This is a genomic window from Tibeticola sp. (assembly GCF_022759015.1).
GTDB classification, from domain to species: domain Bacteria; phylum Pseudomonadota; class Gammaproteobacteria; order Burkholderiales; family Burkholderiaceae_C; genus Tibeticola; species Tibeticola sediminis.
Window position 1 is genome coordinate 1 of the sequence record NZ_JAEMQB010000015.1, and the last position, 44,744, is coordinate 44,744.

41 protein-coding genes and 1 tRNA gene are annotated in these 44,744 nt (G+C 66.0%); 20 read left to right on the forward strand and 22 right to left on the reverse strand.

The window, feature by feature from the left end:
* The 6 genes from JHC36_RS01065 to pip all read right to left on the reverse strand — a co-directional run.
* The coding region (locus tag JHC36_RS01065) for an aminotransferase class I/II-fold pyridoxal phosphate-dependent enzyme (protein ID WP_287914770.1) at window positions 1-542 on the reverse strand (542 nt) is incomplete at its 3' end.
* Window positions 543-584: 42 nt separating this feature from the next.
* On the reverse strand, window positions 585-2,093 hold the full coding sequence (gene purF, locus JHC36_RS01070; protein ID WP_124220072.1) for an amidophosphoribosyltransferase: 1,509 nt from the start codon (window positions 2,091-2,093) through the stop codon (window positions 585-587).
* A gap of 66 nt (window positions 2,094-2,159) precedes the next feature.
* Window positions 2,160-2,657 (reverse strand): CvpA family protein, encoded by a 498-nt coding sequence (locus JHC36_RS01075; protein WP_287914774.1) that lies wholly within the window; start codon window positions 2,655-2,657, stop codon window positions 2,160-2,162.
* Between the two features lie 15 nt (window positions 2,658-2,672).
* Entirely contained in the window at window positions 2,673-3,536 is an 864-nt protein-coding gene (locus JHC36_RS01080; RefSeq protein WP_287914776.1) for an SPOR domain-containing protein, read from the reverse strand.
* 11 nt (window positions 3,537-3,547) lie between these two features.
* The gene (gene folC / locus JHC36_RS01085) at window positions 3,548-4,843 is read right to left on the reverse strand and encodes a bifunctional tetrahydrofolate synthase/dihydrofolate synthase (protein WP_287914779.1); all 1,296 of its coding nucleotides are present in this window, start codon (window positions 4,841-4,843) and stop codon (window positions 3,548-3,550) included.
* Window positions 4,840-5,793 (reverse strand): prolyl aminopeptidase, encoded by a 954-nt coding sequence (pip, locus tag JHC36_RS01090; protein ID WP_287914782.1) that lies wholly within the window; start codon window positions 5,791-5,793, stop codon window positions 4,840-4,842. Before pip ends, folC begins: the two co-directional genes overlap by 4 nt.
* A 22-nt stretch (window positions 5,794-5,815) precedes the next feature.
* On the opposite strand from pip, the gene JHC36_RS01095 reads away from it, so the two are divergent.
* The 4 genes from JHC36_RS01095 to argG all read left to right on the forward strand — a co-directional run bounded on the left by JHC36_RS01095 (window position 5,816) and on the right by argG (window position 8,817).
* Window positions 5,816-6,172 (forward strand): ArsC family reductase, encoded by a 357-nt coding sequence (locus JHC36_RS01095; RefSeq protein ID WP_124220062.1) that lies wholly within the window; start codon window positions 5,816-5,818, stop codon window positions 6,170-6,172.
* Between the two features lie 79 nt (window positions 6,173-6,251).
* A complete protein-coding gene (locus JHC36_RS01100; protein ID WP_287914786.1) occupies window positions 6,252-7,043 on the forward strand; it encodes a glycine zipper 2TM domain-containing protein in 792 nt (263 codons plus the stop codon).
* Between the two features lie 75 nt (window positions 7,044-7,118).
* The gene (ppnP, locus tag JHC36_RS01105) at window positions 7,119-7,436 is read left to right on the forward strand and encodes a pyrimidine/purine nucleoside phosphorylase (protein ID WP_287914862.1); all 318 of its coding nucleotides are present in this window, start codon (window positions 7,119-7,121) and stop codon (window positions 7,434-7,436) included.
* 25 nt (window positions 7,437-7,461) lie between these two features.
* Complete coding sequence (gene argG / locus JHC36_RS01110) at window positions 7,462-8,817, forward strand: argininosuccinate synthase (protein WP_287914789.1); 1,356 nt, start codon at window positions 7,462-7,464, stop codon at window positions 8,815-8,817.
* A gap of 121 nt (window positions 8,818-8,938) precedes the next feature.
* On the opposite strand, the gene murB is transcribed toward argG, so the two are convergent.
* Complete coding sequence (murB, locus tag JHC36_RS01115) at window positions 8,939-9,979, reverse strand: UDP-N-acetylmuramate dehydrogenase (protein WP_287914791.1); 1,041 nt, start codon at window positions 9,977-9,979, stop codon at window positions 8,939-8,941.
* Window positions 9,980-10,020: 41 nt separating this feature from the next.
* On the opposite strand from murB, the gene JHC36_RS01120 reads away from it, so the two are divergent.
* On the forward strand, window positions 10,021-10,506 hold the full coding sequence (locus JHC36_RS01120; protein WP_287914794.1) for a YajQ family cyclic di-GMP-binding protein: 486 nt from the start codon (window positions 10,021-10,023) through the stop codon (window positions 10,504-10,506).
* 56 nt (window positions 10,507-10,562) lie between these two features.
* Here the strand turns inward: JHC36_RS01120 and JHC36_RS01125 are convergent, their stop codons facing one another.
* The 5 genes from JHC36_RS01125 to JHC36_RS01145 form a co-directional block, all read right to left on the reverse strand.
* The gene (locus tag JHC36_RS01125) at window positions 10,563-12,491 is read right to left on the reverse strand and encodes a GGDEF domain-containing response regulator (protein ID WP_287914796.1); all 1,929 of its coding nucleotides are present in this window, start codon (window positions 12,489-12,491) and stop codon (window positions 10,563-10,565) included.
* Between the two features lie 50 nt (window positions 12,492-12,541).
* The gene (gene plsY, locus JHC36_RS01130; RefSeq protein ID WP_287914798.1) at window positions 12,542-13,171 is read right to left on the reverse strand and encodes a glycerol-3-phosphate 1-O-acyltransferase PlsY; all 630 of its coding nucleotides are present in this window, start codon (window positions 13,169-13,171) and stop codon (window positions 12,542-12,544) included.
* A 63-nt stretch (window positions 13,172-13,234) separates the two neighbouring features.
* Window positions 13,235-13,729, reverse strand: a complete 495-nt coding sequence (locus JHC36_RS01135; protein ID WP_287914800.1) for an aminoacyl-tRNA deacylase — start codon at window positions 13,727-13,729, stop codon at window positions 13,235-13,237.
* A gap of 16 nt (window positions 13,730-13,745) precedes the next feature.
* Window positions 13,746-14,801, reverse strand: coding sequence for an aldo/keto reductase (locus JHC36_RS01140; RefSeq protein ID WP_287914803.1), 1,056 nt, complete (start codon window positions 14,799-14,801; stop codon window positions 13,746-13,748).
* A 61-nt stretch (window positions 14,802-14,862) separates the two neighbouring features.
* The gene (locus tag JHC36_RS01145) at window positions 14,863-16,665 is read right to left on the reverse strand and encodes an acetate--CoA ligase (protein ID WP_287914806.1); all 1,803 of its coding nucleotides are present in this window, start codon (window positions 16,663-16,665) and stop codon (window positions 14,863-14,865) included.
* 26 nt (window positions 16,666-16,691) lie between these two features.
* Between JHC36_RS01145 and JHC36_RS01150 the strand changes: the two genes are divergently transcribed.
* The 5 genes from JHC36_RS01150 (at window position 16,692) to JHC36_RS01170 (ending at window position 22,664) form a co-directional block, all read left to right on the forward strand.
* Complete coding sequence (locus JHC36_RS01150; RefSeq protein WP_287914809.1) at window positions 16,692-17,615, forward strand: alpha/beta fold hydrolase; 924 nt, start codon at window positions 16,692-16,694, stop codon at window positions 17,613-17,615.
* Between the two features lie 87 nt (window positions 17,616-17,702).
* A protein-coding gene (prfB, locus tag JHC36_RS01155) for a peptide chain release factor 2 (protein ID WP_124220038.1) occupies window positions 17,703-18,807 on the forward strand; the annotation gives its coding sequence in 2 pieces (ribosomal slippage) (window positions 17,703-17,783 and window positions 17,785-18,807; 1,104 coding nt in all).
* A gap of 21 nt (window positions 18,808-18,828) precedes the next feature.
* Window positions 18,829-21,543, forward strand: a complete 2,715-nt coding sequence (gene pepN / locus JHC36_RS01160) for an aminopeptidase N (RefSeq protein WP_287914814.1) — start codon at window positions 18,829-18,831, stop codon at window positions 21,541-21,543.
* A gap of 20 nt (window positions 21,544-21,563) precedes the next feature.
* The gene (locus tag JHC36_RS01165) at window positions 21,564-22,577 is read left to right on the forward strand and encodes a class 1 fructose-bisphosphatase (RefSeq protein ID WP_287914817.1); all 1,014 of its coding nucleotides are present in this window, start codon (window positions 21,564-21,566) and stop codon (window positions 22,575-22,577) included.
* A gap of 11 nt (window positions 22,578-22,588) precedes the next feature.
* Window positions 22,589-22,664, forward strand: a tRNA-Thr gene (locus tag JHC36_RS01170).
* A 77-nt stretch (window positions 22,665-22,741) separates the two neighbouring features.
* On the opposite strand, the gene JHC36_RS01175 is transcribed toward JHC36_RS01170, so the two are convergent.
* Together JHC36_RS01175 and JHC36_RS01180 are read right to left on the reverse strand one after the other, a co-directional pair.
* A complete protein-coding gene (locus tag JHC36_RS01175) occupies window positions 22,742-23,173 on the reverse strand; it encodes an FKBP-type peptidyl-prolyl cis-trans isomerase (protein ID WP_287914819.1) in 432 nt (143 codons plus the stop codon).
* Window positions 23,174-23,304: 131 nt separating this feature from the next.
* On the reverse strand, window positions 23,305-24,006 hold the full coding sequence (locus JHC36_RS01180; protein ID WP_287914822.1) for a Bax inhibitor-1/YccA family protein: 702 nt from the start codon (window positions 24,004-24,006) through the stop codon (window positions 23,305-23,307).
* Between the two features lie 229 nt (window positions 24,007-24,235).
* Here JHC36_RS01180 and JHC36_RS01185 point away from each other — a divergent pair, with 229 nt between their 5' ends.
* Complete coding sequence (locus tag JHC36_RS01185) at window positions 24,236-24,643, forward strand: GlcG/HbpS family heme-binding protein (protein WP_287914824.1); 408 nt, start codon at window positions 24,236-24,238, stop codon at window positions 24,641-24,643.
* Between the two features lie 129 nt (window positions 24,644-24,772).
* Here JHC36_RS01185 and ppsR read toward each other — a convergent pair whose 3' ends face one another.
* Window positions 24,773-25,594 carry a posphoenolpyruvate synthetase regulatory kinase/phosphorylase PpsR gene (gene ppsR / locus JHC36_RS01190; protein ID WP_287914826.1) on the reverse strand — a complete coding sequence of 274 codons (822 nt, stop codon included), beginning with the start codon at window positions 25,592-25,594 and terminating at the stop codon, window positions 24,773-24,775.
* Between the two features lie 211 nt (window positions 25,595-25,805).
* Here ppsR and ppsA point away from each other — a divergent pair, with 211 nt between their 5' ends.
* The 5 genes from ppsA to JHC36_RS01215 all read left to right on the forward strand — a co-directional run bounded on the left by ppsA (window position 25,806) and on the right by JHC36_RS01215 (window position 33,009).
* Window positions 25,806-28,196 carry a phosphoenolpyruvate synthase gene (gene ppsA, locus JHC36_RS01195; RefSeq protein WP_124220012.1) on the forward strand — a complete coding sequence of 797 codons (2,391 nt, stop codon included), beginning with the start codon at window positions 25,806-25,808 and terminating at the stop codon, window positions 28,194-28,196.
* A 125-nt stretch (window positions 28,197-28,321) separates the two neighbouring features.
* Window positions 28,322-28,588: a DUF4212 domain-containing protein gene (locus JHC36_RS01200; protein WP_287914829.1), complete on the forward strand. Its 267-nt coding sequence runs from the start codon at window positions 28,322-28,324 to the stop codon at window positions 28,586-28,588.
* A gap of 91 nt (window positions 28,589-28,679) precedes the next feature.
* A complete protein-coding gene (locus tag JHC36_RS01205) occupies window positions 28,680-30,767 on the forward strand; it encodes a sodium:solute symporter family protein (protein ID WP_287914832.1) in 2,088 nt (695 codons plus the stop codon).
* A 33-nt stretch (window positions 30,768-30,800) separates the two neighbouring features.
* A complete protein-coding gene (gene dcd / locus JHC36_RS01210; RefSeq protein WP_124220005.1) occupies window positions 30,801-31,370 on the forward strand; it encodes a dCTP deaminase in 570 nt (189 codons plus the stop codon).
* Window positions 31,371-31,545: 175 nt separating this feature from the next.
* Window positions 31,546-33,009 (forward strand): DEAD/DEAH box helicase, encoded by a 1,464-nt coding sequence (locus JHC36_RS01215; protein WP_287914834.1) that lies wholly within the window; start codon window positions 31,546-31,548, stop codon window positions 33,007-33,009.
* Here JHC36_RS01215 and JHC36_RS01220 read toward each other — a convergent pair.
* Window positions 32,993-33,883, reverse strand: coding sequence for a symmetrical bis(5'-nucleosyl)-tetraphosphatase (locus JHC36_RS01220; protein ID WP_287914836.1), 891 nt, complete (start codon window positions 33,881-33,883; stop codon window positions 32,993-32,995). The two genes, JHC36_RS01215 and JHC36_RS01220, sit on opposite strands and share 17 nt — an antisense overlap.
* A 24-nt stretch (window positions 33,884-33,907) precedes the next feature.
* Between JHC36_RS01220 and JHC36_RS01225 the strand changes: the two genes are divergently transcribed.
* Together JHC36_RS01225 and JHC36_RS01230 are read left to right on the forward strand one after the other, a co-directional pair.
* Window positions 33,908-35,203 carry a hemolysin family protein gene (locus JHC36_RS01225; RefSeq protein ID WP_287914839.1) on the forward strand — a complete coding sequence of 432 codons (1,296 nt, stop codon included), beginning with the start codon at window positions 33,908-33,910 and terminating at the stop codon, window positions 35,201-35,203.
* Between the two features lie 122 nt (window positions 35,204-35,325).
* Complete coding sequence (locus tag JHC36_RS01230) at window positions 35,326-35,622, forward strand: H-NS histone family protein (RefSeq protein WP_287914841.1); 297 nt, start codon at window positions 35,326-35,328, stop codon at window positions 35,620-35,622.
* 23 nt (window positions 35,623-35,645) lie between these two features.
* Here JHC36_RS01230 and JHC36_RS01235 read toward each other — a convergent pair whose 3' ends face one another.
* Entirely contained in the window at window positions 35,646-36,548 is a 903-nt protein-coding gene (locus JHC36_RS01235) for a DMT family transporter (RefSeq protein WP_287914844.1), read from the reverse strand.
* Window positions 36,545-37,048 carry a methylated-DNA--[protein]-cysteine S-methyltransferase gene (locus JHC36_RS01240; protein ID WP_287914847.1) on the reverse strand — a complete coding sequence of 168 codons (504 nt, stop codon included), beginning with the start codon at window positions 37,046-37,048 and terminating at the stop codon, window positions 36,545-36,547. Before JHC36_RS01240 ends, JHC36_RS01235 begins: the two co-directional genes overlap by 4 nt.
* Before the next feature lie 126 nt (window positions 37,049-37,174).
* On the opposite strand from JHC36_RS01240, the gene JHC36_RS01245 reads away from it, so the two are divergent.
* Window positions 37,175-38,572 carry a phosphomannomutase/phosphoglucomutase gene (locus tag JHC36_RS01245; RefSeq protein ID WP_124219991.1) on the forward strand — a complete coding sequence of 466 codons (1,398 nt, stop codon included), beginning with the start codon at window positions 37,175-37,177 and terminating at the stop codon, window positions 38,570-38,572.
* A gap of 34 nt (window positions 38,573-38,606) precedes the next feature.
* Window positions 38,607-39,977: a 3-deoxy-D-manno-octulosonic acid transferase gene (locus tag JHC36_RS01250; protein ID WP_287914851.1), complete on the forward strand. Its 1,371-nt coding sequence runs from the start codon at window positions 38,607-38,609 to the stop codon at window positions 39,975-39,977.
* Window positions 39,978-40,025: 48 nt separating this feature from the next.
* Here JHC36_RS01250 and JHC36_RS01255 read toward each other — a convergent pair whose 3' ends face one another.
* The 4 genes from JHC36_RS01255 to JHC36_RS01270 form a co-directional block, all read right to left on the reverse strand.
* Complete coding sequence (locus JHC36_RS01255; protein WP_287914854.1) at window positions 40,026-41,369, reverse strand: TolC family outer membrane protein; 1,344 nt, start codon at window positions 41,367-41,369, stop codon at window positions 40,026-40,028.
* A 67-nt stretch (window positions 41,370-41,436) separates the two neighbouring features.
* Window positions 41,437-41,778 (reverse strand): rhodanese-like domain-containing protein, encoded by a 342-nt coding sequence (locus JHC36_RS01260; protein ID WP_287914856.1) that lies wholly within the window; start codon window positions 41,776-41,778, stop codon window positions 41,437-41,439.
* Window positions 41,779-41,801: 23 nt separating this feature from the next.
* On the reverse strand, window positions 41,802-42,467 hold the full coding sequence (locus tag JHC36_RS01265) for a protein-L-isoaspartate O-methyltransferase family protein (RefSeq protein WP_124219982.1): 666 nt from the start codon (window positions 42,465-42,467) through the stop codon (window positions 41,802-41,804).
* 37 nt (window positions 42,468-42,504) lie between these two features.
* The coding region (locus tag JHC36_RS01270) for an efflux RND transporter permease subunit (protein ID WP_287914861.1) at window positions 42,505-44,744 on the reverse strand (2,240 nt) is incomplete at its 5' end.

The window sequence follows — 44,744 nt, forward strand, 5'->3', positions numbered from 1 at the left end:
ACCGCGAGCAGCGCACCGGCTTCGTGCGCCAAGTCGGCCAGCGCACGGATGTCGCAGACCTCGGTCAAGGGGTTGGTCGGGGTCTCGGCAAACAGCAAACGGGTGCGGCCGGGGCGGATTGCAGCCCGCCACTGCGCAAGATCCGTTTGCGAGACCAAAGTCGTCTCGACACCAAAGCGCGCCAGATCGCTGCCCAGAAGCTTGATCGTCGCGCCAAAGACGGAGCGCGAGCACACCACATGGTCGCCCGCCTTCAGTTGCGAGAGGCACAGCAGCAGAATCGCCGCCATTCCGCTGGCGGTGGCGACACAACGCTCGGCGCCTTCGAGTGCCGCCAGGCGCTGTTCCATGCTCGCGACCGTCGGGTTTGAAAAACGCGAGTAGATATAGCCATCCTCTTCGCCCGCAAAACGCCGCGCTGCGGTTGCGCTGTCGGGCTGGACGAAGCTCGAGGTCAGAAACAGCGCCTCGCTGTTCTCGCCATAGGCGCTGCGCTCGACGGCAGCGCGCACGGCGAGCGTGTCGCGGTGAAATTCCGGCATTTGGGGCTCGTGTGGCTTCATCGGGGGCGGCAGGGCACGACTTCAGTGAGCCGAGGCATTGGGCAGATTGAGTCGGGACGTATCTTCGGCGTCTTCGGTGCCGGCGCTGCGGCGCTCCTGCGCCATGCGTTCGAGATCTTCGACGGTGATGTCGCCGGTGCAGTAGATGCCATCGAAACAAGAGGCATCGAAGCCCTGGATGTTCGGGTTGATCGAGCCGACCGCGCGCTTCATCGCGTCGACATCCTGGTAGATCAAGGCATCGCAGCCGATGATGGCACGCACCTCTTCGACCGTGCGGCCATGCGCGACCAGTTCGTCGAGCGTGGGCATGTCGATCCCGTAGACGTTGGGGTAGCGCACCGGTGGCGCAGCGCTCGCCAGGAACACCTTGCGCGCTCCGGCATCCCGAGCCATTTGAACGATTTCCTTGGAAGTGGTGCCCCGAACGATCGAATCGTCGACCAGGAGCACGTTGCGGTTGCGGAACTCGCTGGCGATGACGTTGAGCTTTTGGCGCACGCTCTTCTTGCGCACGGCCTGCCCCGGCATAATGAAGGTGCGGCCCACGTACCGGTTTTTCACGAATCCTTCGCGGTACGGAAGGCCCAGCAGTTGCGCCAGCTGCATGGCACTCGGTCGGCTCGACTCGGGGATCGGAATCACCACGTCGATTTCGCTCGGCGGCACGGTCGAGATCACGCGCTTGGCCAGCGTTTCCCCGAGGTTGAGGCGCGCCTGATAGACCGAGATGCCGTCGAGCACCGAGTCGGGGCGTGCCAGATAAACGAACTCGAAAATACAGGGCGAGAGCACGGTGTGCTCAGCGCAGGGCTGGGCCTGGACTTGGCCGTCCAGACTCACGAAGATGGCCTCGCCGGGTGCGACGTCGCGCTCGAACCGGTGCCCCGTGCCTTCCAGGGCGACCGATTCACTGGCAAACATCACCGTTCCGTCCTCACCCCGGCCCATGCACAGCGGTCGTATCCCGTACGGATCGCGGAAGGCCACCATGCCGTGGCCCGCGATCAGCGCAATCACGGCATAGGAGCCGCGAACCCGGCGATGGACGCCGCGCACCGCTTTGAACACGTCTTCGGCCGTCAGCGGCAGGCCGTCGGTGGCCTGCGCGAGCTCATGGGCAAAGATGTTCAGCAGAACTTCGGAGTCACTCTCGGTGTTGATGTGACGGTGGTCGGTGCTGAACAGTTCCGACTTGAGGGCCGCCGCGTTGGTGAGGTTGCCGTTGTGCACCAGCACCACGCCAAACGGCGCATTGACGTAGAAAGGCTGCGCTTCTTCCTCACTGTAGGCATTGCCGGCGGTCGGGTAGCGCACCTGTCCGAGGCCGCTGCTGCCGGGCAGCGAACGCATGTTGCGCGTGCGAAAGACGTCGCGCACCATGCCGCGCGCCTTGTGCATGAAAAACTTGTGCCCCAATTGCGTGACGATGCCCGCGGCATCCTGCCCGCGGTGTTGCAGCAGCAGCAGCGCGTCGTAGATCAGCTGATTGACCGGGGTGGTGCTGATGACGCCAACGATTCCACACATGTTCGCTCGATTCCAATGGTTGAAACTCAGGTTTTGGGGGCATCGGGGCTCAAGCCCCGGGCCAGGTCAGCTGGCCTCGGCGCGCGCCGTCCAGGCCTCGACCCAGGGCACGAACGACCGCACGGTCGAGTCGATCCAGGGCGTGGTGGCGGACAGGCGCCAGAATTCGGTGCTGTGCAGGGGCGTCCAGTGCGCGACAAAGCCGATCGCCAGCAACAGCGCAAGGCCACGCAAAATGCCAAAGCCCGCCCCCAAAGCGCGGTCCACCGGCCGTAGCCCCACGGCCCCGAGCAAACGCCGGATTAGCGCGGCGAAGAGGCCCGCGCCGAACACGCCCCCGATGAAGATCAAGACGAAAGCCACCGCGTGACGCAAGCCCCCGGTGCTGCCCGACAGCGGCAGATGCACGGCCAGATCGGCCGCCCAGGTCTGCGCCGCGACGAAGGCGACGACCCAGCCCGCGAGCGTCACGACCTCGTAGAGAAATCCGCGCCACGCACCGAGCAGCACCGAGCCGAGCAGGATGGCAACGACGATCCAGTCCAGCAGCGTCAGTGCGGCCATGGCAGGTGTGCGCTTTCACAGCGTGAGGATCGCTGCGGACAGACCGAGCGAGCGGATGCGTTCGGCCGCATGATCGGCAGCCGCACGGTCGGCGTAGGGGCCGACCCGCACGCGGATACGCTTGCCTTCGGCGGTTTCGACCACCTGGGTGTAGGTGACGAGTCCCGCCTTCTCGACTTTGAGGCGGACCTCGCGCGCCTTGGCCGCGTCCGAGAATGCGCCGACCTGAACGACGTAGCGAGCCGACGCGGCGGCCGCAGCCGGCGCCGCACTGCTCTTGCCTTCGAGCAGCGCCCGTGCGCGGGCGGCTTCGTCCGCCGCCGAAGACTTGGCGGGCTCAGGCTTCGGCGGCGCACTCGGGCGCGAGGTCGGCTGAGACGCCGGCTTGGCGGTGGCAGCCGCAGGCTTCGAGGCCGCCGGGGCCGGCGCTGGAGCGGCTGGCCGGGGACTCGCGGCCGCGGGCGCCGAGGCGGGAGCTGAGGCGGGCACTGGCGCGCTTGCCGCAGGCTTGGGGCGGGGTGTTTCGACCAACGTTTCTTTGGCGTCGAGTGCGGCTTGAGCGCTCAAGGGGGCGGCTTCGCTGTCGCGCCGGGGTCCGCCGGAGCTCGAAGCCATGGCCGCCGCAGTCGCCGCCGAAGCCGGTTGGACGCGCAGCGGCGGCACCTGGTTGCGGTCGGGAATGATGATCGGGAGATCGACCTTGACGGGTCGTGGCTGCGTGTCGAAGACCAGCGGAAAGCCGATCACCGCGACGAGGACGAGCACGATGGCGCCGATGAGCCTTTGCCGGGCGCGCCGGCGCAGGGCCTCGACGCTGTCAGCGGCGGGCGCTTCGGCGCGGCCGCGCGAACCGGGGAAGGAGAATTTGGGCAATGGCATGCGTGCGAGGCTCAAGCGGTGAGGTGCTTGGCCTGCAGCCGCGGCAGGCCACCTTGCAAGGCGCCTCCCACCGTGAAGAAGGAGCCGAAGACCACGATTCTATCAGCCGGGTCTGCGGCGGCGAGCGCGGCTTGCAGGGCGGCCACGGGGTCGGCGTGTCGGCTGGCGCTCGCGCCGTTGGGGGCTCGTTCCGAGTGTTCCAACCAGCGCTTCTCGAGCTCGGCGGCGGCTGCAGCGCGCGGCGTCGGCAGGTCGCAAAAATACCAGTGGTCGATCAAGGGGTTGACGCGGCCGAGCATGCCGCCGATGTCTTTGTCGGACATGGCACCGAAAACCGCGTGGGTTCGGGGGTAGTAGCCCATTGCGTCGAGGTTCTCGGCCAAGGCTGCGACCGCGTGGGGATTGTGCGCGACATCGAGCACCAGCGTGGGCGAGCCCGGGAGGATCTGGAACCTGCCCGGCCAATCCACCGTTGCAAGGCCGTTGCGGATCGCCTGGGCGCTGACCGGAAGACGCGCTCGCAGCGCTTCGAGCGCGGCCAAAACGCCGGCAGCGTTGAGCAACTGATTGGCACCGCGCAGCGCCGGGTAGGCCAGACCGGCATACCGGCGGTTGCGGCCTTGCCATGCCCATTGCTGCCGGTCGCCCGACGCCCGGAAGTCGCGACCGGCGAGCCAGAGATCGGCGCCGATTTCGCGCGCATGATCGATCACGCTTTGCGGGGGGCGCGGATCGCTGACGATGGCGGGGCGACCGGTTCGCATGATGCCCGCTTTCTCGCGCCCGATGGCCTCCCGGTCAGGGCCGAGAAAGTCCATATGGTCGAGGTCGATGCTGGTGATGACGCTGCAGTCGGGGTCGACGATGTTGACCGCGTCGAGACGACCACCGAGCCCGACTTCGAGGATGACGAGGTCCAGGCCGGCGCGCGCCAGGCGGTCGAGGATGGCAAGCGTCGTGAATTCGAAATACGTCAGCGGCGTGCCCTCGCGCGCCTGCTCGACCCGCTCGAAATGCGCAACCAGGCTCTCCGCAGGTACCGGCGCGCCCTGGATGCGGCAGCGTTCCTCGAAATGAACGAGATGCGGGGAGGTGTAGGTGCCGGTGCGGTAGCCGGCCTCGCGTGCGATGGCTTCGAGCATGGCGCAGGTCGAGCCCTTGCCGTTGGTTCCGGCGACCGTGACCACCGTGGCGTCGAAGGCGAGCCCGAGGCGGGCGGCGACGGCCGCCACACGATCGAGGCCGAGGTCGATGGTCTTGGGGTGGAGTCGCTCGCAATGCGCGAGCCAGGAATCGAGATCGGTCATGCTTGGGCGTAACGGTCGGTGGCGGCGCGCAGCGCGCGCAGGATGCCCGGTTCGAGCCAGGCGTGTCCGGCATCGGGGATGATGTGCAGCTCGGCCTCGGGCCAGGCGCGGTGCAGGTCCCAGGCGCTGCGCATGGGCGTGCACATGTCATAGCGGCCCTGAATGATCACGCCTGGAATGTCGCGCAGTCGCGGGGCGTCGCGCAGCAACTGGCCTTCGGCGAGCCAGCCGTGGTGCACGAAGTAGTGGTTTTCGATGCGCGCAAAGGCGAGCGCGAAGTCGTCTTCGCCGTGGTGGGCTTCCGCTTGCGGGTCGGGCAGCAGGCGGATGGTGCGCCCCTCCCAGAGGCTCCAGGCGCGCGCGCAGGCCAGTTGCTCGGCACGGTCGGCTCCGGTCAGGCGGCGCCGGTAGGCCGCTATGAGGTCGCCGCGCTCCTCGGGCGGTATGGGCGCGAGGAACTCCTCCCACAGGTCCGGGAACACCCAGCTTGCGCCTTCCTGGTAATACCAATGCAGTTCGGATCGGCGCAGCGTGAAGATGCCGCGCAGGATCAACGCCGAGACACGCCCGGTGTGCCGCTGCGCATAGGCGAGTGCGAGCGTGCTGCCCCAGGAGCCGCCGAACACCAACCAGCGATCGACGCCCAGCATCGCGCGCAGGCGCTCGATGTCATCCACCAAATGCCAGGTGGTGTTGTGCTCGAGGCTCGCATGGGGGCGCGAGCGGCCGCAACCGCGCTGGTCGAACAGCAGCACGTTGTAGCGCTGCGGGTCGAACAGCCGACGGTGCTCGGGCGAGCAGCCCGCGCCGGGGCCGCCGTGGAGGAACACGGCGGGCCGGCCGGCGGGGTTGCCGCACAGCTCCCAGTAAATCTCGTGGCCGTCGTCGGTGCGCATCCACCCGGATCGGAAGGGCTCGATCGGCGGGTAGAGCAGGGGGGTGTCCGTCATGTTTGCGTGCCAGAATATTCCGATGATCACACTCTACGGCATTCCCAACTGCGGCACGGTCAAAAAAGCCCGGGCCTGGCTAGACGCCCGCGGCGTGGCCTATCAGTTCCATGATTTCAAGAAGCTCGGCGTGCCGGCGGCGGAACTCGCGCGCTGGGCCCAGGCCGTCGGGTGGGAGCGACTGCTCAACCGCCAGGGCACGACTTGGCGCCGGCTCGACGCCGCCGAGCAAGCCCGTGCGGCCGATGCGGCGGGGGCGCTCGCGCTGATGCAGGCCCAGCCCAGTGTCATCAAGCGCCCGGTGGTCGATTGGGGCGACGGACGCATCACCGTGGGCTTCGATGAAACGATGTTTACCGAGGCTTTACAGAAAATCTGAGCGTTGGGTCAACGCTGGCCGTGCCTCGGGCGTCAAATGGCGCGGCGGGTCCATGGTGGACGCCGAAGGAGAACGCACGATGGCGATGAATCGGAACAAGAAGCTGATGTGGAGCGGCCTGCTCGTGGCGGCAAGCCTGCCTGCGGGCCCGGCGATGGCCGGCGAGATCGCGCGCGTGGTCTCGAGCACCCCCATCTTGCAGCAGGTCGCCGTGCCCCAGCAGGTCTGCAGCCAGCACCCCGTGACCGTGGCGCCGGCGCGCACGGGGGGCGGCGCGGTCATGGGTGCGATTGCCGGCGCCGCCATCGGCAATGCCCTCGGCGGCGGCATGGGCCGGGCCGCGGCCACGCTGCTCGGTGGCCTGGGGGGTGCGGTCGTGGGTGACCAAATCGAGGGCCGCGGTGCCGCGCAGGTGCAAAACGTCACCGAATGCAGCACCCAGACGATCTACGAGAGCCGCCCGGTGGCCTGGAACGTGGTCTACGAATACGGCGGCCGCCAGTACCAGACGCAGATGCCTTACGACCCGGGCCCGACGCTGCGGCTTCAAGTGACGCCGGTGGGGGCCGCGCCCGTTGCGCCATACGGGCCTGCGGGCTTTGAACCGGGCAACAGCCAGACGTACGGGCAAGGTTACGCAGTGCCGCAGGCCGTGCCCGCGCAGCCTGCACCGGTTTATGCGCCGACCTATCCCCCGGCCTATGCTGCCCCCGCGCCGGTCTACAGCGCCCCGGTCTATGCGGCGCCGCCCGTGGCGTATGTCGCGCCTTCTTCGTATGTGGTGCCGGTGGGTATTTCGTTGGGGCTGGGCTATGTCATCGGCCGCAGCGTGCACGGCGACCACCATCATCCCTACCGCGGCTGGCGCTGAGAACAAAGATTCGGTACGCCTTGGGGCACAGGGACCGGGCGGTAAAATCGCCCCTTTTTGACCCAGGCGCAAGAGATGATCACCGAGTCGATTCCCGGCGTGACGCTACGCACGAAGGCCAATGTTTACTTCGATGGCAAATGCGTCAGCCACAGCTTCACTTTGCCGGATGGCACGGCCAAGTCGGTGGGGGTAATCCTGCCCGCCACGCTGACCTTCAACACCGGCGCACCCGAAATCATGGAGTGCGTGGCCGGCAGCTGCGAATACAAACTCGCCGGCAGCGACGCCTGGATGACTTCCGGGCCCGGGGAGCGCTTTCACGTTCCGGGCAATTCCTCGTTCGAGATTCGCGTCCGCGACGTGTATCACTACATCTGCCATTTCGGCTGAGCCCTGAGCTTTCGCATCCAGACCCATGGCCACCATACTCCAGAACCTGCCCGTTGGGCAAAAAGTCGGCATCGCTTTCTCGGGCGGCCTCGACACCAGCGCCGCGCTGCTGTGGATGAAGCAAAAGGGCGCGATCCCTTATGCCTACACCGCCAACCTCGGCCAGCCCGACGAGAGCGACTACGAAGAGATCCCGCGTAAAGCCCTGGCCTATGGCGCGGAGAAGGCCCGCCTCATCGACTGCCGCTTGCCGCTGGCGCACGAAGGCATTGCCGCCATCCAGTGCGGGGCTTTCCACATCAGCACGGCGGGCGTCACCTATTTCAACACCACGCCGCTCGGTCGCGCCGTCACGGGCACGATGCTGGTCGCCGCGATGAAGGAAGACGATGTCCACATCTGGGGCGACGGCTCCACCTTCAAGGGCAACGACATCGAGCGCTTTTACCGCTACGGCCTGCTGACCAACCCGAGCCTGAAGATCTACAAGCCTTGGCTCGATCAGCGCTTCATCGACGAGCTCGGTGGCCGCAAGGAGATGAGCGAGTTCCTCATCCAGAACGGCTTCGACTACAAGATGTCGGTCGAAAAAGCGTACAGCACCGACAGCAACATGCTGGGTGCGACGCACGAGGCCAAGGATCTCGAGAGCCTGTCTTCGAGCATCCGCATCGTCAACCCCATCATGGGCGTGGCGTTCTGGAAGCCCGAGGTGGAGGTCAAGCCCGAAGAGGTCACGGTGCGCTTCGAGGAAGGGCAGCCGGTCGCCCTCAACGGCCAGAGCTTCAACGATCCGGTCGCGCTCATCCTCAAGGCCAACGAAATCGGCGGCCGCCACGGCCTGGGCATGAGCGACCAGATCGAGAACCGCATCATCGAAGCCAAGAGCCGCGGCATCTACGAAGCCCCCGGCATGGCGCTGCTGCACATCGCTTATGAGCGCCTGGTCACCGGCATCCACAACGAAGACACGATCGAGCAGTACCGCGAGAACGGTCGCAAGCTGGGCCGCCTGCTCTATCAGGGCCGCTGGTTCGACCCGCAGGCGATCATGCTTCGGGAATCGTCGCAACGCTGGGTGGCACGTGCCATCACCGGCGAAGTGACGCTCGAACTGCGCCGTGGCAACGACTACTCCATCCTCAACACCGAGAGCCCCAACCTCACCTACGCGCCCGAGCGTCTGTCGATGGAGAAGGTGGAAGACGCACCTTTCACGCCGGCGGACCGCATCGGCCAACTCACCATGCGCAACCTCGACATCGTCGACACGCGGGCCAAGCTCGGGATTTATGCGAAGGCGGGTCTGCTGTCCTTGGGCGAGGGCGCGCAGATGCTGCGACTCGAAGGAGACAAGGGCGGCGCGGGTTCAGGCGACTGAACGGCTACCCGAGCGGGTCCGCAGGCTCTTTCCCAGCAAAGCCGGCCCCGTGGCCGGCTTTTTCGCTTTTTCGGGCGTATCCCAGCGTGATTCGGCGCTTCTTTGCTATTAAAAAAAGAGCTCAAACGACCACCGGCTCGGGTTCGAGCCGGATGCCGAAGCGTTCGTACACGCTGGTCTGGATGGCGCGGGCCAGCGTCATCACCTCGCCGCCCGTGCACGGGTGTTCGGCATCGCCTCGGTTGACGAGCACCAGCGCCTGCTTTTCGTACACGCCGGCATGCCCCACCGTCTTGCCGCGCCAGCCGCAGGCGTCGATGAGCCAGCCCGCGGCGAGTTTGATGCGGCCGTCGGGGAGCGGGTAGTGCACGACGGCGGGGTCGCGCGCGATGATGTCGGCGCACTGTTCGGGCGTGACCGTCGGGTTTTTGAAAAAGCTGCCGGCGTTGCCGATCATGGCGGGGTCGGGAAGCTTGGCGCGGCGGATGGCGCACACCCAGTCGTGGATCTGTTGCGCGTCGGGCGCGGCGATGCCGGTTTCTTCCATCTTGCGCTGCAGATCGAGGTAGCCGAGTTCCGGGCGCCAGGGGCGCGGCAGCGCGAAGCGCACGCGCAGGATCAGCGCGCGGCCGGCCAGGCCGAGGTTGCTTGCGTGCTTGAAGACCGAGTCGCGGTAACCGAAGCCGCACTGCGCGGCGTCGAGCGTGAACTCGCGCCCGGTCATCAGGTCGATTGCGTCGAGGGAATGAAAGCGATCTTGCAGTTCGACGCCGTAGGCGCCGATGTTCTGTACCGGCGAAGCGCCGACCGTGCCGGGAATCAGCGCGAGGTTTTCGAGCCCGGGCGTGCCCTGGGCCAGCGTCCAGCGCACGAACTCGGGCCAGGGTTCACCCGCGCCGGCTTCCACCAGCCAGTGCCGCGGCGTGGCCTCGAGCACGCGCCGGCCTTTGATCTCGACCTTGAGCACCACCGCCTTCACATCGCCCGTGAGCACGATGTTGCTGCCGCCGCCCAGGATGAACTTGGGCGCGGGGCCGAGCGCGGGGTCGGCCAGCACGGCGCGCACATCGTCGGCGCTGCGGATGCGAACGAGGGTGTGCGCGCGCGCCGCGATGCCAAAGGTGTTGAGGGGCTGCAGGTTGACGGAGCGCTCAGGGGTCATGGGAGAATTGTCGCATTCGCATTCCACGCTCTGAGATCGCTATGCCCTCGTTCGATACCGTTTGCGACCCTGACATGGTCGAAGTTCGTCATGCCGTCGACAACACGGCCAAAGAGATCGCCACCCGTTTCGATTTCAAGGGGACGGCCGCGGCGATCGAGCTCAAAGACAAGGAAATCACCCTGTACGGCGACGCCGAGTTTCAGCTCGCCCAGGTGGAGGACATTCTGCGCAACAAGATGACCAAGCGCGGCGTCGATGTGCGCTTCCTCGACAAAGGCCCGGTGCAGAAAATCGGTGGCGACAAGGTCAAGCAAGTCATCAAGGTGCGCAGCGGCATCGCCACCGAGGACGCCAAGAAAATGCAGCGCCTCATCAAAGACAGCAAGCTCAAGGTGCAGGCGGCGATTCAGGAAGACAAGCTGCGCGTCTCGGGCGCCAAGCGCGACGACTTGCAAGCGGTCATGGCCTTGCTGCGCAAAGAAATGGCCGACTTGCCGCTGAGCTTCAATAACTTCCGCGACTGAAGCTCAGGGGCAACGCTGAACCCGCCCCTTGCGCGCCGCAGCGTGGCCTCGCGTCCTCAAGGGGCGTTGTGGACCGACGGGACGCCGAGCACCTTGCCGGCGGCAGAAACGAAGATTCGGTCTCGGCCGTCGTCCTTGGCGGCGTAGAGCGCTTGGTCGGCGGCGCGAATCAAGGCGTCTGCGTCGGCCATCTGCGGCTCGCGCACGGCGATGCCGATGCTGACATTGATCGGGACGGTGTTCCCGTCGAACTGGGGCGGATGGCTGCGCACGGTTTGCTGCACCCGGCGCGCGGCCAGGATGGCGGCGCGCAGGTCGGCGTCGTGGCAGACCAGCAAAAACTCTTCGCCGCCGAGGCGGCAAACCGTGTCGTGGCGACGCGCCGCCGACAAGAGGGTCTTGGCGACCGACTGCAACACCACGTCTCCGCCCGCATGGCCATAACGGTCATTGATGGATTTGAAGTGGTCGATGTCGATCATCAGCGCCGCCAAAGACTGCCCGGTCCGGGTCGAGGCGCTCCAGGCCTGTTCCAGCGCCTGCAAGCCAGCGCGCCGGTTGGGCAGCCCGGTGAGCAGGTCGGTCATCGCGGCATGCTCGAGCCGTCGGTTCGACAGCGCCAGTTCGGCCATGAACTGCCGCAGCTGCGCCCGATCGTCTCGCCAGGCGGTGCGCAGTTGTTGGTGGTGACGGGCTGCGCGGATGCGGGCGTGAAGTAAGCGGTCGTGCAGCGGTTGGGGGAGATAGTCGTCGGCACCGGCTTCCAGGGCTTCCTCGACCCGGTCCGGGTCGTCCGACTCGACCATCATGATGACGTAGATGCTCCGGCCCCATTCGGTGGCACGCAGGGCGCGGCAGACCTCGACCCCGTCCATCTCGGGCAACAAGCGCTCGAGCATGAGCACATCCGGCGTTTCCTGCAGCGCCCGGGTGAGCGCCTCGCCGCCGGTTCCCGCCTGGGTCACGTGGCATCCGAGATCATGGCTCAGGGTTGCGACGATGGCTGCCCGCGCGCGGGCATCGCCCATCGCGACCAGCACATGGAGCGGCGCTTGCGCATCGGGCGTGGCGGGCGTGGCCGGTTGAGGCGGGGTTTCGGTCAGGCGTTCGAAGTCGGGTAGCGTTTCGGTCGGGATGCGCAGCAGCTCGCCCCAGCTGTGCCATTGCGCGACTGCACCGTCGAAGAGGGCGCCAAAAGCCTGTGCGTCCAGCCCGATCTGGCCGCCCATGCGCATCAGCTCGCCGACTTTGGCGTGTCGCTCGGCTTCGGGCGCGCAGCCCAAATCGGCCATGCGCCGCGCGAGCACCAAGAGCTGCAGCAACTGGTAGGGCCGTGAACCCTCGCGGAAGCCCGAGGCTTCGGGTCGTTCATGAAAGACGACCGGTTCGGCCAAAGCCTTGGGAATGCCGCAGTCTTCGAGGATGACGGCGGTGAATTCGAGATGGTCCGTGTGCAGCGCCTGGCGCTCGGCTTCGAGCAAGGCCTCTGTCGAAAGCTTTTGTTGCAGCACACCCGCGTATTCCTGCGGGTAGATGGTGGCGAGCGCGAGTTCACCGATGCGCGCGAGCAGCCCACAGGCGAAGAGGTCGTCGGGCGTCGTAACGCGGACGACCTTGCACAGTTCCTGGGCCGAGACGCCCAGGAGGAGGCTGTGCGACCAGAAGGCGCCGTAGTCGAAGGCAGGGCAGGGCCCGCTGGAGTGCTGGTCGACCAGTGAAAAACTCATGGCGAGCAGCCGCACCGTGTTCATGCCGAGCCGCATGACCGCGTCTTTGACCGAAGCGACCGGCCGTCCGCCCTGGCCGGCGGCGTTTGCCTTGCGCAGCAGCCGGCTCGAGAGGGCGGGGTCCGTCTGCACGATACGCGCGACTTCTTCGAGCGTGGCGTCGTCCCGGCGGCAGACTTCCATGATCGCCAGTGCGACGCCCTTGGGGCTGGGCAGTTGCCCGGCGATGCGCAGTTGCTCAGCCTGGGTGGTCGTCATGGGTAACGGCGGGTTGTTGGGCCGCCATGGAAACGGTTGCTGCTATCGTATCAGCGTCCTTTGCTGCCGATGCGGCTTTCCGTGCCCTGGACCAGCCGGCGGATGTTCTCGCGGTGGCGCCAAAGCAACAGCAGCGTCATGGCCGAGATGGCCAGGCTCGTGGCGGGTTCTGCCGTCCAGACGCGCCCGTCGCCCAAGAGATAGAACAGCGGCGCGAACACGGCGGCCACGATGGAGGCCAGCGACGAATAGCGAAAAAAGCCGGCGATGAGGATCCAGGTCAGCAGCGTCGCCGCGCCCAACCACGGTTGCAGGGCCAGCAGCACGCCGGCGGCGGTGGCCACACCCTTGCCACCCTTGAAGCCAAAGAACACCGGGTACAGATGGCCCAGGAACGCCGCCAGCCCCACCAGCGCCACCGTGCCTGTACCCAGCCCGTAGGGCGCGCCCAGCGAGGCCACGGCCACCACCGGCAGCCAGCCCTTGGCCGCATCGAGCAGCAGCGTGAGCACGGCGGCCTTCTTCGAGCCCGAGCGCAGCACGTTGGTCGCACCGGGGTTGCCGCTGCCAAAGGTGCGGGGGTCTGCCAGGCCCATGGCCCGACTGACGATGACCGCGAAACTCAACGAACCGATGAGGTAAGCGGCCAGGATGGCGACGAAGGAATAAACCGAGCTCAAGAACGACTCCTCAGGCGTGGAACAACGGGTGCAGCGGCCGATTATTCAACGACCCGCCTTCCCCTAACCGTCGGCGAGCGCGCACTCGACCGGCTGGGCACCGAGCTGCTCTGTGCAGACCCGGGGGGCTATGCCGACCAGAAAGCCGCGTCGTCCGCCGTTGATGAGGATTTTGGGTAGTGTGAGGATGCTCGCCTCGATGTAGACCGGCATGGCGCGGCGCGTGCCAAAGGGCGAGGTGCCGCCGACGAGGTAGCCGCTGTGGCGCTGGGCCACCTCGGGGGCGCAGGGCTCGACCGATTTCGCGCCGATTTGCCGCGCCAGCGCTTTGGTCGACACCTGCCGGTCGCCGTGCATGAGGATCAGGAGCGGCCGCGCGTCCTGGTCCTGCATCACCAGCGTCTTGACCACCGCGTGCGGGTCCCAGCCGAGCGCGGCGGCGCTGTGCAGCGCGCCGCCCTTGTCCACGTAGTCGTACGGATGCTCGGTGTAGGCGACGCCCTGCGCCTTGAGCCAGGCGGTGGCCGGGGTTTCGCTCACATGGGGCTTCTTGGCCATCGGATTGGACTTGGCCTCATTGAGCCGGGTCGCGCAGCGCCCAGCGGATGCGGTCGATCTCGGCGCGCAGTTCGGGGCTGAGCTGGGTGCCCCAGGCATCGAGGTCTTCGTCGAGCTGGGCCAGCGAGGTGACGCCGATGATGGTGCTGGCCACGCGCCAGTTGTCGTAGCAAAAGGCCAGCGCGAGCTGCGTGGGCGTGAGGCCGTGCGCGCGGGCCAGCGCGTTGTAGCGCCGCGCCGCTTCCAGCGCCTCGGGGCGACCCCAGCGCTGCTTTTTCATGCTGTCGAACTTCGCCATGCGCCCGACCGAAGCGTCGGTGTCGATGCCGCGGTCGTCGTACTTGCCGGTCAGCAGCCCAAAGCCCAGCGGCGAGTACGCCAAGAGCGAGACTTCGAGCCGGTGGCAGGTTTCGTCCAGCCCGTTCTCATAGCTGCGGTTGATGAGGCAATACGGGTTTTGCACGCTCACCACGCGCGGCAGGCCATGTTCTTCGGCCAAGCGCACGAACTCGTGCACGCCGTAGGGGGTTTCGTTCGACAGGCCGACGGCGCGGACCTTGCCCGCGCGCACCAGCGTGGCGAGGGCTTCGAGCTGCTCGCGGATCGGGGTGACGGATTTTTCCTTGCTCGGGTCGTAGGCGAGGATGCCAAACGCCGGCACATGGCGCTCGGGCCAGTGGATCTGGTAGAGGTCGATCACGTCGGTTTGCAGCCGCCGCAAGCTCGCCTCGCACGAGGCGATGATGTCGGCGCCGGTCATGCCGCTGCCTACGCGGATCCAGGGCATGCCGCGCGACGGGCCCGCCACTTTGCTGGCCAACACCACCCGCTGCCGCATACCGGGGCGCTGGGCGAACCAGCGGCCGATGATGGATTCGGTCGCGCCATAGGTTTCGGCGCGGGCCGGCACGGCGTACATCTCGGCCGTGTCGATGAAGTTGATGCCGCGCTCGACGGCGCGGTCGAGGATGGCGTGGGCATCGGTTTCGGTGACTTGCTCACCGAAGGTCATGGTACCCAGGCAGATGGGGGTGACGTGAAGGTCGCTTTGGCCGAGGCGGACGGTTTGCATGAGGTGGTGCGTGGGGTTGTAGAGGAACGAGTGAAGTTTATGGGGGAGGAGGCGTGCGCGCTCAGCGCGGTGCCCGGGCCGCGCTCTCGGCGGCTGCCCGGGCGCGGGCTTCTTCTTGCAGACGCAGCACGCGGCGCTGCACCTTGCCGGTGGTGGTCATGGGCAGCTGGTCGATGAATTCGATTTCCTTGGGGTACTCGTAGGGTGCGAGCCGGCCGCGTACATGGGCTTGCAGTTCCCGGCACAGTTGGGCATCGAATGCGGCGCTTCCCGGCGTGAATTGGTCACGTCGTGCTCTGAATTCAGGAGTCAACACGACATAGGCCTTGACCAGCGCGCCGCGCTCGGGGTCGGGCTTGGGCACCACGGCGGCGTTGGCGACGGCCGGGTGGCGCAGCAGGCAGTTTTCGATTTCGCCGGGGCCGATGCGGTAGCCCGCGGACTTGAACATGTCGTCGGCGCGGCCCTGGTACCACAAGTAGCCGTCCGCGTCGCGCAGCGCCAGGTCGCCGGTGCGGCACCAACTGTCGGCGGGGTCGCCGGTGAATTTGGCGCGGGTGGCCGCTTCGTTCTTCCAATAGCCGAGGAAGAACACCGGGTCGGGGTCGCCATGGCGGTCGCGGCGGTGCACCGCCACCTCGCCGATCACCCCCGGCGGGCATTCGACGCCCGCTTCGTCGATCACCGCCACCCGGTGGCCGGGGTAGGGCCGGCCCATGCTGCCGGGCTTGGCGGGCCACAGCGCCTGGCAGTTGCCGACGATGTAGTTGATTTCCGTCTGGCCGAACATTTCGTTGGGCGCCACACCCAGCGCGTCGCGGCACCAGGCGTAGACGGCCTCGCCCACGGCCTCGCCCGCGCTCATGAGGGCTTGCAGGCGCAGGCGGAAGCGCGCGCGGGGCTCGGGCACGGCCTTCATCATCGCCTTGAGCGCGGTGGGGAACAAAAAGCTGTGGGTGACGCCGTGGGTTTGCAGGAGGTCGAAGGCCAGTTCCGGGCTGAAGCGCTCGCGACAGGCGACGATGGGCCGGCCAAAGTAGAGCGTGGGCAGGAGCGCGTCCATCAGGCCGCCGGTCCAGGCCCAGTCGGCGGGGCTCCAGAACACCGCATCGCTCGCGGCGTTGCGCACGCCGTCGAAGCCAAACCAGTTCTGGCTGCAGACGAAGCCGGTCAAGTTGCCAATGAGGGCGCGGTGCGGAATCAGCGCGCCCTTGGGGTCGCCGGTGGTGCCGCTGGTGTAGATCAGCACGGCGGGGTCGTCGGCCGCAGTGTCGGCCAGCGGGAAGGGCGCTGCGGGTCGGGCGAGCCAGTCTTCGAGCCGCGCGTCCACGCCCGGTGTGCCCGGCTCCGCCCCGACTGTCACGACGCGGCGCAGGCTCGGGGTTTGCTCGCGCGCGGCCTGCAGCGCGCCCAGGGCCGCCGCGTCGCACAGGGCGAGTACCGCGTCGCTGTGCTGCAGCCGGAACTGCAGCGCCTCCGGGCCAAAGAGCATCGACAGCGGCACCGCCACCGCACCGAGCTGCAGCACCGCCAGATAGGCCACGGCCGTCTCGAAGCGCTGCGGCATCACGATCGCCACCCGGTCGCCGCGGCGCACGCCCGCGCGCACCAGCGCATGCGAGACGCAGTCGGCCGCCGCCTGCAGCGCCGAATATGCGTGTTTTTGGCCGTGTCCCAGCGTGGAATGGTCGATGATTGCTATTGAATTGGAAGTGTCCGCACGCTCGGCCCAGCGCCGGCAGCAGACCTGTGCGATGTTGAAGCGCTCGGGCACGAGCCAGCGCAAGTGCTGATGGACGGTTTCGTAGGCGTCGGCGGGGTGTGCCAGCGGTCGTCGGCTGTCCCGGGCTTGACGGGTCGGCATGGGTCGTCTCCTCAATAATCGGCGCAATGTACCGAATCCAGCGAGCCAGTCACAGCGCGTTTGTCCCGATCCGCGGGCTTCGATACCACGTCCGTTCCTGGTCGGATGGCGAGGCCGACCCGGCCTTGCCGCCTCTGGTGCTGGTGCACGGCTGGATGGACGTGGCGGCCTCGTGGCAGTTCATGGTCGACGCCTTCTCGAGCGGTTTCATGCGTGGGCGACGCATCCTCGCGCCCGACTGGCGGGGCTTTGGCCACACCGCGCCGCCACCGGGCACCGACCACTTCGTTTTTGCGGACTACCTGGGCGATCTGGATGCCTTGCTCGACACGCTTGTCGGCGCGCAACCCGTGGACCTGATCGGCCACAGCATGGGCGGCAACGTCGCGATGATTTACGCGGGGGTGCGGCCGGCAAGGATCCGCCGCCTGGTCAACCTCGAGGGTTTCGGCTTGCCCGCGACGCGCCCCGAGCAGGCGGGCGCGCGCTATGCGCAGTGGCTCGACGAACTGCGCGCCTTGCATGCGGGCGACCTGCGCCTCAAGGACTACGACAGCCTGGATGCCGTCGCGCGCCGCCTCATGAAGACCAACCCGCGCCTGTCGCCCGACAAGGCCTCCTGGCTCGCGCAGCATTGGGCCGAGCCGGACGCGGCGGGCCGCTGGCGCATCCTGGGCGACGCCGCGCACAAAATCACCCATCCCATGCTCTACCGTGTCGAGGAGGTGCTGGCGATTTATCGCGCCATCACCGCGCCGGTGCTGGCCGTCGAGGCCGACGGGGATTCGCTCAGCCAGTGGTGGAAGGGGCGCTACAGCTTGGCCGAGTACCACGAGCGCCTGCGGGCCGTGCCTGACTGCCGGGTCGCGGTGGTGGCCGACGCGGGCCACATGCTGCACCACGACCAGCCCGAAGAACTCGCACGGCTGATCGAATCCTTCCTTGCGTGAGAAAATCGCGGGTTTGCGGGTGCGCTCGCACCCCGCAGCGGCGTGGCTGCGCCGCCCGTGAACATCGAACACCGAGGAATTCCCAGCATGGATGCAGAACACATCAACCAGATCGGCACGCAACTGGCCGACTTGAGCGCCCGCGTGCAGGCGCTACGGGGGTATCTTTGACTACCCTGTCAAAGCCGAACGCCTGAGAACCGTCAACGCCTACCTCGAAGACCCCACCGTCTGGGACGACCCCAAGCGCGCGCAGGAACTGGCGAAGGAAAAGAAGTCCCTCGAGGGCGTGGTGGTCACGCTCGACCATCTCGAACGTGAGCTTGCCGACAATACCGAGCTCTACGAAATGAGCAAGGAAGAGGGTGACGAGGCGAGCCTCGCCACCATCGAAGCCGAGGTCGAAAAGCTCGCCGCCCAGGTCAAGGACCTGGAGTTCCGCCGCATGTTCAACAACCCGGCCGACCCGCTCAACGCCTTCCTCGACATCCAGGCCGGCGCGGGCGGCACCGAGGCTTGCGACTGGGCCAGCATGCTGCTGCGCCAGTATTTGCGCTACGCCGAGCGCAAGGGCTTCAAGGCCACGGTCGAAGACATCACCGAGGGCGACACCGCCGGCATCAAGAGCGCCACCATCAAGGTCGAGGGCGACTATGCCTTCGGCCTCTTGCGCACCGAGACCGGCGTGCACCGCCTGGTGCGCAAGAGCCCCTTCGATTCCTCCGGCGGCCGGCACACCAGCTTTGCGAGCGTGTTCGTCTACCCCGAAATCGACGACACCATCGAAATCGACATCAACCCCGCCGATGTGCGGGTGGATACTTACCGCGCCAGTGGCGCCGGCGGCCAGCACATCAACAAGACCGACTCGGCGGTGCGCCTCACGCACATCCCCACCGGCATCGTGGTGCAATGCCAGGACGGGCGCAGCCAGCACAGCAACCGCGAAACCGCCTGGAAACGGCTGCGTTCGCGCCTGTACGACTTCGAGATGCGCAAGCGCATGGAGGCGCAGCAAAAGCTCGAAGACACCAAGACCGACGTGGGCTGGGGCCACCAGATCCGCTCCTACGTGCTCGACCAGAGCCGCATCAAAGACCTGCGCACCAACTACGAGACCTCGGCCACGCAGAAAGTGCTCGACGGCGACCTCGACCCCTTCATCGAAGCCTCGCTCAAACAGGGCGTCTGAACCCCACTCCAAAGGAACCCCATGTTGCGTGAAGGACAAGCCCTCATCCGGCGCGAAGACTACGCCCCGCCGGCCTACCTCATCGACACCGTCGACCTGTGCTTCGACCTCGACCCGGCCAAGACCCGCGTGCTCAACCGCATGCGCGTGCGCCGCAACCCCGACGTGCCGGCGCAGCCGTTGCGGCTCGACGGCGAGGAACTCAACCTCGCGCGGGTGCTGGTCAACGGCGCGGGCACCTCGTTCAAGCTCGAGGGCAATCAGCTCGTGCTCGAAAGCCTGCCCGAAGGCCCCGAGCCTTTCGAGCTGGAAATCTTCACCACCTGCGCGCCAGCCAAGAACACCCAGCTCTCCGGCCTGTACGTGAGCGAGGGCACCTTCTTTACGCAGTGCGAGGCCGAAGGCTTTCGTCGCATCACCTACTTCCTCGACCGGCCGGATGTGATGGCGAGCTACACCGTCACGCTGCGCGCCGATCGGGCGCAGTATCCGGTGCTGTTGTCCAACGGCAATCTCGTCGAGCAGGGTGAGCTCGAAGGCGGGCGCCACTTCGCGCGCTGGGTCGACCCACATCGCAAGCCCTGCTATTTGTTCGCGCTGGTGGCGGGCAAGCTCGTCGCACGCGAGCAGCGCATCGTCTCGCGGCTGGGCAAAGAACACTTGCTGCAAATCTATGTCCGCGCCGGCGACCTCGACAAGACCGAGCACGCCATGAACTCGCTCATGGCCGCCATCGCCTGGGACGAGGTGCGCTTTGGCCTCTCGCTCGACCTCGAACGCTTCATGATCGTCGCCACCAGCGACTTCAACATGGGCGCGATGGAGAACAAGGGCCTCAACATCTTCAACACCAAGTACGTGCTGGCCAACCCGGCCACCGCGACCGACACCGATTACGCCCACATCGAAAGCGTGGTCGCGCACGAATACTTCCACAACTGGACCGGCAACCGCGTCACCTGCCGCGACTGGTTCCAGCTCTCGCTCAAAGAGGGCTTGACGGTCTACCGCGACCAGGAGTTCAGCCAGGACATGGCTGGCAGCCCCTCGGCGCGTGCGGTGCGCCGCATCGAAGACGTGCGCGTGCTGCGCACGCTGCAGTTTGCCGAGGACAGCGGCCCGATGGCGCACCCCGTGCGGCCGGACCAATACCTCGAGATCAACAACTTCTACACCGTCACGGTCTACGAAAAAGGCGCTGAGCTCGTGCGCATGATGCACACGCTCGTGGGCACCGAGGGTTTCGCGGCCGGCATGAAGCTCTACTTCGAGCGGCACGACGGCCAGGCCGTCACGGTGGATGACTTCGCTGCGGCGATTGCTGACGCCAATCCAGACTCCGAGCTTGCCCGCCGCTTGCCGCAGTTCATGCGCTGGTACAGCCAGGCCGGCACCCCGCATGTGAGCGCCGAGACGCATTTCGACCCGGCCGCGCGCCGCTGGACGCTCAAGCTGAGCCAAAGCTGCCCGCCCACGCCGGGGCAGCCGCACAAGGAACCCTTCGTCATCCCCGTGCGGCTCGCCTTGTTCGACCGCGACGGGCAGCCCTTGCCACTGCGTGTGTCCGCCGACGCGGGCGCCGCCGCCGAGACGACGGGCGAGGCCGCGCCACTCGAGCGGCTGCTGGTGCTCACCGAGCGCGAACAAACCTTCCACTTCGACGGACTCGACGCGCCGCCGGTGCCTTCGCTGCTGCGGGGATTCAGCGCACCCATCGTGCTCGACTTCGACTACACGGATGAGGAGCTGTTGATTTTGTTGGCGCACGACAGCGACCCGTTCAACCGCTGGGAAGCGGCGCAGCGGCTCGTCACGCGCCGCGCGCTCGACTTCATCCGCAGCGATGCCGAAGCCAAGGACGCCAAGGTGCTCGACCCGGCGACGCTCGAGGCGCTGCGCAGCGTGCTGCGTCATCCGGCGCTGGACGCCGCTTTCAAGGAACTCGTGCTCACCCTGCCGGCCGAAACCTGGCTCGCCGAACAGCTCGACGTGGTCGACCCGCAGCGCGTTCACGCCGTGCGCGAGGCCATGCGTGAGCAGCTCGCGCTCGATCTGCACCACGACTGGGTTTGGGCCTGGGAACAGCACCGCGACAACGGTGCCTATCGGCCCGATGCCCGCTCCGCCGGGCGCCGCGCCCTCGCGGGCATGGCGCTCACCATGCTCTGCGTGGCTGCGCGTGAGACGGGTGATGTCGTCTGGCCGGGCAAGACCTACCAGCGCGTCAAGGACGCGACCAACATGACGGACCGCTTCCATGCGCTATCCGCTTTGGTGACCGCCGGGCATGCGCTGGCCGAACCCGCCTTGCAGCATTTCTACGCCATGTTCCGCCACGAACCGCTCGTCATCGACAAATGGTTCGCGCTACAGGCGGGTGCACCGGACCGGGGTGGCGACGTGCTGCCGTTGGTGCGCCAGCTCATGCAGCATCCGGACTTCAACCTGCGCAACCCCAACCGCGCGCGCAGCCTCATCTTCAGCTACTGCAACGCCAATCCCGGCGCTTTCCATCGCGCCGATGCTGCGGGCTATGTGTTCTGGAGTGAACGCGTGCTCGAACTCGACGCGATCAACCCGCAGGTCGCCGCACGTCTCGCACGCGCGCTGGAGCGCTGGAAGAAGCTGGCCGAACCCTGGCGCAGCGCGGCGCGCGAGGCCATCGCGCGGGTGGCCGCCAAGCCCGATCTGAGCAACGACGTGCGCGAGGTCGTCACCCGCGCCTTGGCCGACTGACCCATCCCGAGGAGCACCGCATGGCCCCCAAACCCATCAGTCTCACCCGCTACCTGGTCGAACAGCAGCGCGTCGATGGCCATATTCCGGCCCAGTTGCGCCTGTTGATCGAAGTCGTCGCGCGCGCCTGTAAGCGCATCAGCATCGCCGTCAACAAGGGGGCGGTGGGTGGCGTGCTCGGCTCGGCCGGCTCGGAGAATGTGCAGGGTGAGGTGCAGAAAAAGCTAGACCTCATCGCCAACGAGGTGCTGATCGAGGCCAATGAATGGGGCGGCCACCTTGCAGCCATGGCTTCCGAAGAGATGGACACGATCTATGTCGTGCCCAACCGCTACCCCAAGGGCGAGTACCTGCTGCTGTTCGATCCACTCGACGGCTCGAGCAACATCGACGTCAACGTCAGCATCGGCACCATCTTCAGCGTGCTCAAGATGCCCGAGGACGACCGCGGCGTCGACGAGGGCGACTTTCTGCAGCCCGGCCGACAGCAGGTGGCGGCGGGCTACTGCGTCTACGGCCCGCAGACCACGCTGGTGCTGACCGTGGGAGATGGTGTGGCGATGTTCACCCTCGACCGCGAGCAGGGCTCCTTCGTGCTCACCGAGGAAAACGTCCGAATACCTGCGGACACCCGTGAGTTCGCGATCAACATGAGCAACCTACGGCACTGGGACGCGCCCGTGAAGCGCTACATCGATGAGTGCCTCCAGGGTGCGGACGGCCCGCGCGGCAAGGACTTCAACATGCGCTGGGTGGCCTCGATGGTGGCCGACGTGCATCGCATCATGACCCGCGGCGGCATCTTCATGTACCCCTGGGACAAGCGCGAACCGAACAAGCCCGGCAAGCTGCGCCTGATGTACGAGGCCAATCCCATGGCCTGGTTGGTCGAGCAGGCCGGCGGCGCTGCGACCAACGGACATCAGCGCATTCTGGACATCCAGCCCAAGAGCCTGCATGAGCGTGTGGCGGTGTTTATGGGCTCGAAAAACGAGGTCGAGCGGGTCACGAGCTATCACCAGAACCCGCTATAATGCAGGGCTTCGCCGGCATAGCTCAGTTGGTAGAGCAGCGCATTCGTAATGCGAAGGTCGGGGGTTCGACTCCTCTTGCCGGCACCATCTGATTTCAACGAAAAACGCCCCCGATTCTTACGAGTCGGGGGCGTTTTTTTGTAGGGGCGGGCCGGACGCCGGGGTCAGCTTTCGATGCCGAGGAGTTCCACGTCGAAAGTCAGGACCGCATTGGGCGGAATCACGCCGCCGGCGCCGCGCGTCCCGTAGGCGGTTTCGCTCGGGCAGGTGAGGGTGGCCTTGCCGCCCACTTTCATGGTTTGCAGGCCCTGCGTCCAGCAGGGAATGACACGGTTGAGCGGAAAGCTCGCCGGCTTGCCGCGGCTGTAGGAACTGTCGAACTCCTTGCCGTCGGCGAGGGTGCCGCGGTAGTGCACCCGCACCACGTCGGTAGCCTTGGGGCGGGCGCCGTCACCCACTTTGGCGTGCACGATCTTCACGCCCGAGGGCAGGGTTTCGGTTGGGGCGGCGGGGGCGGAGGCCAGGGCCAGGCCCGCAGCGATGCACAGGCCGAGAAACAGGGCGCTGGCGCGCGGCAGGGATGGGTTGAGAGCCATGTTGTGGACGAATGATGTGAAAAACCCCGGTAGCCCAGCGCGAAACGGTCGATGATTGCTATCAAAAAGTGACCATCTCGGCGGGGCGCCGGGGCAGGGCAGGGGCGCCGGGCGCCCGTGGGTTTACGTGGTCAGTCGCGCTCGCCGCCCATGATGCCGAGCAGTGCGAGCAGGCTCTGGAACACGTTGAAGAGGTCCAGGTAGAGCGCGAGCGTGGCGCTGATGTAATTCGTTTCGCCGCCGTCGATGATCTGCTTGAGGTCGTAGAGCATGAAGGCGCTGAAGATTCCGATCGCCAGCACGGAGAGCGCCATCATGCCGGCGGTGGAGCCGACGAACACGTTGATGATGCCGCCCACCAGGATCGCGAGTGCACCCACCATCAGCCACTTGCCCATGCCCGACAGGTCGCGCTTGATGACGGTCGCGAGGCTCGCCATGGCGAAGAACACGCCGGCGGTGCCGCCGAAGGCCGTCATGATGAGTTCGCTGCCGTTCTTGAAACCCAGCACCATGGCGATGAGCCGCGAGAGCATCAGCCCCATGAAGAAGGTGAAGGCGAGCAACACCGGCACGCCGGCGGCCGAGTTCTTGGTGCGCTCGATGGCGAACATGAAGCCAAAGGCGCCACCAAGGAACACCAGCAGGCCGATGCCGCCCGTGAGGTTGGCGGTGATGCCCGTGGCCACGCCGATCCAGGCGCCCAGCACGGTGGGCAGCAGGCTGAGAGCCAGCAGCCAATAGGTGTTGCGCAGCACGCGGTTGCGTTGCGCGAGCGCGCCAGCACCGCCGTAGGCCGTGCCGGCATCGAGGGTCTGCAGACGGTCGTTCATGCGTATCTCCTTGGAAGTGAATGGCCGGTTTGTCCGGCTGCATGGATTCTAGGGGTCGCCCATGACAGGGCGTGCACCTGGGGCGCGTGATTCCGATGAAATCAAAGGATACCGGCCAGCCCCCGGAGGCCACCGATTCAGTTGCAGGCGTTTTTACCGCCGTGCGGGTGGCCCGGCGGCCGGCTTGCGCTAAGCTGCTGCGCTCACCACTCTGTTCGGACCTCACCGCATGAAATCCACCGTTGTTCTCGAATCCGCCGATGTGAAGGCCGTGGCCGCGGCCGCGGAGGCCGAAGCGCTGGCCCACGGCTGGGCGGTCACGATTGCCATCGTCGACGCGGGCGGGCATTTGCTGCACCTGAACCGCCTCGACGGCGCGCCGCCGATCTCCGCGCACATCGCGCCGGCCAAGGCCCACACGGCGGCGCTCGGTCGTCGCGAAAGCAAGGTCTACGAGGACGTGATCAACGGCGGGCGCACCTCATTTCTCAGTGCGCCGAGCGTCGAGGGATTGCTCGAAGGCGGCGTCCCCATCCTGAAAGACGGCCAGTGCCTGGGCGCGGTCGGCGTCAGCGGCGTGAAGTCCTCGGAAGACGCGCAGATCGCCCGCGCCGGGATCGCGGCACTGGGTTTGTGACCCGAGCGCCTCGCTGCGGTTCGCGGCAATTCGGGCGTGCGAGGCATCCGAACTTGAACCCACTGACTGCAAATCGATCGCCTCGAATGGGCTCGAGGCAGCACTGCGGCGGCCGGCCTGACCCTGCTGTCAGCCCGCAGCTTCGTTGAGCTTGAGCTCTTGCAAGATGGTGGTCGCGATCTCTTCGATCGATTTGTGTGTCGTCGACAGCCACTTGATACCGGCGCGACGCATCATTGCTTCGGCGGCAGCGACCTCGCGGCGGCAGTTTTCGAGGCTGGCGTACTTGGACCCCGGTCGGCGCTCCTGCCGGATTTCGGCCAGGCGCTCGGGTTGGATGCTCAGGCCGAACAACTTCTTCTTGTACGCCAGCAGCGCCGGGGGCAGTTGCTGGCGCTCGAAGTCCTCGGGTATGAGCGGGTAGTTGGCCGCTTTGATGCCGTATTGCATGGCCAGATACAGGCTGGTTGGGGTTTTGCCGCTGCGGCTCACGCCGACGAGGATCACGTCAGCGGCTGCCAGGTCCTGGTCGGACTGGCCGTCGTCATGCGCCAGGGCGAAGTTGATCGCATCGATGCGACGTTGATAGTCGGCACTCTTGCTCGCGTCGCTGAACCGGCCCACGCGGTGGTGCGACTTCACGCCGAGTTCTTCTTCCAGCGGGTGCACGAAGGTCCCGAACATGTCGAGCAACATGCCTTTGCAGTGCTGCTGAATGACGTGCAGCACGTCCATATTGACCAGCGTCGTGAAGACGATCGGCCGGCGTCCCTCATGCTCGGCGGTGTGGTTGATTTGCCGCACCGCCTGATGGGCCTTGTCCACCGTGTCGACGAAGGGGAGGCGGACCGCGCGGAACTGGACGTCGAACTGCGCGAGGATGGCTTTGCCAAAGGTCTCGGCGGTGATGCCGGTTCCGTCGGAAACATAAAAAACGGTGCGTTCAGCCATTTTGGAAGCGTCAAAGTGGATGTCAGCGTCAACTGTAGCGAAGATGCTGGTCCAGCCAGCGCCTAAAATGGCGCATCGGTTTGCCGCTCGCTGCGGCCTTCCCTCAAGAATTCATGCGCTGCTCGGACCCATACGAAGAACTCCAAAGTCCGCAGGCCGTCGCCACGGTCAGCGGCAGCGCGGCTCGGTTTTTTTACTTCTGGAGTCTCCCATGTCTGCACTGTTCGAGCCGACCGCCCTGGTCGTACCGTTTGAGAAACTGAGAATGACCGATGTCGAGGCGGTTGGCGGTAAAAACGCCAGCCTCGGCGAGATGATTTCGCAATTGCCTTCGGGCGTGCGTGTTCCCACCGGCTTCGCGACGACCGCCTACGCCTTCCGGCAGTTTCTGGCGCACGGCGGATTGGCTGAGCGCATCAATGCCCGGCTCGCGGCCCTCGATACCGAGGACGTCCGCGCCCTCGCGTCCGCCGGAGCGGAAATCCGGGCTATGGTCGAGGCGCAACCCTTCCCGCCCGAACTCGAGGCGGCCATCCGTGAGGCGTTTGCGCGACTCGAGGCCGACAACCCCGGCGGTTCGTACGCCGTGCGATCTTCCGCAACCGCAGAGGACCTGCCTGATGCCTCGTTCGCAGGTCAGCAAGAAACCTTCCTCAACGTCGAGGGCATCGAGGAGGTCTTGCACAAGACCAAGGAGGTCTTTGCCAGCCTCTACAACGACCGCGCCATCAGCTACCGCGTGCACAAAGGCTTTTCGCATGAGCATGTCGCGCTCTCGGCCGGCGTGCAGCGCATGGTTCGTTCCGACATCGGCGCCTCGGGCGTGATGTTTACCATCGACACCGAGTCGGGTTTCGACGACGTGGTTTTCATCACCGCCAGCTACGGTCTGGGCGAGACGGTCGTGCAAGGCGCCGTCAACCCCGACGAGTTCTATGTGCACAAGCCCATGCTGCGTGCGGGCAAGCGCGCCGTGATCCGGCGGAACCTCGGCAGCAAGCTGATCCAGATGGTGTTCACCACCCCGCAGGAAAAGGCCGAGACGGGCAAACTCGTCAAAACGGTCGACGTGCCCACGGAGCTGCGCAACCGCTACTGCCTCAGCGATGCGGAGGTCGAGCAACTCGCGCGTTACGCCCTCGTCATCGAGCAGCACTATGGCCGCCCGATGGACATCGAATGGGGCAAAGACGGCAAGGACGGACAGCTCTACATCCTGCAAGCGCGGCCCGAGACGGTCAAGAGCCAGGCTCAGGGCAAGACCGAGCTGCGCTACAAGCTGAAGAACCGCGGGACCATCCTCGCCGAAGGGCGTGCGATTGGCCAGAAAATCGGCACAGGTCCGGTGCGGGTGGTGCACAACATTTCGGAGATGGACAAGGTCCAGCCCGGCGACGTGCTGGTCACCGACATGACCGATCCGAACTGGGAGCCGGTCATGAAACGGGCTGCCGCCATCGTGACCAACCGGGGCGGGCGCACCTGCCATGCAGCCATCATCGCCCGTGAACTGGGCATTCCTGCCGTCGTCGGCTGCGGTGACGCGACCGAACGGCTCAAGGACGGCATGCTCGTGACGGTGAGCTGTGCCGAGGGCGATACCGGCTACATCTACGACGGCTTGCTCGAGGCCGAAGTGACCGAGGTCAGCCGCGGCGCCATGCCGGAGATCTCCACCAAGATCATGATGAACGTCGGCAACCCCCAGTTGGCCTTCGACTTTGCGCAACTACCCAACAGCGGCGTGGGCCTCGCGCGCCTCGAGTTCATCATCAACAACAACATCGGCGTGCATCCCAAGGCCATCCTCGACTACCCGCAGGTCGATCCGGACCTCAAAAAGGCGGTCGAGTCGGCGGCCCGCGGCCACGCCAGCCCCCGCGCTTTTTATGTCGACAAGGTGGCCGAGGGGGTTGCGACCATCGCCGCAGCGTTCTGGCCCAAGCCGGTCATCGTGCGGTTGTCGGACTTCAAGAGCAACGAGTACCGCAAGCTCATGGGCGGCAGCCGCTACGAGCCCGAAGAGGAAAACCCGATGCTCGGTTTCCGCGGCGCGGCACGCTATCTCAGCGCCGACTTTCGCGAGGCGTTTGCGATGGAGTGCGAAGCCCTGCTGCGGGTGCGCAATGACATGGGCCTGACCAACGTGCAGGTCATGGTGCCCTTCGTGCGCACGATCGGGCAGGCAGAGCGTGTCACGGCGCTGCTGGCCGAGTATGGCCTGCGCCGTGGCGAGAACGATCTCAAGCTCATCATGATGTGCGAGGTTCCGAGCAACGCCGTTCTGGCCGAACGCTTCCTCGAGCATTTCGATGGCTTCTCGATCGGCTCGAACGACCTGACCCAACTCACCTTGGGCCTCGACCGGGATTCGGGTCTCGAGCTGCTGGCAGCCGATTTCGACGAGCGCGACCCGGCCGTCATGGCGCTGATCGCGCAGGCGATTCGTGCCTGTCGCGCGGCCGGCAAATACATCGGCATCTGCGGCCAAGGCCCCAGCGACCATCCGGATTTCGCGCTGTGGCTGCGAGATCAGGGAATCAGCTCGATTTCGCTCAACCCGGACTCGGTGATCGACACCTGGAACCAACTGGCGAAATAAGGCAACGCTGAATAAGTTTCCGTGATGGCGCGCGCCCGTCGACCCAGCCGGGCGCTTGGACGCGGTTCCAGTGCTTGGTGAAAACGCGGGTCGACTGCGTCGGAGCAGCGTGCTAGAAACGCCTCATGACGCAACCGAACCCGCTTCCCTCTGCCTCGGAACAGAGTGCCTGGTCGCAAACGCGGCGCCTGACCTTCATCCTGCTTCTCGTCTGGTGGCTGGCGACCATCGCTTTGGTCTGGGGCGCCCCCGGGCTGCAATTTCGCTTCTTCGGTTGGCCCTTTGGTTTTTGGGCGGCTGCGCAGGGCCTGCCCCTGCTGTATCTGTTCATCGTCGTGATCTATGCCCGGCGCGTGCGTCGGATCGAGCGCGATGTGGTACACCCAGCCTAGGCCGCTTAGGACCGAGACGGCCAGCGCGCGAAGCGTTCGGTCGCAGCGCCTGCCCTGAGCGTAGCCCCCGCTGCTTGCACGACGACCCGCGATGCCGCTGCGTACTCCGTCTGCCTTCCGGCGCAATCTGCACCGCGTCTATGGCGTGTTCACGCTCGCCTTCCTGGCGTTTGCGGCCGTGCTCGCCTGGTTGGAATATCTGGGTTTTCCCCGGCAACTCATCGGCCTGATTTTTCTGCTGGCCACGCTGCTGGCCTACGCTGGTTTTGGCTTACTCAGCCGGACCACCGACCCGGACCAGTATTACGTGGCGGGCCGGCAGGTGCCCGCGCTGTACAACGGCGCTGCGACGGCGGCCGATTGGATGTCCGCGGCGTCTTTCATGAGTCTGGCCGGAACCTTGTACGCGACCGGCTACGCCGGGCTGGCTTTCGTTCTGGGTTGGAGCGGGGGCTTCGTGCTGGTGGGCTTGCTGCTGGCGCCGTATCTGCGGCGTCTTGGTCAATACACCATCGCCGACTTCCTGGCGGCGCGCTATGGCGGCAATGGCATACGCGTCGTCGCGGTGCTGTCGACCTTGCTCTGTTCGTTCACCTATGTCGTGGCGCAGATCTATGGCGTCGGACTCATCACGGCGCGCCTGACTGGGCTCGCGTTCGAGATCGGCATCTTCCTCGGGCTCGGAGGGATCCTGGTCTGCTCATTTCTGGGCGGCATGCGCGCCGTGACCTGGACGCAGGTGGGGCAGTTCATCGTGTTGATGCTGGCCTATTTGATTCCCGTGGTCTGGCTGTCGGTCCGGCAGACGGGCGTTCCGGTGCCGCAGCTCGTTTATGGCTACCAGCTCGAGCAAGTCAGCCAGCGCGAACGGGCATTGATCGCGGATCCGGCGGAAATCGAAGTTCGGCAGCGCTATGAGGCGCGGGCGGCAGAGCTCGCGGAAAAGCTCCAGCATCCGAGTGAGTCGCTGGCGGCCGAGCGGGTCGCCGCGACGCTGCGCTCGGCCCAGTTGCGCGCCGCGCACGCTTCGGCCGAGGAAATCGTCGCCGCCGATCGGGCTTTGTTCGGCTTGCCCAAGGATACGACGAGCGCGATTCGCATGTGGGAAGCCGAGCGCGCGCTCGCCGAGTCTCGTGCCAAGCCGCTCAACGGCATGCCGCCCCACGCCGATGCCTTCCCGGCGCCGCCGCAGGCAGGAGCCGAGGTTGCCGATGCTGCCCGGCGCAATTTCCTGGCGCTGGCGTTCTGTCTGATGGTCGGAACGGCGGGACTGCCGCACTTGCTGATGCGGTTCAACACGACGCCCACGGTACACGAGGCCCGGCTTTCCGTCGCTTGGGCGTTGCTGTTCATCGTCATTCTTTACATCAGCGCACCGGCACTGGCCGTGCTCGTGAAATTCGAGATCTTCCACCACGTCATTGGGTCCACGTTTGAGCATCTGCCTGCTTGGATCAAGGCCTGGAGTCAGGTGGATCCGCCCTTGGTCACGGTACGCGACATCAACCGGGATGGCGTCTTGCAGTTGGGCGAGCTGTGGATCGACCCCGACATCATCGTGCTGCTGGCACCGGAAATCGGCGGGCTGCCCTACATCGTGTCCGCGCTCGTTGCGGTCGGCGGCCTGGCTGCGGCGCTTTCGACGGCCGATGGCCTGCTGCTCAGCATTGCCAGCGCATTGAGCCACGATGCCTATTTCCGCCTGCTCGACCCGCAGGCTTCGAATGCCCGGCGGGTGACGATCTCCAAAGTCTTGCTGCTCGTCGTCGCTTTGTGTGCGGCCTATTTGGCGGCGCAGAGGCCGGCAGACATACTGTTCCTGGTCGCTGCGGCGTTTTCATTTGCGGGTGCGGCCTTCTTTCCGGCGCTCGTGCTGGGCGTGTTCTGGAAGCGTGCCACGGCGCAGGCGGCATGGGCGGGCATGATCGTTGGACTTGGGGTGACGATCTTTTACATCGGCTGGACGCACCCCGGCGCACGGGCGCTCTTGGGGCTGAGCGGCACGCCCACGCTCTGGTGGGAGATCGCTCCGAGTGCCGCAGGGATCTTCGGCGTTTTGGCCGGTTTTGCCACCATCGTGGTCTGGAGCCTGCTGACGCCGCCCCCGACGCCCGCGCAGCTCGCGATGGTGGATCGGGTTCGCTCGCCCGATGGCGGGGCGGATTCAACGGCGCCCTAGAATCGAAGCCTCATTTCGCACCGCCGCAACAGCATGACGATCAAAAGTGACCGATGGATCCGGCAGATGGCCGAGACGTACGGAATGATCGAGCCCTTCGAGCCCGGCCAGGTCCGCCAGGCGCCCGATGGGCATCGCATCGTGAGCTACGGCACCAGCAGTTACGGATACGACATCCGCTGTGCCCGCGAATTCAAAGTATTCACCAACATCCACAGCACCGTGGTGGACCCGAAGAACTTCGACGAGAAAAGCTTCGTCGACATCGAGGGCGATGTTTGCATCATTCCACCCAACAGCTTTGCGCTGGCGCGTACGGTCGAATACTTTCGCATCCCGCGCAACGTGTTGACGATCTGCCTGGGCAAGAGCACCTATGCGCGCTGCGGCATCATCGTCAACGTGACACCCTTCGAGCCCGAGTGGGAGGGCTATGTCACGCTCGAGTTTTCGAATACCACACCGCTGCCGGCAAAAATCTACGCCGGTGAGGGCTGCGCACAGGTGCTGTTCTTCGAGAGTGACGAGGTCTGCGAGACCAGCTACAAAGATCGAGGCGGCAAGTATCAAGGTCAGCACGGCGTGACCTTGCCCAAGACCTGAGGCAAGGCTGGGGCAACGCTGAACCAGTCCCTCGCGTGTCGCGCTTCCCGGCTGCGGGGGGGCGTCGGTGCGGTTTGGCGGATCAGGGATAATCCCGCAGTGCGCAAAACGTGGGCACGAGCCGCGGTCGGCAGGGCCGCACACGCCCGGACGCCCGCGATCGCCCGAAAGACCTATGACCCAAACCGTCCCCGAACTTCCCCGTTATGCTGATCTGAATCTGGCCGAGCCGCTCAAGCGAGCGGTGGCTGAAATGGGCTATGAGACGCTCACGCCGATTCAAGCCCAAGCGATTCCGGTGGTCTTGGCCGGGCGGGACGTCATGGGTGCGGCGCAGACCGGCACCGGAAAGACGGCGGCCTTCTCGCTGCCCTTGTTGCAGCGCTTGCTCAAGCACGAGAACGCGTCGACTTCTCCTGCGCGCCATCCCGTCCGGGCGCTCGTCCTCTTGCCCACGCGCGAACTGGCCGACCAGGTGGCGCAGCAGATCAAGCAGTACGCCAAGTACACGCAGTTGCGCAGCGCCGTGGTCTTTGGCGGCATGGACATGAAGCCGCAAACGGCAGAGCTGAAAAAAGGCGTCGAAGTGCTCGTGGCAACGCCGGGGCGTTTGCTCGACCACATCGAGGCGAAGAATGTGGTGCTCAACCAAGTCGAGTATGTCGTTCTCGACGAGGCCGACCGCATGCTCGACATCGGCTTTTTGCCCGATTTGCAACGCATTCTTTCTTATCTGCCCAAGCAGCGAACGACGCTGCTGTTTTCGGCCACCTTCTCCCCGGAGATCAAGCGCCTGGCCAACAGCTACCTGCAAGACCCAATGTTGATCGAGGTCGCCCGGCCGAACGAGACCGCCTCGACCGTGGAGCAGCATTTTTATGCCGTCTCCGACGAGGACAAGCGCCGCGCGATTCATCAGGTGCTGCAGCAGCGGGGGCTGCGCCAGGCGTTCATCTTCGTCAACAGCAAGCTCGGCTGTGCCCGCCTAGCGCGCAGCCTCGAGCGTGAAGGTCTCAAGACCACGGCGCTGCACGGCGACAAAAGCCAGGACGAGCGCCTCAAGGCGCTCAACGCGTTCAAGGCCGGCGAGGTCGATTTGCTCGTTGCGACCGACGTCGCCGCGCGCGGCCTGGACATCAAGGATGTGCCGGCGGTGTTCAATTTCGATGTGCCGTTCAACGCCGAAGACTACGTGCACCGCATCGGGCGCACCGGCCGGGCCGGGGCCTCGGGCCTTGCCGTGACCTTGGTGTCACCTTCGGATGCGCGATTGATCGCGGACATCGAAAAACTGCTCAAACGCAAGATCGAACTCGAACGTCTCGACCTCGGAGGGGCCCCTGATCGCGAAGCGCGTCGCTCCAGCGCAGACGCGCCCGAGCGTTCCCTGCGCAGCGCGCGCGAGCCGCGGCAGGCAGAACGTTCGGAAGATGGAGGGTTCGAGCGCTCGAACGCACGTCGTCGCCCCATTGCCCCGCGCGCCCCGGTCGACCCCTTCTTTTCGAAGCCCTACGAGCCGCCGGCGGCAGCGGCCGAGCCTGCTGCTTCTGCCGGGCCTTCGGCGCCCGCAGCAGCGGGGCCGAGCGCGCCCCAGCGGGCCCGCCGGAAGGTGGCGGCGTTGTTCAAGCCGGGCGGTTGAGCGGAGTACGGCCGGCCTCGTTGCCGCCTGGGTCTGCCCGCACGGCCCGAGGGTTCTGGGCTTGTGGGCACCGAACCGTGATCCGCTCGCGGTCCCGTGGGTCTTCGCTCAGCCGGACGGCCGTCAATTGACCCCCCCAGACGCAACCCGAGTCGAGAGCCAAAACGTCCCGCCGGTCGAGCCAGCCCAGCGTCGACCAGTGCCCAAAGGCCACGGTGACGTCGCGCGTGCGCCGCTCGGGGATATCGAACCAGGGCAGGTAGCCGGGTGGGGCGGCGTCCGCCCCCTCTTTGGTCTCGAATTCCATCGTGCCGTCGCGGCTGCAAAAGCGCAGGCGGGTCAAGGCATTGACGACGACGCGCAGGCGCTCAATGCCCTGGAGCTCGGGGGACCAGCGACGAGGATCGTTGCCGTACATGTCCCGCAAGAATTCTGGCCGCGCCGGGCTGCGCAAGACCGACTCGATCTCGGCTGCGCAAGCGAGGGTGTCGGTGACGGTCCATTGGGGCAGGACGCCTGCGTGCACCATCAGCGTTTCGCGCTCGAAGTGCGCCAGGGACTGCCGCGCGAGCCACTCGATCAACCGGCTCCGGTCGGGCGCTTCGAGGATGTCGCCGATGGTGTCGCCGCGCCGCACGGGCTGCACGCCCGCGGCCACGGCCAGCAGGTGAAGGTCATGATTGCCCAGCAGGCAGGTCGCCGCGCCTTCGAGCCGTTGTAATCGACGCAGGACGCCGAGCGAGTCGGGACCCCGGTTGACCAGGTCGCCGAGTAAAACGATGCGGTCGCGGCTCGGTGAGTAGCCGATTTCGTCGAGCAGTTGGCCCAGCGCGGCGTTGCAGCCCTGAACGTCCCCGATACAGTAGAGTGCCATGGCCTCGATTTTCGCCTGCCTTCGATGAATCTCATCCTGATCGTCTTTTTGATCGTGCTCAATGCGCTGTTCGCCATGTCGGAAATGGCTCTGGCAGCGAGTCGTCGTACCCGATTGGTGGCTTTGGCCGAGACGGGAAACCCCGGGGCTAAGGCTGCATTGGCGTTGCTCGATGAGCCCACTCAGTTCCTCTCGAGCGTTCAGGTCGGCATCACCTCGATTGGGGTTTTGAACGGCATCGTGGGTGAGGCGGCTTTCAGCGCGGAACTGGCGGCGATGCTCGAGGGTTGGGGTTGGGGCGAGCGCGCGGCAGCGCTCACTGCCACGGGAATCGTGGTGACGGGAATTACGTTTGCAACCATCATCTTCGGAGAATTGGTTCCCAAACGCATCGGCCAGCTGTATCCGGAAACCGTGGCCTGCTGGGTGGCCCGACCCATGCGGGGCTTGGCGCGCCTGGGGCGTCCGTTCGTCTGGTTGCTTTCCACGTGCACCCAGGCGGTTTTACGCTTGCTTCGGGTCGATACGGGGCGCATTCAGCGTGTGACGGAGGAGGAGATTGCTGCGAGTCTGGAAGAGGGGGTCGATGCGGGATTGATCGAAGCGCACGAGCACCAAATGGTGCAAAACGTTTTCCATCTCGACGATCGCCCTTTGACCTCGTTGATGGTGCCGCGCGCGGAAATCGACTGGCTCGAGGCCGATGCCTCGGTTCAAGACTGTCTCGAAAAAATCGCGGCGGCGGGCGAAGATGGCGCGCACTCGTGGTACCCGGTTTGTCGGGGCAGTCTCGATGATGTGGTCGGCCTGATGAGTGTGGCGCGTTTGTTGCAATTGAAGAAATCCGGTGTCAACGACCCCATCGGTTCCCATGTGCAGCCGGTGACCTTCGTTCCAGAGACCTTGTCCGCGATGGAACTCCTCGAGCAGCTGCGGCAACGCAGTGGTCGCATGGTGCTCGTGGTCGATGAATATGGCGTGGTGCAGGGGTTGCTCACACCGCACGATCTGCTCGAGGCGATTACCGGCGAGCTTCGTCCCTTGGTTCCGGGAGAGGCTTGGGCCACGCGGCGCGAGGATGGAAGCTGGCTGCTCGACGGCCTTATTCCCTTGCAAGAGCTGAAGGCGCGGCTCGAGATCGATGAGGAATTCCCCGACGAAGACAAAGGCCGCTATACCACGCTTGCGGGACTCTTGTTGACGCTGGCCGGGCGTTTACCCCGAATGGGGGAGCATTTCGCCTTTGGCGACTGGGACTTTGAAATTGTTGACCTCGACGGCCGACGTATCGATCGGGTATTGGCGCGGCCACGCGCATAGAAACCAGATTCGCTCTTCGAATCGGGTGGTCTTTGCGTACAATTGGGCATCCATTCGGTCCAAAACGCGATTTCGACCGGATGGATTCATTGATATCGATCCCCCAACTTTGAAAGCGCTCTATGAATGACGTTGATCTGAAACAATTGCTGCAGGCACGCGAAGAGTTGGACCGCAAGATCGCGGAGGCGCGTAAACAGGCCAAGGCCGACGCCATCGCGCGCGTGCGGGCCATCGTGGCGGAATTTGACCTCACTGCCCGGGACGTTTTCCCCGTCGCCACGCGCACGCGCAAAGGCGCGGCCAATCCAGGCGAGCCGAAATATCGTGACCCCGTCAGCGGGAAGGTTTGGACCGGCCGGGGCAAGCCACCCAACTGGATCCAGGGCAAGGACCGCAGCCAATTCCTGATTCGCTGATCCGCAGACCCCCAGTTCGGGGGTCACTCGAGCCTTTGCAGTAGACCGGTGGAGAGCGCGGTGCCCAGCAGCACAACGGCGCCGCAAGCCAGCATCCACGGCGTGATTTGCTCGCCTAGGAACAGATTCCCGTAGAGCAGGGCGAACAGGGGGACGATAAAGGTCACTGCAAGGGCGCGGGTGGGACCGGCGTGTTGAATCAGTCGAAAGAACAGCACGTAGGCCAGGCCGCTGCAAAGAATGCCCACCGTGACAGCGGCCAGCCAGGGCAGCGGCCCCGGTGTCTGGGCCGGCCAGCTGAGCGCGGCCGGCAGGGCGAGCGCGAGCGCGGCGCCAATCTGGCTGCCCGCAGCCGTCGCCAGCGGCGGGACGCGGGCCAAGTGGCGGCGGGTGTAGCTCGCTGAGATTCCATAGCACAGCGTGGCGCCCAGGCAGGCGGCAATCGCCAGCTGGTTTTTTGTCTCCGACAAATCTCCGTGCCGCATGCCGGCTTTGTCGGCGGCGAGCAGAACGACCCCGGCGAAGCCCAGTGCCAGGCCCAGTACGCGAGTGGCGGTCAGCCGATCCCCGAGCCAAATCCAGGCGATGAGAGCTCCAAACAGCGGCACCGTGGCGTTCAGAATGGCCGACAGTCCGGTCGTGATGAATTGGAGTGCCCAGGCATAGAGCACGAAGGGCAACCCCGAGTTGAGCAGGCCCACGAGGAAGATGGGCCGCCATGCCTGCCTCAAGGCGGCGGCTTGGCCGGGGCGCAGCAGAAACGGGGCAAGGACGGCGCCGGCGATCGTCACCCGTAAAGCCGCCGTGGGCAGCGGGCCAAAGGCCGCCGCTGCGGTTTGCATGAACAGAAACGACGAACCCCAGATGGCGGCGAGCAGCACCAGTTCAGGGACCCATGGGGTCGCAGTCGACTCGGCCGCGTTCACCGGATGCCCTCGAGTGCCAGGAGGGCGCGTTTGCGGTCGAGCCCGCCGGCGTAGCCGGTCAGGGAACCGTCGCTGCCGAGCACGCGGTGGCACGGAATGACGATGCTCAAGGGGTTTTGTCCAATCGCACGGCCCACGGCCCGCACCGCCTGCGCTCGGCCGATGGCGGTGGCGATTTCGCGGTAGGTTCGTGTGGCGCCGTAGGGAATGTGCCGCAGCGCCTCCCAGACCGCCTGCTGGAACGGCGTGCCGCAGCTGAGATCCAGCGCCAGGTCGAATGGCTCGGCCTGCCCCGCAAAGTAAGCGGTCAAAGCCGCTCGGGCCTGGGTCAAAGTAGGATGCTCGGGGCTCGGGGGGCGGCCGTCGTCGGGCGGTGCGTCGACCTGAGCGGTGGTGAACCAGGCGCCCGCCAGTCCGCGGGGCGATGCGGCCAAACGCAGCTCACCCAAGGGCGTGTCCATCGTGCAGGTGGCCCAGTCGTGGGGCAGGTGGGTGATCATGCTTAGAACTTTCTGGGAATGCGTCGAGGGGCGCCGTGGGTAAACCTACAATCGGTCCAGCCTTTGTCGGGCCGGCCTTCTTGCCGTCGAGGTCGGCTGAACTTACCTCAAGCGAAAGTATTGCCCATGTCGCATCCGCATCTCGATCCTTCGATTTTCAAGGCTTATGACATTCGCGGAATCGTACCGACGACGCTTAACGCGGCCGTGGCGGAATCGATCGGGCGGGCCTTCGGCGAAGCCGCGCAGGCAGCGGGCGAGCGCACGGTGGCGCTGGGGCGCGACGGGCGGCTTTCGGGGCCGATGCTGGCCGAAGCACTGACCCGCGGTCTCATCGCTGCGGGCATCGAGGTGATCGACATCGGCCGCGTGACCACACCGATGCTGTATTTCGCGGCCAGCACGCTGTGCAACAGCGGCATTCAAATCACCGGCAGTCACAACCCCAAGGACTACAACGGCTTCAAGATGGTGCTGGCCGGGCGGGCCATTTATGGCGAGGAGATCCAAGCCCTGCGGCGAGCGATCGAGGCCGGATTTGGAGCGCCGCGTGCCGGTGGCTGCGTGCGTGCGGTCGACATTTTGGATGCCTACCGCGACCGCATCGCCTCCGACATCCATCTCGCGCGGTCGATGAAGGTCGTGGTCGACTGCGGCAACGGCATTGCCGGGGCCTCTGCGCCGGGAATCTTGCGCGCGATCGGCTGCGAGGTGGTCGAGCTCTACACCGAGGTGGACGGCGACTTCCCCAATCATCATCCCGACCCGAGCAAGCCGGAGAATCTGCGCGATCTGATGGCCGCGCTGGCTGCGGGTGATGCGGAGCTGGGCCTGGCTTTCGACGGTGACGGCGACCGGCTCGGCGTGGTCACCCGCACGGGTCACAACATCTATCCGGATCGGCAACTCATGCTGTTTGCGCGCGACGTGCTCTCGCGGGTGCCGGGGGGCACGATTGTTTACGACGTGAAATGCACGCAGAAGCTCGCCCCCGTCATCGAGGCGGCTGGCGGCGTGCCGCTCATGTATCGCACGGGGCACTCGCTCATCAAGGCCAAAATGCGCGAGGTCAACGCCCCGCTGGGTGGCGAAATGAGTGGCCACATCTTCTTCAAGGAGCGTTGGTACGGTTTTGACGACGGCACCTATGCAGCGGCGCGTTTGCTCGAAATTCTGAGCCGCAGCCCCGATGCCAGTGCGGTTCTCGACGCGCTGCCGACGAGCTACTCTACCCCCGAACTCAACGTCCCCTGTGTCGAGGGCGAGCCGCAAGGTTTGACCGCAGCGCTTCAAGCGCGGGCGCTGCAGCGCTTCGCCGGCCAAGCGCGTGTCAACACCATCGATGGCGTTCGGGTCGACTGGAACGATGGCTTCGGGCTGATTCGTGCGTCGAACACCACGCCGGTCTTGGTGCTGCGCTTTGAAGGCGACACGCCGGAAGCGCTCGCCCGCATTCAGGCGGAAATGTTGGACCTATTGCGCCAGGTCAAGCCGGACGCCCAGATCGGCGCCGCGGCGCATTGACGGTCCATTCGGCAACGGGCGCGACCCCGGCGCTGTGCCACGCGACTCGACGGTTTTGGCCTTGCAACGCGCGTTTTATTCGACCGCCCTCTGGCTCGCGCAGCCCTTGCTGCGCCTGAGACTCGCGCGGCGCGCACGGCTCGAGCCCGGTTATGCCGAGGCGGTGGAGGAGCGCTTCGGCGACTACGGGGCACGCCCGGCGCGGGTGGCTGGGCCGGGCGAGTTGTTGTGGGTCCATGCAGTTTCGCTGGGTGAGACCAGGGCTGCCGGTGTGCTGCTCGAGGCGGTGCGCCGCACATGGCCCGGCGTGCGCATCCTGCTCACGCACGGTACCGCAACGGGGCGCGCGCAAGGGCGCTCGCTCTTGCAGCCGGGCGACCAGCAGGCTTGGCTGCCTTGGGACACGCCGGCAGCGGTGCGCCGCTTCTTCGATCACTTTCAGCCGCGCATGGGCATCCTGATGGAGACCGAAGTCTGGCCGAACCTCGTCCACGAGGCGGCAGCGCGCGGGATTCCGCTGGCGCTGGCGAACGCACGGCTCAATGCGCGCTCGTACGCGCGGGCGCAGGCGCTGGGGCGGTTGGCGCGCGCGGCCTACGGCTGCTTGCGCGCCGTCTGGGCGCAGACCGAGGCGGATGCCGAGCGGCTGCGGCGGCTCGGTGCGCCGGTCGAGGGCGTGTTCGGGAACCTCAAATTCGACGCGGCTCCGGACCCGGGTTTGTTGCAGCGAGGCGCGCTCTGGCGTGCGCGCTGGGGCCGCCCGGTGGTGATGCTCGCGAGCAGCCGCGAGGGTGAGGAAGCAGCGTTTTTAAAGCATTTTCGGCGCCTTGCCGGCGAAAAATGGTCTTCGGATGCTCCTGAAAATGAAGTGACGCCACTGCTCGTGCCGCGCCATCCGCAGCGCTTTGACGTGGTCGCGGCCCTGGCCGAGGGCCTAGGCCTCGAGGTGCAGCGCCGCAGTCACTGGGGCGAAGCCGGTCCGCCGCGCGTCAGCGACCACGCCGGCATCGTCTGTGTGGGCGACAGCCTGGGCGAAATGCCGCTTTACTACGCTTGGGCGGATGTGGCCTTGCTCGGCGGGAGTTTCGAGCCTTTGGGTGGGCAAAACCTGATCGAAGCGGCCGCCAGCGGCTGCCCGCTCATCCTGGGGCCGCACACCTTCAATTTCGCCGAGGCTGCCGAGGAAGCCATAGCCGCCGGAGCGGCACTGCGCGTGGCCGACATGGCCGAGGGTGTGGCGGCAGGCTTGAGCTTGTTGCAGCAAGCCGACCGGCGTGCGGCGATGAGCGAGCGGGCGCGAGCCTTCGCGCAGCAGCACCGCGGTGCCGCCGAGCGCACCGCCGAGGCCGTGGGTCGGCTGTGGGAAACGGCAGTAGCCCGTGCGCCGCGTCAGGGCGATCGCTGACCCCGGCGCGGTGGATGCACCGCGCGCGGTGTGTGTCCAGCCTGGCTCTTAAGGTGCCAGCAGCGCGTTGACCGGCTGAAGATCCTCGGCCTTGAGCACGCCGCTGGCTTGGCGCAGCTTGAGGTTGCCGACGAGCACGCTGTACCGGGCCTGGGCCAGATCGCGCTGGGTCTGATAGAGCTGGCTCTGCGCGTTGAGCACGTCGATGTTGATGCGCACACCCACCTGATACCCGAGCTGGTTCGCTTCGAGGGCAGTCTTGCTCGACTGTTCGGCCGCCTCGAGCGCGCGCACCTGGGCCATGCCCGACTGCACGCCGAGGAACGCCGCGCGGGTGGCTTGGGCGATGGTGCGCTGCGCCGCTTCGAGGTCGCTTTGCGCCTTGGTCTCGAGGGCAAGCGCTTCTTTGACGCGGTTTTGAATCGCGTAGCCCGCGAACACCGGCACGGCGAAATTGACGCCGATGCTGCCGGCCGTCACGCGGGAGCTGCCCATCGACATCGACGAACCGTTGATGTTGCGCGTGACGCCATAGCTGGCGGTGAGGTCGACCGTGGGCAGGTGGCCGGCTTCGGCTTTCTTGAGTTCGAGGCGGGCCACGTCGAGGCCGATTCGCGCCTGACGCAAGGCCGGGTGGGCATCGAGGGCCTGTTGGACCCAGGCGTCGATGTTCGCCGGCGTGAGGGCGGGCAGGCTCACCGGCTGCCGCAGAGGCTTGGGGTCGATGTTCGGTTTGCCCACGAGCTGATCGAGGGCGAGCTGCTTGACGCGCAGATCGTTTTCGCTGGCGAGCTCCTGGGCGAGCACGAGGTCGTAGCGGGCTTGCGCCTCGCGCGTGTCGGTGATCGTCGCCGTGCCGACCTCGAAGTTGCGTTTGGCGGCGGCGAGCTGCTCGGACACGGCGGCCTTTTGGGCCCGAACCACGTTGAGCGCCTCACGCGCGGAGAGCACATCGAAATAGGCTTGGCTGACTCGGACGATCAGGTCCTGTTCGGCCTGCAGCAACTGCGCTTCGGCCAGCTCGGCCTGTTTCTTGCCCTGCTCGGCGGTGGCCAGGTTGGCGGGGCGGTAGAGCGGCTGGCTGGCATTGATGCCCAGCGTCTGCGTGCCATAAGCCCGGTCGGTCGGGACCGGCACGTTCACCTCCATGGCCGTACGCGAGGCGCTGGCACCCACGCCGACCGTGGGCAGAATCGCCGCACGCGCCTGCTCGGCCCGCGCGAGCGTGGCGTCGCGCTGCGCCAGCGCGGCCTGGTAGCTCGCGTCATAGCCGCGGGCAGCTTCATACACGTCGAGCAGGCTTTGCGCGCGCAGGGGTGCGGCGGCCATGAGGGCGCAGACCGCGACAGCGGCCAGACGGATCGGTGCCGAGGGGAGAGGGAACGAGGTCATGGCGGTCAGTCTTGGTGGTGCAAGTCGGGTTGGGGGCGGAGTCGACGGTCCGAGCCGGTCGGTCGGCTCAGTAATGCGGCACGTTCGGGTCGCGCTCGCGCGCCCAAGCCTCGATGCCGCCGGAAATGTTGGCGACATGCTCAAAGCCGTGGTGCGCAAGAAAGGCCGCGACCTGCATGCTGCGGCCACCGTGGTGGCACAGGCAGGCAATGGGGCGCTTGGGGTCAAGCTCATGCAGGCGCACCGGAACGACCCGCATGGGCATCTGCTGCAGCTCGAAGCCCTCGGGGCGCACGCTCGCCGTCTGCCACTCCCACGGCTCGCGCACGTCGAGCAGCAAAGGCTCGCCATGGGCACGGGCTGTGGCGAGCCAGGTGTCGAGGTTGCGCGGGGAGACTTGTTCGATCATGGAGACTTGAGGCGCGGAGCCGTTCAAAAAACGAAATGCGAAGGTTCGGGGAAGTGCAGCAGGCGCGGCGCCACCGTGTCCCAAGGCTGAGTGGTGGTCCACTGGTTCTCGCTGCGCCGGCGGACGACCGTCGCGCGCATGATGGGCTCTTCGCCAACGATGCCGAGCAAGCGTCCGCCGACCTTGAGCTGATCGAGCAGGATCTGCGGCACCTCGGCAACCGAGCCGCTGAGCACGATGAGGTCGAACGGCTGATCGGGCTGCGGACCGAGTGCAGCATCGCCGAGCCGCACGTCCACATTGGTGATGTTGGCGCGTGCCAGGTTGGCGCGCGCCATCTGGACCAGTTCGGGCTCGAGTTCCACGGTGACGACGTGCTGCGCCCGCTTGGCGAGGAGCGCGGCCATATAGCCCGAGCCCGCGCCGATTTCGAGCACGCGCTCGTGTCGGCGCGGCGCGGCTTCCTGCAGCATACGGGCTTCGATCTTGGGCGCGAGCATGACCTGACCGCGGGCACCGCCTGCGCGCAGAGGAATTTCCATGTCGCTGAAAGCCAGCGACCGGTAGGCGGCAGGCACGAAGTCTTCGCGGCGAACCACCGAAAGCAGCTCCAACACCCCGGGGTCGAGCACTTCCCAGGGCCGGATTTGCTGCTCGATCATGTTGAACCGTGCACGTTCGATGTCCATCAAAAATACTCCTAGGGGTATATTAGCCGATTCCGGTTCATTGTACCGGCGCAGGGTTTTGCGCCGCCTTGCTCGCGGGCGCTGCGTCCGGGCCGGTGGGCTGCACCCTGAACACGCGGCGCAGCCATTGCGCCAGGTCGTCCATGTAGCAATAGACCACCGGCACCACCACCAGCGTGAGGATGGAGGAGGTGATGACGCCGCCGATCACCGCCTGGCCCATCGGCGCGCGCTGCTCGCTGCCCTCGGTCAGGGCGAAGGCCAGCGGCACCATGCCGAACACCATGGCCAGGGTCGTCATGAGGATCGGGCGCAGCCGCACCCGGGCGGCGTGCAGCAGCGCATCGGTGCGGTTCATGCCGGGGATCACGGTGCCGTCGGGCTGTACCTGGTCTTCACGCGAGCGGATGGCGAAGTCCACCAGAAGAATCGCGTTCTTGGTGACCAGCCCCATGAGCATCACGATGCCGATGATCGAGAACATCGACAGCGTGGAGCCGAACATCATCAGCGCGAGCACCACGCCAATGAGCGTGAGCGGCAGCGAAGTCATCAGCGCCAGCGGCTGCAGGAAGCTCTTGAACTGGCTCGCCAGGATCATGTAGATGAAGATCACCGCCATCGCCAAGGCCGAGACCGCATAGGCAAAAGACTCGGCCATGTTCTTCGTCGAGCCGCTGAACTGGTAGCTGTAGCCCGGTGGGAAGCTGATGCCCGCCAGCGCCGTTTTGATGTCGTTGGACACTTCGCCCGCGGAGCGGCCAAAGTTGTTGGCGGTGATCGTCACCTCGCGCGTGAGGTCGCGCCGGTTGATCTGGTTGGCGCCGGTGCCGGGGCGCAAGGTGGCGACTTGGTTGAGCCGCACCACACGCGGGCTGCCGTCGGCATTCGTGCCCACCGTGAGCGGTAGCCGCTCCAGGTCGGGCAGCGCGGTGCGCGCCTCGGGCGCGAGGCGCACGTTGACGTCATAGGTCTCGTCGTCGGGGGCGCGCCAGTTGCCCACGGTCTGGCCGGCGATCAGCGTGCGCAGCGCGCTTCCAATCGAACTCACCGACAGTCCCAGGTCTGACGCGGCTTCGCGGCGCACGTCGACCTCGATGGTGGGCTTGTTCGGCTTGAGGCTGGAGTCGAGATCGACCAGGCCCGGGATGTGCTCGATGCGCTGCATCACGAGGTTGCGCAGGCGTTCGAGTTCTTTGAGGTCTGGCCCTTGCAGCGAGAACTCGATCTGCTTGTTGCCGCCCACCGGGTCGAGCAGGCCCACATGCGTGACCGTGATGCCCGCGATGCGTTGCAGCCGCTCGCGCAGCACGGCCGACATTTGGTCCACGTTGCGCGTGCGCTGCTTGCGGTCGACCAGCCGCACATAAATGCTCGCGTACATCTTGCCGGCGGCGACGCCGGAGTTGATCGTGGTCAGCGTGTAGCGCACCTCGGGGAAACTGCGGATCACCGCTTCGACCTGTTTGGCGCGTGCCTCGGTGTTTTCGAGCGAGGAGCCTACCGGCGTATAGAAGTTGACGTAGGTCTCGGAGTAGTCCGCTTTGGGCACGAACTCGGTCCCGAGCAGCGGCACCAGGGCCACGCTGGTGCCGAACACCCCCAGCGCAATCGCCACCGTGGCCAGTTTGTGCGCGAGCGACCAGCGCAGGATGCCCTGGTAGAAATCCGCCAACGCGTCGGTGGCGCGCTCGAACCAGCCTGTGACGCGGCCGATGGTCTTGTCGTAGAAGGTCGCCGGCGCTTGCCGCCGACCGTGCGCTTCGATGCTCGGGTCGTGCCAGATGGAGGAGAGCATCGGGTCGAGCGTGAAGCTCACGAACATCGAAATCAGCACCGCCGCGACGATGGTGATGCCGAACTCGTGGAAGAACTTGCCGATGATGCCGCCCATGAAGCCGATCGGCATGAACACCGCCACGATGGACAAGGTGGTGGCCAGCACCGCCAGCCCGATTTCCTGCGTGCCTTCGAGCGCCGCCGTGTACGGCCCCTTGCCCATTTGCACATGGCGCACGATGTTTTCGCGCACCACGATGGCGTCATCGATCAACAGACCCACGCACAGCGATAAGGCCATGAGCGTCACCATGTTGATGGTGAAGCCAAACAGGTTCATGAAGAGGAAGGTGCCGATCAGGGAGATGGGCAGTGTCAAGCCGGTGATGACGGTCGAGCGCCAGGAATTGAGGAACAGGAAAACGATCAACACCGTGAGCAGCGCGCCTTCGATCAGCGTGCGCCGCACGTTTTCCACCCCGACCCGTATCGGGCGCG

Coding starts and splice junctions, on each gene's coding strand:
- purF (WP_124220072.1), bottom strand. CDS start 2,093: ATGTGTGGAATCGTTGGCGTCATCAGCACCACCCCGGTCAATCAGCTG.
- JHC36_RS01075 (WP_287914774.1), bottom strand. CDS start 2,657: ATGGCCGCACTGACGCTGCTGGACTGGATCGTCGTTGCCATCCTGCTC.
- JHC36_RS01080 (WP_287914776.1), bottom strand. CDS start 3,536: ATGCCATTGCCCAAATTCTCCTTCCCCGGTTCGCGCGGCCGCGCCGAA.
- folC (WP_287914779.1), bottom strand. CDS start 4,843: ATGACCGATCTCGATTCCTGGCTCGCGCATTGCGAGCGACTCCACCCC.
- pip (WP_287914782.1), bottom strand. CDS start 5,793: ATGACGGACACCCCCCTGCTCTACCCGCCGATCGAGCCCTTCCGATCC.
- JHC36_RS01095 (WP_124220062.1), top strand. CDS start 5,816: ATGATCACACTCTACGGCATTCCCAACTGCGGCACGGTCAAAAAAGCC.
- JHC36_RS01100 (WP_287914786.1), top strand. CDS start 6,252: ATGGCGATGAATCGGAACAAGAAGCTGATGTGGAGCGGCCTGCTCGTG.
- ppnP (WP_287914862.1), top strand. CDS start 7,119: ATGATCACCGAGTCGATTCCCGGCGTGACGCTACGCACGAAGGCCAAT.
- argG (WP_287914789.1), top strand. CDS start 7,462: ATGGCCACCATACTCCAGAACCTGCCCGTTGGGCAAAAAGTCGGCATC.
- murB (WP_287914791.1), bottom strand. CDS start 9,979: ATGACCCCTGAGCGCTCCGTCAACCTGCAGCCCCTCAACACCTTTGGC.
- JHC36_RS01120 (WP_287914794.1), top strand. CDS start 10,021: ATGCCCTCGTTCGATACCGTTTGCGACCCTGACATGGTCGAAGTTCGT.
- JHC36_RS01125 (WP_287914796.1), bottom strand. CDS start 12,491: ATGACGACCACCCAGGCTGAGCAACTGCGCATCGCCGGGCAACTGCCC.
- JHC36_RS01135 (WP_287914800.1), bottom strand. CDS start 13,729: ATGGCCAAGAAGCCCCATGTGAGCGAAACCCCGGCCACCGCCTGGCTC.
- JHC36_RS01140 (WP_287914803.1), bottom strand. CDS start 14,801: ATGCAAACCGTCCGCCTCGGCCAAAGCGACCTTCACGTCACCCCCATC.
- JHC36_RS01145 (WP_287914806.1), bottom strand. CDS start 16,665: ATGCCGACCCGTCAAGCCCGGGACAGCCGACGACCGCTGGCACACCCC.
- JHC36_RS01150 (WP_287914809.1), top strand. CDS start 16,692: ATGTACCGAATCCAGCGAGCCAGTCACAGCGCGTTTGTCCCGATCCGC.
- pepN (WP_287914814.1), top strand. CDS start 18,829: ATGTTGCGTGAAGGACAAGCCCTCATCCGGCGCGAAGACTACGCCCCG.
- JHC36_RS01165 (WP_287914817.1), top strand. CDS start 21,564: ATGGCCCCCAAACCCATCAGTCTCACCCGCTACCTGGTCGAACAGCAG.
- JHC36_RS01175 (WP_287914819.1), bottom strand. CDS start 23,173: ATGGCTCTCAACCCATCCCTGCCGCGCGCCAGCGCCCTGTTTCTCGGC.
- JHC36_RS01180 (WP_287914822.1), bottom strand. CDS start 24,006: ATGAACGACCGTCTGCAGACCCTCGATGCCGGCACGGCCTACGGCGGT.
- JHC36_RS01185 (WP_287914824.1), top strand. CDS start 24,236: ATGAAATCCACCGTTGTTCTCGAATCCGCCGATGTGAAGGCCGTGGCC.
- ppsR (WP_287914826.1), bottom strand. CDS start 25,594: ATGGCTGAACGCACCGTTTTTTATGTTTCCGACGGAACCGGCATCACC.
- ppsA (WP_124220012.1), top strand. CDS start 25,806: ATGTCTGCACTGTTCGAGCCGACCGCCCTGGTCGTACCGTTTGAGAAA.
- JHC36_RS01200 (WP_287914829.1), top strand. CDS start 28,322: ATGACGCAACCGAACCCGCTTCCCTCTGCCTCGGAACAGAGTGCCTGG.
- JHC36_RS01205 (WP_287914832.1), top strand. CDS start 28,680: ATGCCGCTGCGTACTCCGTCTGCCTTCCGGCGCAATCTGCACCGCGTC.
- dcd (WP_124220005.1), top strand. CDS start 30,801: ATGACGATCAAAAGTGACCGATGGATCCGGCAGATGGCCGAGACGTAC.
- JHC36_RS01215 (WP_287914834.1), top strand. CDS start 31,546: ATGACCCAAACCGTCCCCGAACTTCCCCGTTATGCTGATCTGAATCTG.
- JHC36_RS01220 (WP_287914836.1), bottom strand. CDS start 33,883: ATGGCACTCTACTGTATCGGGGACGTTCAGGGCTGCAACGCCGCGCTG.
- JHC36_RS01225 (WP_287914839.1), top strand. CDS start 33,908: ATGAATCTCATCCTGATCGTCTTTTTGATCGTGCTCAATGCGCTGTTC.
- JHC36_RS01230 (WP_287914841.1), top strand. CDS start 35,326: ATGAATGACGTTGATCTGAAACAATTGCTGCAGGCACGCGAAGAGTTG.
- JHC36_RS01240 (WP_287914847.1), bottom strand. CDS start 37,048: ATGATCACCCACCTGCCCCACGACTGGGCCACCTGCACGATGGACACG.
- JHC36_RS01245 (WP_124219991.1), top strand. CDS start 37,175: ATGTCGCATCCGCATCTCGATCCTTCGATTTTCAAGGCTTATGACATT.
- JHC36_RS01255 (WP_287914854.1), bottom strand. CDS start 41,369: ATGACCTCGTTCCCTCTCCCCTCGGCACCGATCCGTCTGGCCGCTGTC.
- JHC36_RS01260 (WP_287914856.1), bottom strand. CDS start 41,778: ATGATCGAACAAGTCTCCCCGCGCAACCTCGACACCTGGCTCGCCACA.
- JHC36_RS01265 (WP_124219982.1), bottom strand. CDS start 42,467: ATGGACATCGAACGTGCACGGTTCAACATGATCGAGCAGCAAATCCGG.